Below are 57,671 nucleotides of genomic sequence, written 5' to 3'. Positions count from 1 at the left end.
TTCCAACTCAGCTTTTTTCTCTTCAGCTTTCTTATTTTGTTGAGCTTTTTGACGGGCAGCTAATTGCGAAGATTCGTACCAAAACGTATAATTTCCAGAATAATGTGTAATTTTTCCGAAATCAATATCAGAAACGTGTGTACAAACCGCATCTAAAAAGTGACGGTCATGCGAAACCACTAAAACCGTATTTTCATAATTTGCTAAGAAATTCTCTAACCAACCAATCGTTTCAAAATCCAAGTCGTTCGTAGGCTCATCCATAATCAACACATCTGGATTTCCGAATAAAGCTTGTGCTAATAACACACGAACTTTAAGCTTCCCATCCAAATCCCCCATTAAAGTATAATGATGTTCCGCACCAATTTCTAAGTTAGATAACATAGTAGCAGCATCACTTTCTGCATTCCAACCGTTCATTTCGTCAAACTGCAATTGCAATTCTCCAATTCTGTTGGCATTTTCATCGGTATAATCGGCGTATAAAGCATCCATTTCTGTTTTGATTGCATGCAATACTTTATTTCCCATTAAAACTGTTTCTAAAACAGTATGTTCGTCAAATAAGTTGTGATTTTGGTTTAAAACCGACATACGTTTTCCTGGTTCAAGAATAACTCTACCAGACGTTGGTTCCATTTCACCTGCAATAATTTTCATGAAGGTAGATTTCCCAGCACCATTGGCTCCAATGATTCCGTAGCAGTTACCTTGTGTGAACGTTGTATTTACTTCATCGAATAAAATTCGTTTCCCAAATTGAACCGATAAATTTGAAACTGTTAACATTTTTGTATTTTTTTATAAAACTGTTGCAAAAGTACTAAAAATAGTAGATTTTTGAACACAATAATTTAGAATTAATATAGGTTTATTTTAACTGTACATTAACAACAAGATTTGAATATAACTGATACATTTGTTCAGAAATCAATAATCAATTGAATGATTAAGAATTACATAAAATATTTTTTGCCTCTGTCTATCGTCCTTTTCTCTACTTTAACTTCTTGTAAAAGAGTATTTAAGGAAGATAATTATGTGGCTTATTTTGGAGGAGAAGTCTTAAATCCTCAAGAGAAATATGTTTTGTTTTTAAAAGATGATGAAGTGATTGACACTATTTATCTGGACAAAAATAATCGCTTTATGCATAAATTTGATTCGTTAGCTCCTGGTTTATACACTTTTAAACACAATCCTGAATATCAATATGTTTATTTTGACAAAAACGATAGTTTAATGGTTCGTGTAAATACCTTTGATTTTGATAATTCTGTTGTTTTTTGTGGACGTGGCGATGAAAAAAACAATTTCCTAATGGAATTATTTTTGAAAAACGAAGCCGATCGTTCTATTATGTATGACAATTTTGATAAAGATGTAAAAAGTTTTATTAAGAACATCGATTCGAGTTTTGCTATACGTAAGTCATTTTACTTAAAACGTAAAGCTGAAATTGGTTGGGACGAAAGTTTCGACATAGTAGCCAAAGCAAGTTTGAATTTTCATCACATTACAAAAAAAGAAATTTATCCGTACGCACACCAATTTAGAACTGGTGAAAATATTAGAACTAGTTTACCTAAAGACTATTACAATCACCGAAAAGAAGTTGATTTCAACAATGCCGTTTTAACAAATTATTCTCCTTACATTAAATATGTGAGTGTTATGTTGAACAACGTTGCTTTACAAAGTAACGAGGCAGATTTGAATGAAAATTCGTTGGAAAATAACATTACAAAATTAAATATTACGGATACTTTAATCAAAAATCAAAAAGTAAAAAATGTAGTATTGAATAATGTAGCGATGATGTACTTGTTAGAAGATCAAAACATGTACAACAACCAAAAATTCATTGAACGTTACTTACAATTAACTACCGATACTAAAAATAAAGAAGAAATTTCCGAAATTTATAATTCGGTTCAGAATTTAAAAGTGGGTAATCGTTTACCTAAAATTGAATTAGTTGATACTGTATATAAACCTTTAGACATTAATACTGTCATCAACAAGCCAACTGTTTTATTCTTTTGGACGAGTCACGCCGAATCACATTTTTCAGCTTCTCACAGAAAAGTAATGGAATTACAAGCAAAATATCCAGATTATGAATTTATAGCCATTAATGTTAACGATAACCTTGCCAACTGGAAAAACGCTTTAAAAAAATACAATTTTGAAGGCGTAAAAGAGTTACATGCTGTTGACTTTGAAACGATAAGAAAACAATGGGTAATTACTAAAATCCATAGAATTATCATCTTAAACGCAGACGGTACCATTAAAAATGGTTTTGCCAATTTGTTTGATGTTAATTTTGAACAGAATTTGAAATAGTTAATTCTTTTCTGATGAAATATTCTTTAACGACAATCTTACTATTGTTTTTTTTCTTTAGTTCTTCTCAAGATTTGAATTTTGATGATATTGTGAAACTCAAAACAAAAAATCCAAAAGAAGTTAAAGAATTATTAATTGAAAACGACTTTAAAATCACTCAAGAACATTATTCAAAAGAAATGAAGTTTGGAGATATTTTATTTTTATCTAAGAATAAAATAGATGATGAGATTCCAACTTCAATTTCATTTTATTATGAAGGTGATGATTTGGCAAAAAACAGAATTAGTTTTGATATTTTCAACCAACAAATTTTTGGAAAATATTTAAGCCAATTAAAAAAATCAGATTTTAAAATTGTAAGTTCAAAAACAGAAAAAAATATTACTTTAGAACATTATAAAAACGAAACTACTACTATTAAAGTAAAAATTAGATTTGATGAAAACCATTTTGGCAAACAAAGAACATTTTATAGTTTTTATATAACTGATAATAATTACACTCAAACAAAATATTATTGATAGCCATAAAAAAAGCGTTCTAATCAGAACGCTTTTTTGTTTTATATACTAGAGAAATTATTTATTCCCCTTTTCGTAATCTGCAATAAACTGAGCAATTCCAATATCAGTTAAAGGATGTTTTAATAATCCTGTAATTGATGACAATGGTCCAGTCATAACATCAGCACCAATTTTAGCACAGTTAATCACATGCATTGTGTGACGCACAGAAGCAGCTAAAATTTGAGTTTCGAATCCGTAGTTATCATAAATTTGACGAATTTCATCAATTAAATTTAAACCATCTGTAGAAACATCATCTAATCTTCCTAAGAAAGGCGAACAATAAGTTGCTCCCGCTTTTGCAGCTAATAAAGCTTGTCCAGCAGAGAAAATTAAAGTTACATTGGTTTTGATTCCTTTATCAGAGAAATATTTACATGCTTTTACACCTTCTTTAGTCATAGGTAATTTCACTACGATTTGTTCGTGTAAGTCAGCTAACTCCTCACCTTCTCTAATCATACCTTCTAAATCCATTGCATTAACTTCTGCACTTACATCACCGTCAACAATGTTACAAATGTCTACGTAGTGTTTTAGGATATTGTTTTTTCCTGTAATGCCTTCTTTAGCCATTAACGATGGGTTTGTAGTAACGCCATCTAAAATTCCTAATTCTTGTGCTTCCTTAATTTGCTCTAAATTAGCTGTGTCAATAAAAAATTTCATCTTTTTTAAATTTTAAAGTATTGTGTGTTGTTTTGAAATGCAAAAGTAAGAATTCAAAATGCAATGACAATGACAATTTCAAAAATCAATTTAAAAAATAAAATACTTTTGTTAAATAATTGATAATGAACTTGATATTGAATTTTGATGTTGTTAAAGTTTATAATGATTCATCAACATTTTTTCATAGACCTTATCAGGCAAAATGCGTTTTAAAACAATAGAGAATTTCTGCATGAAAGCCCCAACTTTATAATGTACTTTTGGTTTTTTAGTTTGGATGATAGCAAAAATAGCTTCTGCCATTTCATTTGGATTGCTACCACTATCCACGTGTGAATCCATTTCTTTTAAAGTGTTTCCGTAAGGAACTTCGTAAGCAGAACCTTTCACCACTGGCGCATGATAACGTCCTGCAGCAATATTAGTGGCAAAATCGCCTGGAGCTACATTAGTAATTTTGATTTCGAACGATTTTACTTCCATTCGTAACGCTTCGGTAATTAATTCCAAAGCGCCTTTTGAAGCGGAATAAATGCCACGATAAGGCAATCCCATATAACCTGCAATTGAGGTAATATTAATAATCAAACCCGATTTTTGTTCACGCATTTGGGGTAAAACCGCTTTCATTACTTCGATTGGTCCAAATAAATTCGTCTCAAAATTATTTCGGATTTCTTCGGTTGGGATTTCTTCAATTGGACCCGTAATTCCTACTCCAGCATTATTAATTACAATATCCAATCGTCCAGATTTCTGGATAACTTCAGCTACACAATTCACAATACTTTGTTTATCGCGAACATCTAAAGCTACTAATGGAAATATCGAATTGGTAATCTTTTCAGGATTTCGGCTTGTGCCATATACTACAAAACCTTTTTGATGCAAATACTCGCCAATTGATTTTCCAATTCCTGATGAACCACCTGTAATTAATACTACTTTACTCATTTTAGTGTGAATTATAGTGCGAAAATACGGCTTTATATTATTTCAAGGAAATTCCTAACCCAACTTTCTGCGAAAGCAACACTTTTCCTTTTTCGATGGCACTTCCAAAAGCAATGTCGTTAGCGATTAAGTTTGCGCCATCTAAATCTACATAATCCACTAAAGGAACCAAAACGGCTCCAGCTGAAATTCCTACAGTAGATTCGGTCATGCAACCTATCATGATTTTGAAATCGTTTGCTCGTGCATCTTTGATTAGTTCTAAAGCGGGAGTTAATCCGCCAGTTTTGACTAATTTGATGTTGATGGTTTTATAATGCGATTTTAAGTCGGAAAGTTTTGTTTGTTCTTGGCAATCTTCATCAGCCATCCAATTCGCAAATTTAGAAGCATTCAAATGACTATAATTTGAAATTCCAATTTTCATCGGTTGTTCAATGTAAGTAAATTGAACTGATGACGGATTTTCTTCCAATTGCTGACATTCGGAAATAGAGAAACTTCCGTTAGCATCTAAAGCGATTTCTTTTTCGCAATTCAGTAATAAATTCAATGCTTTTTCATCGTAATGATTCCATTTTACTTTGAATTTATTCCAATCGGATTTTGTTATTTTTTGTAGTTGTTCTTCAATTGGCGCCACACTTATTGTGATGGAAGATTCTGATAATTGATTTATTTCTACCGAATTTAATTCCAAGAAACTCTTATTTTCTAACTTGCCGAATAAATCCCAATACGCGCAATCTAAAGCCGAACGCAAAAAAGAATGCAATTGTAAACTTTCTAAAAACACATAAAATTCGGTAGGATGATTAATAGATTGTTTTTCTATTTGAGTTTGAATTTCGGCTAATTTCTTAGTGAAATCGGATAAGTTAATTCCGTAGTAATCAATGGCTGTGCATTCGCCATAACCTGTTTTTCCGTTCTTGGAAAGCGAAATAATTAAAGCTTCTCTAAACGTATAATTTCCATAACTAATTGAAAACGTTTCTTTTAGTTGTAAGCGAACTATTTGCCAAGTGATTTGCATAGAAATTAGAATTGATGTAAAAATAAAAAATCTCCGCAAAGGGAGATAACAATTCAAAAGAAATAAAAAATGGCAAGCGACCTACATCGCACCGCTACAACCACATACCTTTGCTGTGTTCCCACCCTGGAGGAGTCTGCAGGAGCTGGTCGTGTAGGACTTGCCGGTGCAAATATACAACCTTTTTATATTTTTGCAAGGCAATTGTGAGTATAAAAAATCATTGTATATTTACGGTATTAAATATTTCAACCATGTTAAAAGTTAAGCTATTCGCTTTCATTGTTTTAGGTGCAATTTCTACTTCGTGTAAAGATGATGAAAATGCATTAAAAAATTTATTTTCGATTGAAAATCCTACGATAAAACCTATTCTTAAGCTTGAAGAAAGCATCGATTTGGTACTTCAAAACAAAGAAAACAAAACGATTGATTCTGTTGTTTACTACATCAACGAAGTTAAAATTGGTTCAGTAAAAGGAAACGAAAAATTGCCTTTTGCATTGAACAATCAGAAATTGGGTAACCAAACGATTAAAGCCTTAGTTTATTTTGAAGGACAAAATATCGATATCACTTCTGGATTTTCAATTTACGCAAGTGCAGAACCAAAGATTTTGAACTATAAAATTATCAATACTTATCCGCATGATATTAATGCTTATACACAAGGTTTTGAATTCTACAATGGCGTTTTATTAGAAGGAACAGGACAATACAAAGAATCTACTTTAAGAAAAACCGATTATAAAACTGGAAAAGTAACCGAACAAATTAAGTTAGAAGATAAGTATTTTGGTGAAGGAATTACGGTTTTAAAAGATAAAATCTATCAATTGACTTGGCAAGAAAAAACAGGTTTTGTGTATGATGCAAAAACTTTTAAATTAGAAAAAACATTTCCTTACGAAATGGAGGGATGGGGAATTACTAATGATGGTGAAAAACTTTACATGAGTGATGGAACTGAAAAAATCTATATTTTAAATCCAGAAACTTTAAAAGTTGAAGATTATATTAACGTTTATACAAATGGTGCTAAGATTGAAGCAGTTAATGAATTGGAATGGGTTAATGGAAAAATTTGGGCAAATGTGTATCAAAAAGATGCTATTGCTATTATAAATCCTAAGAATGGTTCTATCGAAGCTATTATTAATCTAAGCGAATTAAAAACAAAAGTTACAAAACATGCAGAAATAGATGTTTTAAATGGAATCGCTTACAACACTGCAACAAAAACGTATTTTGTAACGGGTAAAAATTGGGATAAAGTTTTTGAATTGACAATTGAGTAAAAAAATTAACATATCAATTCCTAAACCTTGCCATGAAAATTGGGAAGCCATGACTCCTGAAGACAAAGGAAGGTTTTGCAGTGTTTGTACGAAAACTGTTTTTGATTTTACTAAAGCATCTGACAAGGAAATAATTGAGCAATTAAATAAAGATAAAAAAACTTGTGGTAGATTTTATAACAATCAATTAAACCGTGATTTAATAGTTCCTAAACAAAAATCTTCTTATTGGTTAGTTACTACAGTTTCTCTTTTAGGTTTTTTAGGAATTGGAAATCATACAGCTCATTCACAAGTTAAACAAGATACAATTCAAACTGAACCAAAAGAAGATTTAATTTTAGGAAAAGTTATTACTCCTCAAAAACGAATTATAACAGGTGTTGTTTCAGATGATTTAGGATCTGTTGAAGGTGCAAATGTTGTGGTAAAAAATTCTGGAAAAAGCACAACCACTGATTTTGATGGGAACTTTAGTATAGAAGCTGAAATTGGTGATGAAATAATAGTTTCTTATACAAGTTCAATTGAAAAAATAGTTATTTCAGAAAAAAAAATTAAATATAATATTGTTTTGAAACCTATTGAACTAGGAGAAATAGTAATTATTACAGGAGGTATCAAAAAACGAACCTTCTTCGGTAGACAAATCCAAAAAGTTAGAAATTGGTTTCGTTAAAAAATCATAAAAAAAACCTCAGAAATGAGGCTTTTTTACTTTTAGATTTTACTAGTAATAATATCTAACCATTTTTTAGCAATTCTAAATTCTTCTCCAATGATGAAATTTAGAGCGTCAGCATGAAAGAAAACTAAATTAATTTCTTTGTGATTGCTCAACGTTAAATGCAAAGCTAATTTATTGATTTCATGGTTGTTTTTTGGAACGTTTCCGTGTTTATCAAATTGAACCAAAGAACATTTTTTTACCTCTTTTAAATCAACAACTTCATTAACTTGAGCATCTTCTCCTTTTCTAAAGAAAGCTAACATATCGCCTTTTAATCCAATTCCCGAATTGTTTGACCAAAAATCGGTATCTGTAAACTTAGTGTTTTTGTCGGACGATAATTCGTTTAATGTATTTAATAATTGATTTTTTCTTTTTCTAACATTATTATTGATAATGAAAATTGGAATAATGATTAACGAAAAAAATACTATTCCTATAATAGTGTTGGTAATATCCATTTTGAATTTATTTTAAATTAAGTGTATAATAAAACTTCCCAAGTATACTATTTACAAGGGGTTAACGAAACTTAAAATAAATTTTACCAAAAATAATGAAACGGAAAAATAATCCTTGAAGTGTTTAAAAACAGATTTAAAAGGTTCTTTTTAACAAAGAAAACTTCGAAACTATTTTTATTAAATAATTCCAATTGAAAAAAAGAAGTTGGTAATAAAAACGAAGGAATTTGTTTTCTAACTATTTCAGTTGAACCCGAATAATTTTGATTCGTTTTTAATGAAATTGATTCTTTTTGTATTCCTTCTTGATTAAAATCGCTTTTTCCTTGATTAAAATGTGAAGGAAGTTCTTTAGCTCTTTCTGTTTTTATAGATTGAGAAACAGCAAAAGTATCATTACTATGCAACAACAAATAACCGAATACAAAAACGGTAAAAATGATAGCTAAATAATGAATGCCTTTTTTCAATTGAATTATTTTTTTGCAAATGTAATTATAAATGAACTACTTAACTAATTTAGATACAATTTCGGAAACAGGTAAAATAGCCTTTGTATTTTCAATACTCGGTCCAGCTACCCAAACGGTTTTATAAGTTACTTGCGTTGCTGCTTTTTCGGTAGCTTTCATTCCTATGTAAAAACGAATCATTTTTACCCATTTCTTCAAGCTCTTGCTTTTATTTAGTAGCGTTTCAAGCCAAGTTTGTTTAGTTCCTACTTTTTGAACATAAGGTGTATTGATTACGGTACAAGGTGTTCCAGAAATGCGTTCTGTCATTACAATATCTTTCGCACCATAATCGACACACGCTTGCTTGTATTCTTGAGAAACTCCGGATTCAACTGAAGCTATAAACGGACTTCCAACAGAAACACCAACAGCTCCATAACTTAACATTTTATCTAAATCGGCCTTACTTCCTACTCCACCAGCAGAAATTACAGGTAGAGAAGTATTTTCATTTAATGATTTTATAAGTTCTTCGGGACTAATATCCCCTCTATGACCACCAGCTTGGTTGTTTACTGCTACAAGTGCATCAGCTCCTAAACTTTCTACTTTTTTGGCGAAAGCTAAATCTGTCACATCACAAAAAACCTTAATTCCAACTTTATGTGCTTCATTGATGGTTTCTTCTGGCGAACCTAACGAAGTTAGAATAAAATCAACTTTTTCCTCACATAAAATACGTAATTGTTCTTTGTATTTTACATTAGATTTATTGACAATCAAATTAAATCCAAAACTTCCTCCAGGAACTTTCGCAGCTTTTAATTCATGAATTGCAGCTTTTAATTCTTCTAAAGTTCTATAATTCAATGCTGGAATACAACCTGCAACGCCACTTTTCATTCCTTCAATAACCATTTTAGTATTCGATACCAAAAACATAGGAGCCATAATTACAGGATGCGTAATTTTTAAAAGCGAAGTCAACGATTGTTTTTCCATAATCTTAAAATTAAATTCAAATATAAGAAAAATAAAATATTATGCATGCATATAAAAATTATTATTTTATTGTTTTGAACTAAAAATGTGATAACAAATGTTAAAATTCTTAATAAAAACTTAATACGAAAAGAGAAATGATAAGATTCAGATAAATTTGGGAAATTATTAATCAAAATAAAGATGATCAAAAAACTAACCCTTCTTAGTTGTCTTATTACATTTTCTTTTTCAACAGAACTAATGGCTCAGAAAAAGAAAAAAGACAAAAAAAAACCAACAACAGAAGCCGTTGCATCGGATGCTAAAAAGCCAGATGCAAAAAAAGAGCCAAAACCTTATAAAAAAGTAATAGATTCAACCGCAGTAACGCAAGATGGACTTATAGATGTACATAAGGTAGGTGAAAAATATCTTTTTGAAATTTCAGATTCATTAATCGGAAAAGAAATTATGACTATTACGAGATATTCTAAAACTCCAGCTGGAGGTGGAATATTTGGTGGTGAAGAAATCAATCGTCAAGTAGTTCGTTTTGAAAAAGGTCAAAACAATACCATTCTTCTTCGTTCTATTACGTATGTAATTATGACTCCAGATGAAGATAAACCTATCACAAAATCGGTTAAAAATTCAAGCGCAGACCCAATTATTGGAATTTATGACATTTTAGCTTACAAAAAAGATAAATCAGGAAAAGAAAATATTGCAAGTGTTATTGATATGGCACCTGCTTTTGATTCTGATTTACAAACATTTTCGTTAAACTCAATTAACAAACAAATGTTAAGCATTCAAGCTTTTCAGAAAGACAAATCTTTCATTCAATTTATAAAGAGTTTTCCAATTAATACCGAAATTAGAACAACTAAAACGTTTACTACTGTTGCTCCTCAAATATCAAGAACTCCAACACCAAAAATTGGAGTAGATTTACCTGCAGGATTAGATGCAGGTGTAGTTACAATGGAATTAAATACCTCATTTATTTTACTTCCTGATAATCCAATGCGTAAGCGTTCTTTTGACAAAAGAGTTGGTTATTTTGCGAACGGATACGATGTGTTTGAAGAAGATTCTCAAAAAGCAGATACCGATATTTTTGCAGTTAGATGGCGTTTAGAACCAAAAAATGCTGAAGATGCTGAAAAACAAAAACGTGGTGAACTTATTGAACCAAAAAAACCAATTATTTATTACTTAGACCCAGCAACTCCTGACAAATGGAAACCTTTCATTAAACAAGGAATTGATGATTGGCAAGAAGCTTTTGAATTTGCTGGATGGAAAAATGCAATTCGTGGCGAATATTGGCCAGAAAATGACCCAACAATGAGTTTAGAAGATGCTCGTTTTTCAGTATTACGCTATTTTGCTGCTGAAATTCAAAATGCTTACGGACCAAACGTTCATGATCCAAGAACTGGTGAAATCATGGAAAGTCATATTGGATGGTATCACAACATCATGAGTTTATTACGTGATTGGTATTTAATTCAAACCGCAGCTGTTGACCCGCAAGCTAGAAACAAAAAGTTTGATGATAAGTTAATGGGCGAATTGATTCGTTTTGTGGCTGCTCATGAAGTGGGACATACACTTGGTCTTCGTCACAATATGGGAGCAAGTTTTGCTACTCCAGTTGAAATGTTGAGAAATCCAGAGTTTCAAAAGAAAAACGGACATACGTCATCAATTATGGATTATGCTCGTTTTAATTATGTGGCTCAACCAGAAGACGGTGTTACTGACCTATTCCCAAGAATTGGTGATTATGATAAATGGGCCATCAAATGGGGTTATTCGTATTTCAAAGATGCTAAAGACGAAGATGCTGAAAAAGCATTATTGAACGAAATGACTAAAGAAGCCTACAAAAATCGTCGTTTGTGGTTTGGTACCGAGACGAATCCTTATGATCCAAGATACCAAACAGAAGATTTAGGTGATAATGCTATGAAAGCTTCAGATTATGGAATTAAAAACTTAAAAAGAATTTTACCTAATTTAATCGAATGGAGTAAAGAAAACGGTGAAGATTATGATGAATTAAACGGTTTATATAATTCTTTAACAGGACAATATAGACGTTATATGGGACATGTTACGAAAAATGTTGGTGGTATTTATGAAACGCCAAAAACATATGACATGGAAGGAAATAAATACGAAGTGGTTCCTTCAGCTATTCAAAATGAAGCAGTTGCTTTCTTGAACAACCAATTGTTTAAAACTCCAATGTGGTTATTAGATCAAAATGTTTTATCTAAAATTAGACCTGAAAATGGAGTTGAAGCCATCAAATCAATCCAAGACGGAACTTTGTCAAGTTTATTAGCTGGAGATAGATTAGTTCGTTTATTAGAAACTTCATCTCAAAATAAAGCAAATTATTCAGTAGACGAATTAATGAGCGATTTAAGAAGAGGCATTTTCTCAGAAATAAGAACTAACGCACCTATTGATATTTACAGAAGAAACTTGCAAAAGCTGTTTGTTTCTAAATTGATAGAAACAATGTCAAGCGAAAAAACTAATGTGGCTACTTTCGGTGGACGCAGAATAGTTTTAGCCGACACTGATATTCCTTCTATTGCTCGTGGTCAATTAAATGAATTGAAAAATCAGTTAAGAGCTGCAGCTGCGGTTTCTTCTGATCGTTTAACGAAATTTCACCTAAACGATTTAGTTGCAAGAATTGAAAACGCAATGAAACCTAAATAATCAATTGTTTTGAAACAAAAAGGGATGACTTAATTGTCATCCCTTTTTTTATATCCTAAATTAATTACTTTTTCTTTTTCCCTCCAGAAGATTTTGGAGCTCCTTTAATTTCATATTTACTAGATGCCGTATTGTAAACATAAGTACTGTTTTGAGTTTTTGTTTTCAAAACAAAACTACCATCAGCGTTTAAAGTAAATTCAAAACCTTCACTTCTATTCTTTTCAACATCGTGTGAAGCGGTTTTGTTAGCATCTAAAAAAATAGTCTCTTTTATATGAGAAGATTTATGAGTGTTCCCTAGTAAAAGTGTCTTGGTTTCAGTATCCCAAAGTTGGTCTTCTGTAACTACTCCATTTTCCTTTTTTAATTTAGTATCAATTTTAATTTCTTCTTTCCAGTTTACATGATAAAACTTTTTCCCTTGAGTTGAAAAACTTTTTACAACAAAACCTGTTGGTTTAAAATCAGTTTTTTCAAGTTTTTTTACTTCTAATGTATCAACTTTGTCTTCATTCTTTACAAAAAGAACAACTCTCTTTCCAGATTTTTCAGAAACAACTTCGGCAGAAATGTTATCTACTTTTGTTAAAACAACATTTTTTGCGGCTGCTGGTTTTGCTTTTGTTTTTCCTTTTTGAGCGAATCCAATTGTTGATATTAGTAAAATAAGAAGTAAAAATAGTTTTTTCATAATAGTAGGTTGTTAATTAGGTTGCCAATATACAAAAAAATTAAAACGAACCACTGTTAAATAAAAAAACCGAATCATCTCTGATTCGGTTTTAAAATTATTTTCGATTTGAAAATTATTTCACTTCTTCGAAATCTACATCTTGCGTTTGGTCTCCTGAAGCAGCCGCTTGTGGCTCAGCTTGAGAAGCTCCTTGCTCTTGTGATTTGTACATTTCTTCTGTAGCTGTTTTCCAAGCTGCATTTACGTTGTCTAAACCTTTTTGAATAGCTTCTAAATCTTGATTTTCATGAGCCATTTTTAACTCAGTTAAAGCATATTCAATAGCAGTTTTGTGTTCAGCAGTTAATTTATCACCAATTTCTTTTAATTGACTTTCTGTTTGGAAAATCATCGAATCAGCTTCATTAATTTTTTCTACTCTTTCTTTAGCTAATTTGTCTGCTTCTGCATTCATTTCAGCATCTTTTTTCATTCTTTCGATTTCTTCTGGAGTTAATCCTGAAGAAGCTTCAATACGAATATCATGTGATTTTCCTGTTCCTTTATCAGTAGCAGAAACTTTAATGATACCATTCGCATCAATATCGAAAGTTACTTCAATTTGAGGAACTCCTCTTGGTGCTGGTGGAATACCATCTAAATGGAAACGACCAATTGTTTTGTTATCATTTGCCATTGGTCTTTCTCCTTGTAAAACGTGGATTTCTACCGATGGTTGGTTATCTGCTGCTGTTGAGAAAACTTGAGATTTTCTTGTTGGAATAGTTGTGTTAGACTCAATTAATTTTGTCATAACACTTCCCATAGTTTCAATACCTAATGAAAGTGGTGTAACGTCTAATAATAATACGTCTTTTACTTCACCAGTTAAAACTCCACCTTGAATTGCAGCTCCAATTGCTACAACTTCATCAGGATTTACTCCTTTTGATGGTTTTTTATTGAAGAATTTCTCTACTTGTTCTTGGATAACTGGGATACGAGTTGAACCTCCTACTAAGATAACTTCATCAATATCAGAAACTGATAAACCAGCATCTTTTAACGCTTTAGCAACTGGTTCCATAGAACGTTTTACTAAAGTTTCAGCTAATTGTTCGAATTTAGCTCTTGTTAATGTTTGAACTAAGTGTTTTGGTCCAGAAGCCGTAGCTGTTACGTATGGCAAGTTGATTTCTGTTTGAGCAGAAGCTGATAATTCAATTTTAGCTTTTTCAGCTGCTTCTTTTAAACGTTGTAATGCCATTGGGTCTTTACGTAAATCAACACCTTCAGCAGCATTGAAATCGTTAGCTAACCAATCGATAATTACTTGGTCAAAATCATCTCCACCTAAGTGAGTATCTCCATTTGTAGATAATACTTCGAAAACTCCGTCTCCTAATTCTAAGATAGAAATATCAAAAGTACCTCCACCTAAATCGTAAACTGCGATTTTTTGGTCTTTTCCTTGTTTGTCTAATCCATAAGCTAAAGCTGCTGCTGTAGGCTCATTGATGATACGCATTACTTTTAAACCAGCAATTTCACCTGCTTCTTTTGTAGCCTGACGTTGTGCATCGTTAAAGTAAGCTGGAACAGTAATAACTGCTTCAGAAACGGAATGACCTAAATAATCTTCAGCTGTTTTTTTCATTTTTTGAAGTGTCATTGCAGACAATTCTTGTGGTGTGTATAAACGACCATCGATATCAACACGTGGTGTATCATTGTCTCCTTTAACCACTTTGTAAGCTACTGTTGAAGCTTCTTTTGCACTTTCAGTATACTTGTTACCCATAAAACGTTTTACAGAAGCAATCGTTTTTGTTGGGTTAGTTACTGCTTGTCTTTTTGCCGGATCTCCAACTTTAATTTCTCCACCTTCTACAAATGCAATAACAGATGGTGTTGTTCTTTTTCCTTCTGCGTTTGCAATTACAACAGGCTCTCCACCTTCCATTACAGCCACACATGAGTTGGTTGTTCCTAAGTCGATTCCAATAATTTTGCTCATTTTTATACTTGTTAGATTTTAAATTTCAATTTTAAACTCGATGACTCTAATTCAATGATTGTGCCATAACGAAAAATACAGAAATTTGACAGAAAACAGCTTTTGTCAGGTTTTTTAAACTGACAAAATGTCGTTTTATGCTGTTTTTTTTATTCTATTCTGACTTAAATTTCTAAAATTAGCCATGTTGAAAACCAAGATAGAAATCAAAATCAAAGAATAGGAAACGATTTGGGCTACAGAAACCGATTCTTTAAAATAGAAAATAGCTAAAAAGAAATGAATCAAGGGATTGGTATACATCAAAATCCCAACAGTTGAGGAATTTAATCCTTTTAAAGCATATAAATTCAGGAACAATGGAATAATGGTAAAGACAACCACAATAATTAAAAGTAGTAAATAAAACAGAAACTCAGTTGGAACAGCACCTCCAAAACTTGGATAAAACGGCAACAACATAACAGAAGCTATCACCATTTGAATGGTTAATATCAAAAATTTGTCAAAATCACTATTCTTTCTTTGGGAAACCAAATACAATCCAAAACTTAATGCGATTATCACACTATAAATCAAATCTTTAAAATTCCCATAAGATAATATCACACAACTAATTACACATAACCCAACGGCAATCCATTGCCATAAATCGATTCTTTCTTTCAATAATATAAAAGCTAAAACAGTGGTTAATATTGGACAAATAATATAAGCAAATGAAGCCGATTGCAAGCTAACGTGATTTACCGCATAGATAAACAAAAACCAATTTAATACTAATAGAAGTCCGCCAACAATCGTCATGATTACTGCTGATTTTTGTTTTTTATTGGAAAGTTCTTTGAACGTTTTCTTTGCTTCAACAACAACTGATTTTCTAAACATTAAATTAATTCCCAATAAGAAAGCCGTAGCAATAAAAACTCGGAAGAATAAAATATCTAGTGAAGCATAATTTGTTAAAGGTTTTAAAGCCAAACTAAAAAATCCCCAAATGATAAAGGCAGATAAAGCAGATAAAAAATATTTATTTACAGGCATTCTTTTTTTTTGCAAAAGAACTAAAAAAGAAGGAAATAAAATCCCAATTTTATGTTATTAATTCGTTTAATTTATAACAATCGAACATTTTTACGTGTTGTATAATTTCAATTTTAAAGACTATCTTTGCTATACTAAAGAAATGTTTATGGAATGTATATCCGTTTTTGATATGTTAAAGATTGGTGTTGGACCTTCGAGTTCTCACACCCTTGGACCATGGCGTGCTGCCGAACAATTTTTAAAAGAATTGCGCGAACGCAACCTAATTGATACCGTAATTGGTGTCAAAGTAGATTTGTATGGTTCTTTATCATTAACTGGAAAAGGTCATGCAACAGATTTAGCGGTAATGCTTGGTTTAAGTGGTGCTGATCCTGAATATATTCCTGTGGAAAGTATTGATGTAATTATTTCGGCTATCAAAAACAAGAAAGAAATTTTCTTAGGGAATGAAATTATCATTCCGTTTTGTTTTGAAACCGATATTGTTTTCAACAGAAACTTTTTACCTTTTCATGCCAACGGATTAACTTTTACTGCCAAAACTGATACTGAAACTTATTCCGAAACCTATTATTCTATAGGTGGTGGATTTGTTGTAAAAGAAAAAGAAGACCATCATAAGGAAGAAATTTTACATACTTTCCCATTTCCAGTTGAAAAAGCAGATGAATTATTAGCTTTTTGTGCTGCCGAAAATAAAAAAATATCGGAAATCGTATACGAAAACGAGAAAACCATGCGAAGCGAAGAAGAAATTCACAACGAATTACTTCGTATTTGGGATACGATGCTAGAATGTATGTACATTGGTTGTCACTCAGAAGGAATTCTTCCAGGTGGCTTAAATGTGCGACGAAGAGCTTATGACATGCACAAAAACTTGATTGGGGTTTTACCTTATGAAGACCCATATTCGTGGTTGCAAATCATCAGACAAACCGAAGTTAAATTCCGTCAGATTTTAAAATGGGTAAGTTGTTTTGCATTGGCAGTAAATGAAGTAAACGCTTCGTTAGGTCGTGTAGTTACCGCTCCAACTAATGGAAGTGCGGGAGTTATTCCTGCAGTTTTGATGTATTATTTGGTAATCGAAAATCATGAAGCGGGCGAAAAAGAAATCAAACAATTTTTAATGGTAGCGGGCGAAATTGGTTCTATCTTCAAAAAAGGGGCTACTATTTCAGCAGCTATGGGCGGTTGTCAGGCTGAAATTGGTGTTTCGAGCGCTATGGCAGCAGCTGCATTATGTGAATTAATGGGCGGAACTCCAGCTCAGGTTGCTATGGCAGCTGAAATTGCAATGGAACATCACTTAGGATTAACTTGTGATCCGATTGGTGGTTTGGTACAAATTCCGTGTATTGAAAGAAATACGATGGGTGCGATAAAAGCCATCAATGCAGCCGAATTAGCCTTAGAAACCGATGCTTTAAATGCAAAAGTGCCATTAGACAAAGTAATACATACGATGTGGCAAACCGCAAAAGATATGAATTCCAAATATAAAGAAACTTCTGAAGGTGGTTTGGCTGTAGCCGTAAATATGTCGGATTGTTAATTTATGAGAAAATTAATTTTTATCTATTTATTTCTATTTACGAATGTCTTTTCAATTGCTCAAGACAGATATTGGATTATTAATGATACCAAATTATTTGAAAAACCTTCTACAGAAAGTAAATTTTATGGCCATTTTAGATATGGCGCTGAAGTAAAAATTATTGAAGATTTGAAAAATGGTTGGCTCAAAGTGCAATCCGATAATTTTACCATTGGTTTTGTAAAAAAAGAGTTGGTTCGAACTACAATGAATGGAAACGATAAAATTATTGAAGATCCTTCTAACCCAATAATTAAAGGTGGTGATGCTTATTATGGTGGCAATCACTTATTTGTTACCGTAGCTGGTTTAAAAGCTAGAAGTAAACCTGATAAAATGTCTTCTGTTAAAGAAATTCTTACTAATGGTGATGCGGTTTCGGTTAGTTATTTTCCTGTAAATAAAGAAGAATGGGTTAATATTGGATATGGATTTGAATCAAATGCGGCAAAATTTGTATTAGCAAAATTTTTGGGAAAAAGACCAGTTTATGAAGATTTATTAACTCAGTTTGATCAATTACCTAAATCAAATATTGCAGAACGAAAAACCATTGGAGAACGTTTAGTAGAATTAACATGGAACAGTGGTGATATCAATGAATTACCAGCTTTAGAACGATACTTAGAGGTTGCTAAACAATTAAATGATGAAAAATTAATTAAGGATACAGAGTTTAATATCTTAATTGCTAAAAATATAGGATTGCATATAGATTTAAACTTTAAACTACTCCAAGAAAAAATACAATCATCCTATTTTGAAATCAATGGTTTTAAATTTGACAATACCGAGATTTCATTTACAGATTTGCTTAAAAAATTTGGCAAACCATCAAAAATTGAGAATGTTGAAGATGAGTGTGGTGTATATTTATCTAATGTTTTATATCATTATTCAGATTTTATTATTAGTATAGATCAAGAAAATAACAAAGCTGAATTGGTAGAAATCTTTTTTAAACCTAATACTAAATTTTATTTTGATGCCCGCTCAATATTTAGCCAACAAATTTCTGAAAAAGATTTTATTTTGAAGTATGGTCAATATTTAGAATATAGCTTTAAAAATCCTCATTTTTATAATATCCCTTTTGATTCAGGTTTTTATTCTATTTATTTTAAAGATGGTGTTTTGTATTCAATCGAAATAAATTATTATTGTTAAATATATTGAAAAACAATAGATTACATTATTTTTCAGCGCTTTTTATAACATTAATTTTAGGGATATTATCTCGAAAAATCACTGACATTCCTTTATTTATAGGAGATGTTTTGTATGCAGTCTTGATTTATTTTGGAATGCGATTCCTTTTTATTCATTTAAAAACACACAAAACATTCTTACTAAGCTTGCTTTTTTGTTTTAGTATCGAAATTTTACAATTGGTTCAAATTGATTGGTTAATTGCCATTCGAAAAACTACTTTAGGTCATTATATATTGGGTCAAGGTTTTATTTGGTTGGATTTACTTTGCTATGTAATTGGAACTTTGGTGGCTTTCTTGATCGATTGGAAATGCATTAAAACTCAAAACTTAAACTCGTTGTAACAAAAAAATTATTTGATTTATTATCAAAGAAAATTGTTTCTTTTGAATCGAAATAACGGGCTTCGGTTCTTAATTTTACTTTTGAATTGGGTAAATAATCAAAATTTATGGAAGCTCCTGAGGTTTTAAACGCATCTGAAGTAGCAACAATTACATTATCTTCATCTTGATAATATTCTACTCTAACCGCAGTTTGCCATTTGGAATTAATCGAATATTGTGTAATCAAAACGGGACTCATCCAATATAAATGTTTATCATTTAAAGAAGAACTATCTTGAATGCCAAAATCAAATCCTAAAATGGTACGCCATTTTGAATTCCAAGTGTTATCCCAATACAAATTACTAAAATAACGCATTCCTAATTCGGTACCATAAAATTCTTTTCCAATAAAAGTACTCCAATTTAATGTAGTTTTTTCTGAAGGTTTATACACAATTTGAGTTCCAAAAGCTGGTGCAACGGTTTTGTCAGGTTTGTTGATGCGTTGCCAACCATTAGTTACCAATCCCGAAAAACTCCATTTTTCATTTGGTTTATAATTGTATTTGATTCCTGTCATGAAGTAAGGCGAATTTTCAGCTAAAATAGAACGCGTTAATGTCAAATTAGTAGCCGTTGTTGCCGATTCAAATCCGATGTAACTTGGCATGATTCCAACTTCTATGGATGATTTTTTATTGTCATTCAAGTACATTCCTACATAAGCTTCGCTCACTAATTTTATATCTTCCGAAGCGTAATTATCATCTACATACGTTCCTGCATGAACCGCAATTGATACATAAGCATTTCCGTATTGTAATTGCGCACGAATCAAACCATTGTTCACATTAAACTCATTATGTCTATTGTAATTATACATAAATGGCAGTTTAGCATCTGTAGTTGGATTACTAAAATCGTATGCATAATACGTTTCTAAAAAACCAGAAACTTTTATTTTTAAAGAATCTTTTTCTTGAGCGTTTCCTAAAAAGGATAAAAGCACTATACTATACAGCCAAATCTGTTTCATTGTCAATTTTTTTATGTTGTTTTTTAGCTAAAATGGCTAATCCAAAAGTAATAACGCCTACCCTTCCAATAAACATGATGCTAATTAAAATTATTTTTCCCCAAACCGATAAACTTCCGGTAATTCCCATACTCAAACCAACTGTTCCAATAGCTGAAGTAGCTTCAAATAGTAACTTTTCTAACGATTGATTTTCAGTAAAACTTAACAAAAATACACTAAAAAATAAAATTGCTGTATAAAAAATAAAGGTCGAAACTGCCATTTCTAGTCGGTCAGCTGGAATTTTTTTACCTAAATAAGTCACTTTTGCTTGATTTCTTACTTTGCTCTTTACAATAGCAATTACAGCTGTTAAAGTTGTAATTTTCATACCACCACCGGTACTTGAAGGCGCTGCTCCAACATACATTAAGAAAATAATGGTTAATAAAACTCCTAAATTCAAATTACTTAGTGGAATAGAATTGTAACCCGCTGTTGATATTGCGTTAACTGTTTGAAAAGCGGCAATTTCTAATCGTTCAAAAACGGGATAATGTTGTATGGTACTCTCTCCAAAAAAAGTAATTGCAGTTGCAATAAACAAAACGCCAAAGAACGATAAAGTAATCATTTTTGTAGTAAACGAAATGGAATTCGATTTTTTTGAAAAATAATACCAAATATCAGTTACCACAATAAACCCTAATCCTCCAGAAATTGTTAAAAAGAGTACAATTCCATTTAAAAAAGTATTGGTTGCATAAGCTTCAAAACTAGTATTGTATAAACTAAATCCAGCGGTACAAAAAGAAGAAACACTATGGAAAACACTAGTCCAAATTGTAAAAAAAGTATCTGAATGAATAGGTCTAAAAGCAAAATAAAACAAAATAGCTCCAATAATTTCGATGGTAAACGTGAATACAATAACTGATTTTAAGAAATCCTGAATTTTGAATTCTTTTGGCATAGTAAATTCGTTATGCAAGATTTTTTTATGCCAATGGGTAATCTGTTTTGTGGTAGAAAGTAAAATATAAGTCGTTAAGGTCATGTAGCCAATTCCACCAATTTGAATCAATGTTAGAATTATGAATTGTCCAAAAAAGGTATAATTATCAAACGTACTCACCGTTGCTAATCCTGTAGTAGAAAGTGCTGATGTGGATGTAAAAAGTGTATCAATGAAATCTGTTGGAATTTTCTGAGAAAATGGTACGGATAGAAAAATCCACCCCAAGACCATGTACATGAAAAATCCAAAAAATAAACTTTGTTGGGGATTTAATCGCAAATGAAATTTTAAGTATTCGCGTCTTACGGTTTGAAATAAAGTTTTAGGCATTATTATTTTTCAATTTTAAATTTATAATAGTTTTTAATAAAGTGCGAAGCATGAACTAATCCAAGCTTTTCGGCTACTAAACTCAAATCGTTGAGCTGATTTTCTAAGGCGTCTTCTCGTTGTGGGCATTGATTAATTTTGATAAATTCTCGAAGCCAATAATCAGAATTTGAGTTAGATTGTGGAGGTCGAATTGCGTTATTTAAAGACAAACTATCGCTGTTGCTTGGCACATTAGCTGTGTTGCTGTCTGAATTTTCCATATGTAATGATTTTTATGTCAGAATAAATCGATAACCAATTCCGCTTTCGGTGAGAATCATTTCCGGATGATTGGCATCTTTCTCAATTTTTTTTCTTAATTGTGCTACAAACACTCGTAGATATTGGGTTTGATCGCTATAGCTTTTTCCCCAAATTTCCTTTAATAAGTATTGATGTGTTAATACTTTTCCTTCGTTTTTTGCCAAAATGGCTAACAAATTAAACTCTGTTTGAGTTAATTTGACTTCTTCTTTATTCACTTTTACGATTCGGGTTATCAAATCAATCGAAAAATTAGATGAACTAATAACTGGTTCCGAAGCTTCTTTGATGTGATTTCTCATGTGAGAACGAACTCTTGCTAATAATTCTTGTGTTCTAAATGGTTTAATTAAATAATCATTAGCTCCATTATCTAACGCTTTTACAATTTCCGATTCTTCACTTTTTACCGATAAAATCATGATGGGATTCAAATACCATTCGCGCAATTGTTGCAATACTTTTTGTCCGTCAACATCGGGTAAACCCAAGTCAAGCATAATCAAATCGGGTTGAAAAGTGGCTGCAAAACGAATCCCTTCTAATCCATTTTCGGCCAATTTTACATCAAAATCATTTGTACTTAAAGTAATTTCTAAAAGTTTTCTGATTTGCGATTCGTCATCAATGACTAAAATTTGGCGCTTATTCATTTTCTATCGGATTAAATTTTGAAACTTCGGTTTTAATTTTGATTACAAATTTTGCTCCACCTTCTACTCTATTTTCTAAAGTTACAGTTCCGTTTTGCGCTTCAACGAAACCTTTTACAATAGATAATCCCAAACCTGAACCACCTGGTCTCGAATTTTTAAGTCGGTAAAATTTATCAAAAACAAAGGCAATTTCATCTTCTGGAAAACCTTTTCCTTCATCTAAAATTATAATTTGCAATGTGTTTTCTGAATATGATAAATTGATTGCTATAGTGCTTTTTTCAGGCGTATAAATTATGGCATTGTTCAATAAATTGTAAATAACATGCTCTGTTAAGCCGTAATCCAATTTAAAAAGCGGTAGATTTTCAGGAACATTGACAACTATTTTTTGTGTGTACGATTTAATTTTCAGAGCTCTAATTACTTCATAAACAATTTCATTCACATCAACCCAATCCATTTTTGCCACAATAACACCCGATTCTAATCGCGACATATTCAATAAATTTTCAACTTGATTATTTAGTCGTAGCGAAGCAATTGAAATTTCTTCTAGTAGTTTTTCTTTCTGATTTTCGGTCATAATTGCATTGCTTTGAAGCGCATCGGTTGAACCAATAATGGCAGAAATAGGCGTTTTTAATTCGTGAGATAAACTATCTAAAAGGGTGTTGTAGAGTTTTATTGATTTTAATTTTGACTCTTTTTCATTCGCAATTCGTTCAATTTGTCTGATTTTAAAGGTTAAAACAGCATTAATTAAAGCAATTACAAAATACATAAAGAACATAAATTTATCTTCTGTATTTCCGATATGAAACGTAAAATACGGTTTGATAAAAAAGAAATTCCAAATTAAAGCACTCAAAACTGCCGCTATTAATGTAGGAACAATTCTGTAAAACATAGCTACGAAAGAAACAGTAACCAAAAGAATAAAGGCAATAACTTTGTAGCCAATAATATCTTTAAAAGCAAAGCAAACAAGGGAAATCAGCACTACTAATATTATGCTGAAAATATATTGATTGTTAGGATTTGATGTTCTACTAAACACGCTTTAAAACTTTACCATTGAATTACTTGGCAAAGATAAGTTGGGTTTTATAAATAGCGTATAAAAGAAATGCTAATAAGTATAAAGATTTTATAAAGATTTTTTTCTTCTGGTATCAATTAGATGGATAATTTGCCATTTTCCGTTGTCGTTATACAAGGTAAATGCGTTTGCGCCAATGTGACTTAGTTTATCATTTACATAAAACTCATATGGTGTCCAAACATGGGCTAAATTACCATCAATTTCTACTTTATAATCGATAAGTTTTTCAAATATTTTTAGATTGGCTGGAATAGTTGCAATAGAATTTAAAAAATCATCAAAATTTTCATCTTTTAGTTTATTACCTTCTTTAGTATTAGCAACAGTTCGCAATACAATTTCTGGATGACATAATTCCCTTAATGCAACAGTATCTTTTGCATGAAATGCAATAAAAAAATCTTCTACAATTGCCTTTGGCGACTTTTCTTGCGCAAAAATTAAATTTGATGCTAAAACAGTTGCTATAATAAGTAGTTTTTTCATTGCAAAATTATTTGGTTAATGCATTAGTAGCACCTGAACTAAATAAGTTACAATTCCGGCAATGTAACCTGCTACAGCTAGTGGAGTAATTTTTTTCAAATACCACATAAAAGTAATTTTTTCCTTTTCCATAACAGCAATACCTGCCGCCGAACCAATAACTAACATACTTCCTCCCGTTCCAGCGCATAAAGCTATAAATTCCCATAAAGAATGATCCATTGGATAATCCGCTAATGAGAACATTCCTTGTGTAGCAGCTACTAAACTTCCGTTATCTACAATTGATGATAAAACACCTATGGTAATAATCATGGAATCTGTATTTGGCAAGTTTGTGATTAAAATGTTAGCCATTTCTTTCAAAACTCCCACTTCTTGCAAGGCAAAAACCATTAACAAAATTCCCATGAAATAAAGTATTGAACTAATGTCTACTTTGGTTAACGCATATGCCACTGAGAATTTATCTTTTTCCTCTTGTGTCTTTTTCCTATGGTACATGATAGAGACTAATGAAACCATAGATAATGAGATTAGAACACCTATAAAAGGTGGTAATCCCGTTAAGGTCTTAATAACAGGAACCATTACTAAACCTATTACACCTGCAATAAAAACACTCATACTTCCTCTCATTTTTTCTTCCTGACGCACTTGGGCCATTGAAACTTGAGCACGCAAAACCGCAAAACCTTTCATTCTAAAACTAGCGATAATTACAGGAACTAATAAAACCATAATAGAAGGTAAAATCAAGGCTTTTACAATTCCAAAAGAACTTACTTGACCACCTATCCATAATAAAGTTGTGGTAACGTCCCCAATCGGACTAAAAGCACCTCCCGCATTAGCTGCAATAACTACAATTCCAGTTAATATCATTCTAATTTCACCTTTTGGCATTAACTTTCTTAAAAGCGTCACCATAATAATGGCTGTAGCTAAATTGTCTAATAAAGCAGAAAGAATAAAAGTTATAAAAGCAACTATCCAAAGTAGTTTTAAGACAGAAGTAGTTCTAATTCTACTTGTAATTACGGTAAATCCTTTGTGAATATCAATCAATTCAACAATGGTCATAGCACCCATTAAAAAAATAAGTAAGCCAGAAATTTCACCAAAATATTCCATTAACTTTTCAGTTACCAAATGTTGATCATCGTGACTATATAAAGCAATAACCACCCAACAAATAGTTCCAGTAAGTAAAGCAGTAATTGTCTTATTTATTCGGATAGGAGACTCTAAAATAACTGATAAATAACCGAGAATAGCAACAAAAAGTAATATTGGTATCATTTTTCTATTTTTTAAAACGGCACTAAATTACTGCAATAATTTAACATAAATTTAATATTTGATAAATATTTTTCAAGTGCCGTAAAAAGAATATAACATTTATTACCTTTGTGTTTCAAATACTATAAAAACATGTCAGTAGCGAAGAAAGATTACAAAAGAATCACAACAAAAACACTAATTGAAATGAAAGAAAATGGAGAAAAAATCTCTATGTTAACTTCTTATGATTTTACAATGGCAAAAATTGTAGATTCTGCTGGTGTTGATGTCATTTTAGTTGGTGATTCAGCAAGTAATGTTATGGCGGGACATGAGACTACACTTCCTATTACACTTGACCAAATGATATATCACGCATCAAGTGTTGTACGCGCATGCGAAAGAGCTTTGGTTGTAGTTGATTTACCTTTCGGGAGCTATCAATCCGACTCTAAAGAAGCTTTGCGTTCATCTATCAGAATTATGAAAGAAAGTGGCGGACATGCAGTAAAATTAGAAGGTGGAAGCGAAATTAAAGATTCTATAAAAAAAATATTAAACGCTGGAATTCCTGTTATGGGGCATTTGGGTTTAACACCACAATCTATTTATAAATTTGGAACATATACGGTTAGAGCAAAAGAAGATGCTGAAGCCGAAAAGTTGTTGGAAGATGCAAAAATGCTTGAGAAATTAGGTTGTTTTGCCTTAGTTTTAGAAAAAATTCCTGCTGCGTTGGCAGAAAAAGTGGCAAAAAGTATCTCAATTCCTGTAATTGGAATTGGTGCTGGTGGTGGCGTTGACGGACAAGTTTTGGTAATTCACGACATGTTAGGAATGAATAACGAGTTTAGCCCTAGATTCTTACGTCGTTATTTAGATTTATACGATCAAATGACAAAAGCAATCGGACAATATGTTACCGATGTAAAATCGAAAGATTTCCCAAATGCAAACGAACAATATTAATTGTGTCTACTAAAGAAATTTCTACAAAAAATAATCTTCAAATCCTCCACGAAGACAATCACATAATTGTCATTAATAAACGTGTTGGCGATATTGTTCAAGGTGATAAAACCGGAGATAAACCACTTTCGGATGTGGTTAAAGAATACATCAAAGAAAAATACAACAAACCTGGAGATGTTTTTTTAGGAGTTGTTCATCGTTTAGACAGGCCTACCACTGGAATTGTTGTTTTTGCAAAAACTTCAAAAGCACTTACTCGTTTAAATGAAACTTTTAAAAATAGAGAAACACAAAAAACGTACTGGGCAGTAGTGAAAAATTGTCCTCCCAAAGAAAAAGATACTTTAGTTCATTTTTTAAAAAGAAATACGAAAAACAATACATCAAAAGCACATTTAAAAGAAGTTCCCGAAAGCAAAAAAGCAAGTTTAAGTTATCAAATCATCAAGAAATTAGATAATTATTTTGTATTGAAAATTGATTTACACACGGGAAGACATCATCAAATTAGAGCACAATTACAAGCCATCGGTTGTCCAATAAAAGGCGATTTAAAATATGGTTTTGATAGAAGCAATACAGATGGTGGTATTCATTTACATGCTAGAAAATTAACACTAACGCACCCTGTTTCAAAAGAAATTATTACTTTTAATGCAACAACACCAAAAGATAGTATTTGGAATTCACTCTAATTATTTAAAATCTATGAAAAATTTAATTCTTTCTCTTGCTTTAATTACGGCTTTTTCCTCCTATTCCCAAGAACATTTTAGTGGAATTTCTACCTCTAAAAGAGGTGGTTTGTTGAATGCTAATAACAATCCCGCTGAATTAGTTAATATGAATACTAAATTTGAAGCGAATATTTTCAATTTTTCTTTGGGAATGGCAAATAACAAACTAACCTTTAGCGATTTAGTTAGCGGAGATAACTTAGAAGATAAAATTTTTGAAGGCGATGAAGCAGTTAATTTAAGGCTAGATGCACAAATTCTTGGTCCTTCTTTTGCCTTTAAATATCAAAAATGGGGTTTCGGAATTACTTCAATAGCTAACATAAAAGCTAATGCGATCAATGTAGATTCAAAATTAGGAGATGCTATTCAGAATGGCGAATTAAGTAATATTTTTTCTCAAACAATGATTTCTTCAAACGATAATCAAAGATTAAATGCAACTACTTGGGGAGAACTTGGATTTACAATTGCAAGAAACTTAATCGATTTACCTAAACATAAATTGAATGTTGGTGCTAATTTACGTTTACTATTTCCAGGTGCTTATGCTAACTTTTCAGCAGACAATCTAAATGGTACTATCGTAAATAATTTTGGAGATATTTCTTTAGTTGATGCTTCTGCTAACATAAACATTGCTTATGCTGGTGTTTTAGCGGATGATTATAACGACCAAGGCAACTATAACGAATTTTTCTCTCAAGGAATTAACGGATTTGCAACAGATATTGCAGTTAATTATCGTTGGAAAGATGAAAATGATACAAATAGTTACCGATTAAATGCAGGTCTTTCAATTAAAAATATGGGTTCAATGACTTTCAAATCGGATAATAACTTAAGCAAAAACTACATTTTAAATGTGGATAATTTTGAAAGTTTAGATTTAAATCAATTTGAAAATGCCGAAAGTTTATCTGAAATTGAAGCAATCTTAAATGACCCAGCAAACGCGGCTTATTTTCAATCAACATCAAGCACAGCAGATTACACAGTAAAATTACCAACAGTAATTAACGCTTATGCCGATGTTCGATTAACCAAAAAATGGTTTGTAACAGGAAGCATCAATCAAAAAGTAAGTGACGACAGTGAAAGCGACGTTATCACTACTCAAAATTCCTATACTTTAATTCCAAGATTTACCACAAAATGGTTTGAAGCTTATGCCCCTCTTGCAGCAAATGAAATTTCAGGATTTACTAGCGGTATTGGATTTAGATTATCTGGATTTTTTATAGGATCAAACAGTGTATTTACAGCTTTAGCCGATAGCGGAAAACAAGCCGATTTATATTTAGGAGTTCGTTTCGGATTTTAATAATTTTAAAAAATATTTCATATGAAATGGAGAGGTAGACGTCAAAGTGACAACGTAGAAGACAGAAGAGGAATGTCGGGCGGTGGAAAAGTAATTGCTGGTGGTGGAGCTATCGCAATTGTTTTTTTTCTTGTAAAAATGTTTTTCCCTGAAGCAGCACCATTTGTTGATACCATTCAACAAAGTCAAGGCGCTCAACAAACAGAACAAGTTGAACAAAGAGAACTTACTCCTGAAGAAAAGGAAATGGGAGAATTCGTTTCAACCGTTTTTGCCGATACAGAAGATATTTGGACCAAAATATTCGAAGAAAATAACCTTGGAACTTACGAACAACCTAAAATGGTATTGTTTACTGGTTCAGTAGAAACAGCTTGTGGTGGAGCAAGTTCAGCTTCAGGTCCGTTTTATTGCCCTGGTGATAAAAAAGTATACATGGATTTAGCCTTTTTTGAAGAACTTCGTACCCGTTTTGGTGCAAAAGGTGGCGATTTTGCTATAGCTTATGTAATTGCTCACGAAGTGGGTCACCACGTACAAACTATTTTAGGAACATCGGGAAAAGTTAGAAAATTACAACAAACTAAAAGCGAAGCCGAAGCTAATAAACTTTCAGTATGCTTAGAACTTCAAGCCGATTTTTATGGTGGATTATGGGCACATTACAACCAAAAATATTTAGAAGAAGGTGACATTGAAGAAGCGCTAAGTGCCGCACATGCTGTAGGCGATGATGCCATTCAAAGTAAAATGCAAGGGCATGTTGTTCCTGATTCATTTACTCACGGTTCATCTGAACAACGTATGAAATGGTTTATGAAAGGCTTTAAATCGGGCGATATTCGATTAGGCGATACTTTTGCAGAAGAACTATAACTATTTTGAAAATTGAAGCCCCAGAATCTGATTATTTGTACATTCAAGATTCACAAATAACAAATGCTGGAAAAGGTTTATATACAGCAATTGACATTTATCCTAATGAAATTATTTCCATTTTTAAAGGAGAAATTTTAACCGATAATGAGGCTCAAAAAAGAGTTTCAGAAGGTAATGACCGCTATTTTATTAACATGTTAGACGGTTCCATATTGGATTCTATGAATGTAGATTGTTTTGCTAAATATGCTAATGATGCCGAAGCTTTCTCCAAATTAGAATTTAAAAATAATTCCAAAATTACATTAGACGATGATGATAAAGTTTGCATCGTAGCTACAAAGAAAATCAAATCCCAACAAGAGATTTTTTGTAGCTATGGTGTAAAATATTGGAAAAAACATAAATAATCTAAATCTATTCCCTTTTAAACTATTTTTTTTGTAATTTTGTTTAACTTTTTTAATTAAATTTTAAACAAAATGAATGTTTCGTGCAAAAAAGACTTCACTGATATTGAAATTGATAGAATTATTGAAATGGCTTGGGAAGACAGAACACCATTTGATGCAATAAAATTTCAGTTTTCTTTAAATGAGGCTGATGTAAAAGCGTTAATGAAAAAAGAACTCAAATTCAGTAGCTATAAACTATGGAGAAAAAGAGTTGAAAATTGCAAAACGAAACATTTAGCCAAACGAGTTGAAGGCATTGATAGATTCAAGTGCAAACTTCAAAGAGCCATAACTAACAATAAAATTTCTAAAAGATAAAAATGAAAAGCAAAATTCCTGATAATGTAGTTTTTTCTGAAGAAAATGGATACAATGCAAATGTACTCGCTTATCCTACAAGTGTAGGTGCGCCAGCAATAAAAATGGATAACGTTGTTGATTGGAAAAATATTGGTATTCGAAATGTTAATAGAGAATTCGAAAGCAAGTTTAATGAACTTAAAACCGAATATGAAAAATTAATGCAAGAATATGAATGGAATGAAATTTTATACAATGCTAAATATTCATTTGAACCTATAATAGGCGAAACATATCATTTGTACTTAGCAAAAGACGGTTCAAATTTTCTTTCTTTAATTCACCCAGATTTCTGGAATAAAGAACACATTGGTTCCTTTAAACTGAATAGCAACAAAAAATGGATTCATATCGATTCCAAACAAGATATCTTTTAAATTATTGAATTCTTCTAATTACTTCTAGAAGAATTCAATAATTACTTTTTTAACTAGCCTAACCACCCTTCCCTATCCAAACTGCGATACTGAATTGCTTCTGCAATATGATGCGATTGAATAGACTCCGAATTCTCTAAATCAGCAATAGTTCTTGAAACTTTTAAAATTCTATCATACGCTCTTGCAGACAAATTCAATCGTTCCATAGCTGTTTTTAGCAATTGTAAGGAAACTTCATCCAAAACACAAAATTCGCGTATTAGTTTACTACTCATTTGCGCATTGTAATGAATGTATTCATAGTTTTCAAATCGCTGTGATTGAATTTCTCTTGCTTTGGTCACTCTTTCTCTAATTGCAACACTGCTTTCTGCTTTTCGGGTTTCAGTTAGTTTTTCAAACGGAACCGGTGTGACTTCAATATGAATATCAATTCTATCCAATAAAGGTCCCGAAATCTTACTTAAATACCGTTGCATTTCCATTGGAGATGAACTTACAGGCGCATTCGGATCATTAAAATAACCTCCTGGACTTGGATTCATGCTTGCCACCAACATAAACGAAGATGGATATGTTATTGTAAATTTCGCTCTTGAAATAGTCACTTCCCTATCTTCTAATGGCTGACGCATGACTTCTAAAACTTCTCGCTTAAATTCAGGCAATTCGTCTAAAAACAAAACACCGTTGTGTGCCAATGAAATCTCGCCCGGTTGTGGATAACTTCCACCTCCAACTAAAGAAACCGAACTCGCAGTATGATGCGGACTTCTAAAAGGACGTTGTGCCATCAAACCTACATCTTTGGTCTTTCCAGCTACTGAATGAATTTTGGTGGTTTCTAAAGCTTCACGCATCGTCATTGGAGGTAAAATACTAGGCAAACGTTTGGCTAACATTGTTTTTCCTGAACCTGGAGGACCAATTAAAATGATATTATGTCCGCCAGCTGCAGCAATTTCCATACAACGTTTAATTCCTTCTTGACCTTTGACATCGGAAAAATCATGTTCTGGAAAATCTAACGTTTTATTGAATTCTTCTTTGGTATCTATTGTAGTGGGAATCAAATCTGATTTTCCTTCAAAGAAATTAATGACTTGTAATACATTTTCAACACCGTAAACATCAAGTCCGTCAACAATTGCAGCTTCTTTTACATTTTGAAAGGGTAAAATCAATCCTTTAAAACCTTCTTCTTTGGCTTTAATCGCAATTGATAAAGCTCCTTTTATGGGTTGTAATCCACCATCGAGCGATAATTCACCCATAATGACATAATTGTGGATATCTTCTGATTTAATTTGGGAAGAAGCGGCTAAAATACCAACAGCCAAAGTAAGGTCATAGGCAGAACCTTCTTTACGTAAATCGGCCGGAGCCATGTTGATGGTGATTTTTTTTCCGGGAAGTTGGTACCCGTTGTTTTTTAGTGCAGCAGCTATACGATAACTGCTCTCTTTTATAGCGGAATCAGGCAAACCAACTAAGTGATATCCTATTCCTTTATCGATGTTTACTTCTACCGTAATGGTAGTCGCTTCAACGCCAAAAACGGCGCTTCCGAATACTTTTACTAACATGGCTTATACTATTTAAATGGCTTATATAGTTGCAAATATAAAAAAGTTTTTGAAATAAAAAATCCCGATTGCTCGGGATTTGATTTATTTTTTGAATTTTGAAATACCTTCTTTTAACCAAGTTTTATATTCTTCAACATCTGGCGTATAACCAACTGGCTTCGAAATATCCTTACCTTCAGCATCTAAAACTACGTAATAAGGTTGGGCATTAATGTTGTATCTTTCTATTTGATACTCTCTCCATTTTTTTCCAATGGTAGTAACTTCACTTCTTGATTTAGAAACATATTGCTCTTCTTTTGGTAATTCGCGTTGATCATCACCGTATAACGAAATCAGTACAATCTCATTTTTTAAGATTTTTAAAATTTCAGCATCAGACCACACATTTTCTTCCATTTTTCTACAATTGGCACATGCATGTCCTGTGAAATCTAATAAAACAGGTTTATTTACTTTTTTCGCATAAGCTAAACCTTCTTCATAATCATGAAATGCCGTTATTCCTAATGGACCAATATGAGCGTTTTCTGGTAAAGCAGATTCAGAAGAAACTCCAGAACTAACTGTATTTTGATAACCAACTCCATATGGACTTTCGCTATAAGTCATTGGTGGTGTAAATCCGCTCAATATTTTTAGTGGTGCTCCCCATAATCCAGGAATTAAATAAATGGTAAATGTTGTAACAAATAAAGCAACAAATAATCTTCCCACTGAAATATGTGTCATTGGACTATCGTGAGGCAAGATTAATTTCCCGAAAAGATATAATGCCCAAGCTCCAAAAACAGCAATCCAAATTGCTAAAAACACTTCTCTTTCTAATAAATGTGTTTGTAAAACTAAATCGGCATTAGATAAAAATTTGAAAGCAAAAGCTAATTCTAAAAATCCTAATGACACTTTAACCGTATTTAACCATCCACCTGATTTAGGCAATGAATTCATCCAACCTGGAAACATAGCAAACAACATAAAAGGCAACGCAATGGCAGATGAAAAACCTAACATTCCAACTATTGGCCCTATTCCACCTTGTCTTGCTGATTCACCTAATAAGGAACCTACAATTGGTCCAGTACATGAAAACGAAACAACCGCTAAGGCTAATGCCATAAAGAAGATTCCGATGATTCCACCTCTATCAGCTTGTCTGTCGATTTTATTTAAAAATGAATTAGGTAAAACAATTTCAAATGCTCCTAAAAATGAAGCCGCAAAAACGATTAGAATTACAAAAAATATCAAGTTAAACCATACATTAGTCGATAACGCATTTAAAGAATCTATTCCAAAAAGTGCCGTAATTAGCATACCTAAACCAACGTAAATAATGATGATAGAAATTCCATAAATAAAAGCATTACGAATTCCAGCTGCTTTGGTTTTACTTTGTTTTGTAAAGAAACTTACTGTCATTGGTATCATTGGGAATACACAAGGCGTAAGTAAAGCTGCAAATCCACCTAAAAAGGCTAAAATGAAAATTCCCCATAAGCTTTTCTTTTCCTCTTCTTGAGTGGCATTTTCTGATTGATCAGCTACAGGTTCTTTCTTTACTTCTGTTGTTGCTTCTTTATCAATGTTTTCATTCTGAGAAGTCGAATCAATTGCATTTACATCTGAAACAGGTAAAACTTCTACATCAGTTGTTTTTATTTCAGGCAATTTAAAAGTAAATGTAGCATCTTGCTGAATACATTGTTCTTTACAAACTTGGTATTCCACATATACTTTAACTTCTTTAAGTTTTGTATTTGTAACTTTGATTACTTGCTTAAACTGAGCCGTTTTAGCAAAATAATATTCGTCAACTTCAAAAATATCATTGTATACTTTTTTATATGGACTCTCTTTGGTTTTTCCAACTAAATCGAAGTTTCCTTTTGCATTTTTATAATCAAAAACAGTTGGAAGTGGTCCGTTTTCTGGTGTAAATTGCGAATACATGTGCCATTCATTTTCAATAGTAGCATCCATAACCAATTCAAATTCTGTTTCTGATTTTTGAACTACTTTGGTTTTCCATTTTACTGGATTTATAACTTGACCTTGTGCAAAAAAGGTAAATAATAATAAAATGTAGGTAAGTTTTTTCATTATATAACTTCTATTTTTATAATTTGTTGAGTTGTTTCTGTTGCTCTAAACCGATTATCTGCTCTTTTTCCAATTACCCAAATAATTTGGTCTTCCGAACATAATAACCATTGGTTTTCTTTATCAAAAAGTGAATATTTTTCGTCTTTGAAATACTTACTCAATTTCTTTTTTCCGTTCATTCCTGATGGATAAAAATAATCACCTTCTTGCCATTTTCGAATCGTTAATGGAAATTTGATCTTATTTTCATCTACAAATATACAATTGGAAACTGTTTCAAAAATGTTAACTACTTTGTTAAACGTAAGTTTTAAGGGAATATTAACTTTACTTTCTATTGATTCGATGATAAAAACTGCCGAATTATTTGATGATTTTCTCTCGGAAAGGATTAATTTTTCTCGGTCTTTCAACAAAACATGAGTTTCAGAAAATACTTGCTTTCCTGATTGTGCTTCGACCAAATCATAAATATCATTCCAAGCTGAAAATCCATACTCTTTCAACCATTGGTACAAATACGCTTTGTAATTTTTGAATTGAAGCAATGAATTCAAATGAATTTCTACTTGATTTTCATTTACTTCAACAACTTTCTCATAAACTAATTTAGAAGCGTCATCTACCAAAGATTCCGCTTGTTGTAAATGGTTTATTGTATTTTGATACGAATCTAAAAATCCTGTATTCAATTCTTTTAAAGTGGGTACAATATTGTGACGTAATTTATTTCTAAAATATTTATCGGAAGCATTACTCGAATCTTCTCGCCATCGAATTTTATTTTGTTGTGCATAGTTTTCAATTTCTTCTCTTGAAAACGGTAATAATGGTCTAACAATTTTCTTATTTTGAGCTGGAATTCCCGTTAAACCTTCTAAACCAGTTCCTCTGATAAAATTGATTAAAAACGTTTCTACATTGTCATCTAAATGATGCGCAGTTAACACATAATCAAATCCAAGTGAAATAATTTCTTGAAACCAATCATAACGCAACTTTCGAGCGGCTAATTGAATGGAAAGTTTGTTTTCTTTAGAAAATTTGAGTGTATCAAACGATTCAATAAAATAAGGAATAAATCTGTCTTGACAAGTTTCCCTAACCAACATTTCATCTGCATCGCTCTCTTTTCCACGAAGTTGAAAATTACAATGTACTACGCAAATATCAAACCTCAACTTATAAAACAAATCCAACAAAACCATACTATCAACGCCTCCACTAACTGCTAAGAGCAATTTCTTGTCTTTCAGTTGGAAGAAATTTTGTTCGATATGATGTTGGAATTTTGCGAGCATTCTCAAAAGTAATTAGTAAAAAGGGAAAAGGGATTAGTTTTGTGATAATTTATTTATTAGTGAATTTAGCATTTTTTCGATTTCAATAGACAAATCATTAATTTCTTTACAATCTTCTCTTGAAATAAAACCTAAATTTATTGCAATTTCAATTTGCGTTTGACATTCAAACAAAGAACCTCTTGAAATCTGCAAAAATCTTGAATAATCTTTTTTGTAATTTCTACCATAACCTTCTGCTATATTAGAAGGAATAGAAACTGAACTTCTTTTAATTTGTGAAATCAATCCAAACTTTTCACTTTCAGGAATTTTTGATGTTAGAGAATAAACTAATGTAACCAAACTCATCGATTTTTGCCAAACTATTAAATCTCTATAACTTTTCATATTTATTGTTTTTTACTTTTGCCTAATCCCTTATTGCTTTTGCCTAGCTTAAAACCTCAAACATCGCTTTTGCCTTTAGCAAACATTCTTCATACTCATTTTCAGGAATTGCTTGAGAAGTTACAGCGCTTCCAACAGAAAAAGATAAATATTGATTTTTCGAATTATACAAAATACTTCGAATAACCACATTAAAATCGAAATCTCCATTTGGAGTAAAATAACCCACTGCTCCACTGTATAATCCGCGCTTTGTTTCTTCCAATTCTTCAATGATTTGCATAGCTGAAATCTTTGGTGCGCCAGTCATGCTTCCCATAGGAAAAGTGGTTCTCAGAATTTCAATTGGTGAAGTTGTATTTTCTACTTCTGAAACAATTGTTGAAATCATCTGGTGGACTTGCTTAAACGTATAAATCTGACACAATTTTTCTACTTGAACACTTCCTTTTGTAGCAGTGTGCGATAAATCGTTTCGAACTAAATCGACAATCATGATGTTTTCAGAACGTTCTTTTTCGTTTTGAGCTAAATCAGATTTTAATTGTTCGTCTTGTTCTAAATCGAAACTTCTTCTGGCTGTTCCTTTTATAGGTTGGGAAATGACTTTTAAACCTTCTTTTCGTAAATAACGTTCAGGTGAAGCTGAAAGCAAGTATTGAAAATTATTCTTAAAGTACACCGCAAATGGTGGTTCAGAAATCACATTCAGTTTTTGATAGATTTCCAGAGGTTCGATTTGAGCATTTTCGGCATAGAATTCCATGCAAAAATTCGCTTCGTAAATGTCGCCACGATGAATGTGTTCGAGCATTTTTGAAACTTTAGAAAGGTAATTTTCTTTTGTGATACGCTGTTGAATTTCAACATCAGAGGACTGAATACTGAACACTGAACACTGTGTTATTTCTTCGAAATCAGTTTCTATTTCGTCATCGCACATTCGTAAATATTGAATTTCAACTTGATTTTCCTTTATTAAAAACAACTTTTTAGGTTGGAAGAAAAACAAATCGGGAAATTCTAATCCGTCAAAGTTATTGGAATGTAAAGCTTCGGTATCATTTTTTAAATCGTAAGACAAATAACCAAACAACCAATCTTTCGTTTGACTTTGGTACTGATACAAATCTTGAAACGCATTTTCGTAATCGGTTTTAATCGAAGTAAAAGCATCAATCGCCAAAACCGAATCGTAACTCGAATACTTTTGATGATAGGAATTCGAATCTAAAAAAACAACTTCTCTGTGTTGGTTGGCCCAATGCAAAAGTTGGTTTTTAAAGTTGGAAAAGGACGAAATATCTTTTGTAATTACTGTTCTCAAATTGTAAAATTTACTTCGTAAAAGTACAACAAAAAAATAGTTGTTGGAAAATGGTTCAAATGTTAAAATTTGGCACGATTTTTATTCTTGCCTCTACAACTAACCAATTAAAAATTCATTTGTATTGATTCTAAAACTACACGTATTAAAAACAATTAATCAATAACTTTAAAAATGAATTTTTATGAACAAAAACACCAAAATCGTATTGACTTTGCTAGCGCTTGGTTTAGTAGTAGCTTGTAAAGAAAGTGTAGCTGAAGAATCAGCAGATTATTCAGAAAATGTAGCAACCGATAGCACAAGTATTGTTTCCTCTTCGGCAGCTGTTGTTGACAAAAACAGCAATCGAAAATTTGTCCGAACGGCGGATGTGAAATTTAAAGTCAAGAATGTCGCCAAATCGACTTATGCCATTGAAGATGCAACAACGAAATTTGGTGGATTTGTAACGTACACAAACCTACAAAGTAATATTCATAACGAAGACCGAACCAAAGTGAGTCAGGATAGCACTTTAGTGACTACAAAATATAAAGTAGATAATAACATCACGATTCGTGTTCCGAATACCAAAATGGATACCGTGATTAAAACCATAGCGAAACAAATTCATTTTTTAGATTATCGAATTATTAAAACAGATGATGTTTCGTTACAAATGTTATCTAATGAATTGGCACAAAAACGAAGTAATTCATCTGAAAAGCGTTTGGAAAATGCAATTGATTCTAAAGGAAAGAAACTGAATCAAATTGTAAAAGCTGAGGAAACCTTAGATGCAAAAAAAGAACAAAATGATGCTTCAAAATTGCAGAATTTATCATTACAAGACCAAGTGAACTTTAGTACTTTAACGCTAAACATTTACCAAGACGAAAGCATCAAACAAGAAATGGTGGCTAATGAAAAAAGTATCAACGCTTACCGACCAAATATTGGGTTACAAATTTGGGATAGTATAAAAACGGGTTGGTTTATTTTGGAACATATTATTTCGTTTGTTGTTGTGCTTTGGCCGTTTATGTTAATTGGATTTTTAGGATTCTTAGGCTATAAGAAGTTTTTGAAAAAATAAGAAATAAGCCATCGGGAAACCGGTGGTTTTTTATTTAATTAATTTACTATATTTGAAATAACTAACCAAAAAACTATTTAAATTATGAAAATTGCAACTATTATTGTTCGAGTACTTTTAGGAGCTATGATGCTTTTTGCTTCTATTTCTTATTTTTTTAAACTTGGTCCAGAACAACCAGAACCAACAGGTGATTTAGCTACGCTAATGACAGGTTTCATGGCTTCAAAATACATTTTCCCGGTAGCGAAAGCTATTGAGTTATTAGCTGGATTAATGTTAGTAAGCGGTAAGTTTGTTCGCCTTGGAACCATCGTTTTATTACCAATAAGCATCAATATTTTTCTAATTCACGTGGTTGTTACAGGTACAGATATTCCAATGGCAGCAGGAATCTTATTTGCCAATGTGTTTTTAATTTATGCTAATTGGGATGGTTTTAAAGAAATTGTAAAACCATAATATTAAATAAAACTAAAATAAAAAATCCCAAATTTCAAATGAAATTTGGGATTTTTAGTATGATAACATGATAACTTATCTTAATTACACGTGTAATGCTCTATTATCTGTAGCTGCTAATGCTGCTTCTTTGATTGCTTCTGCAAATGTTGGGTGTGCGTGAGACATTCTTGAAATATCTTCTGCGCTTGCTCTAAATTCCATAGCTGTAACTGCTTCTGCGATTAAATCAGCACATCTTGCTCCAATCATGTGAACACCTAAAACTTCATCTGTTTTGGCATCAGCTAAGATTTTTACAAAACCGTCAGTATCTCCTCCTGCTCTAGCTCTTCCTAAGGCTTTAAATGGGAAACTTCCTGCTTTGTAAGCTACACCTTCTGCTTTTAATTGCTCTTCTGTTTTTCCAACAGCTGCAACTTCTGGCCAAGTGTACACTACGCCTGGAATTAAATTATAATCGATATGTGGTTTTTGTCCAGCTAAAATTTCAGCAACCATTACTCCTTCTTCTTCTGCTTTGTGCGCTAACATCGCTCCACGAACTACGTCACCAATTGCATAAACATTTGAAGCCGATGTTTGTAAATGATCGTTTACTTCAATTTGACCTCTATCCGTAACTTTTACACCTGCTTTTTCAGCGTTTAAACCATCTGTATAAGGACGACGACCCACAGAAACTAATGAATAATCACCTTCTAACGTGATGATTTCTCCTTTAGCATTTTCTGCTTTAACCGTTACAACATCTCCAGCTCTTTCTACAGATTGTACTTTGTGAGACGTGTAGAATTTCATTCCTTGTTTTTTCATCACTTTAGTCAGTTCTTTTGATAAAGCTGCGTCCATTCCTGGTATGATTCTGTCCATGAATTCTACTACAGAAACTTGCGCTCCTAAACGTAAATATACTTGACCTAATTCGATTCCGATAACACCACCACCAATAATTACTAAGTGTTTTGGAACTTCTTTCAGTTTCAAAGCTTCAGTAGAAGTGATGATTCTTTCTTTATCTAATTTGATAAAAGGTAAGCTTGAAGGTTTAGAACCTGTAGCAATGATAATATTTTTTGATTCGATGATTTCCGAAGAACCATCTTCTTTAGTTACTTTTACAGAAGTAGCGCTTTCAAACGACCCCACTCCATTGAAAACTGTGATGTTATTTTTATCCATTAAGAATTTTACACCACCCGAAGTTTGATCAACAACCGCTTGTTTACGAGCAATCATTTTTTCAAGATTTACTTTTACATCACCCGAAACTTCAATTCCATGGTCAGCAAAGTGTTGTAACTCTTCGTAATGATGAGAAGATGCTAATAACGCTTTCGATGGAATACATCCCACGTTTAAACAAGTTCCTCCAAGAGTTGAATATTTTTCAATAATAGCAGTTTTAAAACCTAATTGGGCACAACGGATAGCTGAAACATATCCTCCAGGTCCAGAACCTATAATGGTTACATCAAATTGACTCATGATTTTATATAAAGTTTGTTGTTTGACTTAAATTCGGATACAAAAGTAACGCTTTTTGAATTAATTATTTGTTACTTTTTTGGTAAATTATTATAGGTGTTTCTTACAAAGTAAAAGCAGTCGTATTTTTAACTTCTCCAATCATGAATGAACTATGAGTACTTCCAATATGTTTTAATCCAGTAAGTTTAGTAACCATAAATTCACGAAACTCATCCATATCTTTAACATGTACTTTTAAAATGTAATCATAATCGCCACTTACGTGAAAACATTCTAAAACTTCATCTAATTTAATTACTTCACTTTCGAAAGTGTGAATTAAATCTTTAGTGTGCTGAATTAACTTAATATGACAAAAGACAACAAAGGCTTTTTCAACCTTATTTCTGTCTAAAATTGCAACATATTTGCTAATAACTCCTTCTCTTTCCAATTTCTTGATTCGCTCATAAACCGCGGTTACTGAAAGATTCAGAACCATTGAAAGTTCTTTTGTAGTTTTTTTTGTGTCTTCTTGAAGTAATCCAAGAAGTTTTTTGTCGATTGCGTCCATTGATTAGTTGTGTTGTTGTTTATTGTTATCGGCAAATGTAATGAAATCGAATAAAAAATAGAATTAAAAACTATAAATTAAAACAAAAATAGAATAAAAAACCAATTTAATCAATTACTATTGAATAATAATTTACATAATTCTATTTTTGATTTAAAATAAACAACTAAACATTAAAAATATGGAAAATTTCAATCCAGCAGATCGTATTCAAGATTTACAATATTTCGGAGAATTCGGTGGTGTAAATCCATCGATTTCAGATAGTTCAACTTACACTTTTCTTTCAGCAAAAACCATGTTCGATACTTTCGAAGGTAATGCAGAGGGTTGTTATTTATATTCACGCCATTCTTCGCCAAGTAATTTATACTTAGATAAAGCTTTGGCCGCTATGGAAGGAACAGAATCAGCAAATGTATCTGCTTCTGGAATGGGTGCTATTACTCCTACTCTTTTACAATTATGTGGAAATGGAGATCATATCGTTTCAAGTAGAACAATTTATGGTGGTACTTATGCCTTTTTAAAGAATTTTGTTCCAAGAATGGGCATCAAAACTACATTTGTTGACATTACAAAATTAGATGTAGTTGAAGCTGCTATTACACCAAACACAAAAGTTTTATACTGCGAAACCGTAAGTAATCCTTTATTAGAAGTTGCCGATATTGCTTCATTGGCAAAAATTGCTAAAAAACATAATATCAAATTAGTAGTTGACAATACATTTTCACCTTTATCAGTCGCTCCAGCAAAATTGGGTGCAGATATCGTGATTCATTCATTAACGAAATACATCAACGGAAGTAGTGATACGGTTGGTGGTGTAACATGTGCTTCTCAAGAATTCATCAACAGTTTAAAAAATGTAAACGACGGAGCAAGCATGCTTTTAGGTCCAACAATGGATAGTTTGCGTTCGGCTTCTGTGATGAAAAACTTAAGAACCTTACACATCAGAATGAAACAACACAGCCACAACGCAATGTATTTGGCTAACAAATTTGAAGCAGACGGAATTAAAACAGTTTATCCAGGTTTAGCAAGTCACCCAAGTCATGAAATTTACAAAAGCATGATTAATCCAGAATATGGTTTTGGAGGAATGATGACAATTGACGTAGGAAGTTTAGACAAAGCGAATGCGCTAATGGAATTAATGCAAGAAAGAAACTTAGGATACTTAGCAGTAAGTTTAGGGTTTTACAAAACGTTATTTAGTGCTCCTGGAACTTCAACTTCATCAGAAATTCCATTAGAAGAACAAGCAGAAATGGGTTTAACTGATGGTTTAATTCGTTTTTCAATTGGTTTAGACAATGACATCGAAAGAACTTACCAAATGATGAGACAATGTATGGTTGAATTAGGTGTTTTATAATTCCATCAAAATAATTTTTCAAAAATCCGATTTAGCAATGAATCGGATTTTTTATTTTAACGATACTTTGTTGTAAAATATGATTTTTCTATATTGCAAGCTCAAACAAAACTAAATGGATACAAAAATCAATAATAATAAAGAATTAAAACTTTGGGAAGCATTAATTCCAGTAGTCGCATTAATTGGAATGTTAGCATTTAACGTATTTATATATGGAGATGCTTCTTTAGGCGGAAGTAATCAATTTGTTTTACTTTTAGGTGGTGCAGTAGCAGCAATTATGGGGTATTTTAATAAAGTTTCCTTTCATAAAATGTTAGATGAAGTAGCAAACAATATTAAATCTACCGCTGGCGCTATTTTAATTCTACTAATGGTTGGTGCTCTTGCTGGAACTTGGATGGTAAGTGGTATTATTCCTTCAATGATTTATTACGGATTACAAATATTAAGTCCAGCAATTTTTTTACCAGCAACATTAATTATTTGTTCGGTAATTTCAATTGCAACAGGGAGTTCTTGGACCACATCGGCAACTGTTGGTATTGCTTTAATTGGAATTGGAGGCGCTTTAGGCTTTGATTTAGGAATGGTGGCCGGAGCTGTAATTTCGGGAGCTTATTTTGGAGATAAATTATCACCAATGTCAGACACAACCAACCTTGCTCCTGCTATGGCTGGAACTGATTTGTTTACGCACATCAAATACATGACATTAACAACTATTCCAACATACATTATAACACTAATTTTATTTATTATTTTAGGCCTTTCTATTGAAGTAAAAGGTGATGTAAATACGAATGAACTATTAACAGCAATTACCACTTCATTTAATGTTTCGGGTTGGTTATTTTTAGTTCCAATAATTGTAATTGGATTAATTGTAAAAAAGACAGAGCCGTTAGTGGCTTTATTAGTAGGAACATTATTAGCAGGAATTTTTGCTGTAATTTTTCAACCTCAAATTATCAATCAAATTGCTGGTGTTGAAACAATGGATTTTAAGTCAGCTTATAAAGGTGTAATGGATGCAATTACATCAAAAGTGGTTGTTCCTACAGAAAACAAAACACTTGCTGATTTATTCACTTCAGGTGGTATGGCAAAAATGCTACCTACAATTTGGTTAATTCTTTGTGCTATGGTTTTTGGTGGAATCATGGACGCTATTGGTGCTTTAGCAAGAATTAGTGAATCATTATTAAAATTAGCGCATACAACTTTTGGTTTATTCGCTTCAACTGTTGGAAGTTGTTTAGCATTAAACATTACAGCTTCTGATCAATATTTAGCGATTGTAGTTCCTGGGAAAATGTTTGCAAAAGCTTATAGAGATAAAGGATTAGCCCCTGAAAACTTAAGTAGAACGTTAGAAGACACTGGAACCGTAACTTCAGTTTTAGTACCTTGGAATACTTGTGGAGCTTATCAAGCAGGAACTTTAGGTGTTTCAACTCTTGATTATCTACCATATGCATTCTTTAATATCATCAGTCCATTTATGACCTTAATTTTTGCAGCATTCAATATCAAAATCAAACAATTAGTTTCAAGTATCAAAGAATAGATAAACTATCAATAAAATCTATTTTTAAATAAAATTTAACCATTACTTAAATCAAGTAGTGGTTTTTTTATTTGTAAATTAGCAAGTGTAGAAAATTAGAAAACAAACACTTACAATTATAAATTAAAATTATTGAATATGGAAAACTCAAACGACATTAGCAAATGCCCTTTTCATCAAAACCAAAAAGGATTAAGTGATGGTGTAAAGAATCAAGATTGGTGGCCAAAATCGCTCAACTTAGATATTCTTCACCAACACGATACCAAAACAAATCCGTTAGGTGAAAATTTTAATTATGCCGAAGAATTTAAAAAATTAGATTTAGAAGCACTAAAGAATGATTTAAAAACCTTTATGACCAATAGCCAAGATTGGTGGCCAGCTGATTGGGGACACTATGGTGGATTAATGATTCGTATGGCTTGGCATTCTGCAGGAACTTACAGAATTTCAGATGGTCGAGGAGGCGCAGGAACTGGAAACATTCGTTTTGCACCTTTAAACAGTTGGCCAGATAATGGAAACTTAGATAAAGCAAGAAGATTATTATGGCCTATCAAAAAGAAATATGGAAATAAAATTTCTTGGGCTGATTTAATGATTTTAGCCGGAAATATGGCATACGAATCAATGGGATTAAAAACTTTCGGATTCGCTGGTGGTCGTGAAGATATTTGGCATCCCGAAAAAGATGTGTATTGGGGTGCAGAAAAAGAATGGTTGCAAAAATCTGGTGGTAAAGGAAGTCGTTACTCAGGAGAAAGAGATTTAGAAAATCCATTGGCAGCCGTAATGATGGGATTAATTTATGTAAACCCTGAAGGAGTTGACGGGCAACCCGACCCATTAAAAACAGCACATGATGTTCGTATCACATTCAAACGAATGGCAATGAACGATGAAGAAACCGTAGCCTTAACCGCTGGAGGTCACACCGTAGGAAAAGCTCACGGAAATGGTGATGCTTCTACATTAGGTCCAGAACCAGAAGCAGGTGCTATTGAAAATCAAGGTTTTGGTTGGTTAAATCCAAACGGCGGCGGTGCAAATACTGTAACAAGTGGATTAGAAGGTTCTTGGACAACCCACCCTACTCGTTGGGATAATGAATATTTCCATTTATTATTAAATTATGATTGGGAATTAAAGAAAAGTCCAGCTGGTGCTTGGCAATGGGAACCAATCAACATCAAGGAAGAAGACATGCCAATTGATGCTCATAATCCATCTGTAAGAAGAAACCCTATTATGACCGATGCTGATATGGCTATGAAAATGGATCCAGCTTACAGAGAAATTTCGGAACGTTTTTATAAAGATCCTGCTTATTTTTCAGATGTATTTGCAAGAGCTTGGTTCAAATTAACACACAGAGATTTAGGTCCAAAAGAACGTTATTTAGGAGCGGATGTTCCTGCTGAAGATTTAATTTGGCAAGATCCAGTTCCAACTGTAGATTACACTTTGTCAGATTCAGAAATCGAAGATTTAAAAGTAAAATTATTAAACAGTGGATTAACAAGAGCTGAATTAATCAACACCGCTTGGGATAGCGCAAGAACATTTAGAGGTTCAGATTTTAGAGGTGGTGCAAATGGAGCAAGAATCCGCCTACAACCTCAAAGAAGTTGGGTAGCCAACGAACCTGAAAGATTACAAAAAGTTTTAAATAAATTAGTCGAAATTCAGGCTGGTTTATCGAAAAAAGTAAGTATTGCGGATTTAATTGTTTTAGGAGGAAGCGCTGCGATTGAAAAAGCGGCTCAAGAAGGTGGATTCAATGTAAAAGTTCCGTTCCACGCAGGACGTGGCGATGCTACGCAAGAAATGACGGATGCAGAATCTTTCGAAGTTTTAGAACCTACAAATGATGCGTTTAGAAACTTTATGAAATCAAACTATGTAGTACAACCTGAAGAATTAATGTTAGACAAAGCGCAACTTCTTGGATTAACCGCAGCAGAAATGACTGTTTTAATTGGTGGAATGCGTGTTCTTGGCACTAACTTCGGCGGAACAAAACATGGTGTTTTCACACATAACGAAGGTGTTCTTACCAATGACTTCTTTGTAAATCTAACCGATATGAGTTATAGTTGGAAACCAGTTGGCGAAAACCTGTACAATATTATAGATAAAAAATCAGGTGCAACAAAATGGACAGCTACAAGAGTTGATTTAATTTTTGGTTCCAATTCTGTTTTAAGGGCTTATGCAGAAGTGTATGCTCAAGATGATAACAAAGAAAAATTTGCAAAAGATTTTATCAATGTTTGGACAAAAGTAATGCACTTAGACCGATTTGATTTAAAATAAAATTTCCATATTTATTATTGTTTTTCTAATAATACCATCATTTTTTTGATGGTATTATTTTTTTATATCACTAAATTTTTAATTTACTTAATTTTAAAGTCATTTTTAAAAAGCAGGAAATTTTATAAGATTTTTTCTCATAAATTTTATCTATTCAAATATTTAAAAATATAATAAATATCATGATTTATTAGCTATTGTATTTGTAATTTCGCACTCAGAAAAACAATAATAATTTTTAAATAAAAAACCATGGCATTAGTAGGAAAAAAATTCCCAAACATTACAGTTGACGCAATCTCTTTTATGGGAGATAACTTAAGAATCAATATTTTAGAAGAAGCGGTTAACAACAAGAAAAAAGTAATTTTATTTTGGTATCCAAAAGATTTTACTTTCGTATGCCCAACAGAATTACACGCTTTTCAAGCAGCATTACAAGAATTTGAAAAAAGAAACACTACAGTTATTGGTGCTTCATGTGATACTAATGAAGTACACTTTGCGTGGTTAAACACAGCAAAAGATAACGGTGGAATCGAAGGTGTAACGTACCCGCTTTTAGCTGATACAACAAGAAACTTGGCTGCTGCTTTAGATATTTTAGATGCAGAATGGGTTTACAATGAAGACTTAAATGATGAAATCTTAGAAGGTTCAAATGTTACTTTCAGAGCGACATATTTAATTGACGAAGAAGGAAAAGTATTCCACGAAAGCGTTAACGATATGCCATTAGGAAGAAACGTAAACGAGTATTTAAGATTAATTGATGCTTACACTCACGTTCAAACTAAAGGTGAAGTTTGTCCAGCTAACTGGGAAGAAGGAAAAGAAGCAATGAGTGCTGATAGAAACAGTACTGCTGCTTATTTAGCTTCTCACTAATCAATAACAAAAATCAATAGCAATATCAAAAATCATTTTATTGAGATTTGATATTGCTATTGAAATTGAAATTTTAAAACTATGTTTACAGAAATAGAACAAGATAATTTAGCGGAAGTAATTGCAAACAACGAAACAGTTGTGGTTCAATACTCAGCTTCATGGTGTGGAAATTGCCGTATTATGAAACCAAAATTCAAAATGATGGCTTCACAAAACGAATCAATTCCTTTCTTAGTGGTTGATGCAGAAAAATTTCCAGAATCAAGAAAATTAGCAAAAGTGGATAATTTACCAACGTTTGCTACTTTCAAAAATGGTATATTAGTTAATCAAACGCAAACTAATAAAGCTGAAGTTCTAGCGGAATTAGTAGCAGAAGTAATTTAGTTATGAAATTACCCGTTATAAAACAGTTAACTCAATTTATTGAAGATAACGATCAGGATTATTTAGTGGAAACTATCGAAGTTCTAGAAAACCTTTGTGAAGTTTCTTCTTTAAAAGATGAAGAATTAGATGTAATTGCTGAGTTAATTTCGAATATGTATGGAGCACTTGAAGTACATCAAGCCATCAAAAACGGAACTGATAAAAAAACCGCTTTAAACGATTTTATGAAGCGTGTTTTAGGTTCGATAGACAAATAATACCCTTTCAAAAGAATGAATATATTAAGCTTTATGTGATAAACATAGAGCTTTTTTCATTTTAATATTCAAATCACACAAAAATTGTATGCATTCATAGTAATTTAACAATTTATTTATATATTGCACATTATTAAATTAAAAATAGTGTGTATGAATAAAATTACTCTTGTCGCATCATTTGCCTTTTTATTTATTTCATCAATAAGCTTTTCACAAGCTCAAAGAATCGAATTCAAACCAAGACCAGCTGAATTTGAATATTTTGAATATCGAAACGATAGTATATTTCCACTAAAAACTCCAATTCAAAACACTACAAATCGAGTTTTTGAAAGCAAATTACCTTATCCTATTATTTTTATCCATGGATTAAATTCAAGTTCGGAAACTTGGAACGATGCTACAGATTATTATGATACACAATATTCTTTTACATACGGTGGTCGTTTTGACTTTTGCTTGAATGCAGACAACAACAATGCCACCACAAACAAAAACTTTTTTCCTACCGCTGGAGCTGATATAGCAGCATTTGAATCATTCGTTCAAAATGGTGATTATTATTATGTAAATTTTAATGTAGATCCAAATGGAGCTGTTGGCACTACCGTTTTGAGTAATCAATCTGCTGTAGCAAAACAAGGAGCTGCAGTAAAAGTTGCAGTTAAAAGAGTAATGGAAGTTACTGGAAAAGATAAAGTGATTTTAGTTGGTCATAGTATGGGTGGTCTGGCTTCAAGAGAATACATTCAAAACTCTTACAATTGGCAAGCAGACAACCAACATCACGTAGCAAAATTATTAACTTTAGGTACACCGCATGGAGGAAGTAATGCAAGTGATAGCGGACTAGGTTGGTTTGGCGGAATTCAAACACGTTCTGAAGCTATTCGTGATTTAAAAACAACTTATTATTACAGTGGTGATCAAGGTAGATTTTTATTTGGAGGTATGGAAGTAAATAATTCATCCAACATGAACGAACATTTAACAGGTGCTGATTTTTACAATTATGATGTAAACTGTAATGGAATTATTGGGGAAAACGTTCAAGGATTAAACCAAAAGTCAATTGACAATTTAATTGACTTTTCGTGTGTTATTGGAAGAATTACAGGTGGCACAACAGATGGTGTTGTTTCTGAACCATCTTCAAATTTTAACCATTATTATCCAAGCTTAACTTATCCAGCTAAATTGTTTTATTATGTTTCGGGATTTGATTTTATTGAAAATCACACCGAATTACCTGGATACTACTACCAACAAATGCAAGGTTTGGACGAGCCAAATGTAAAAGAGTTAGCATATGGAATAAGTACAAATAAAGACTATATTGGTTATACAACAGTTCAAAACCCTACAAATGCTGACAATGATTTCTTTAAATTTACAGTAACAGATAATGTTAACGCTGTGGTTTCTGTAAGTAGCATTGTTACATCTTCAATGAATGGGACTATTTTAGACTCAACTGGTTCAGCAGTTGGCACACCTCAAAATAATAGTGGAAATACTTTAAGTTTTACAAGAACTCTTACTCCTGGTGATTATTTTTTGAGATTAACGAGTACAAGTCCAACAAATACCAACTACCAAACACCATATCAATTTAATATTACGACTACTTTAAGTGCTGATGATAACAGTTTTGCTTCATTTAACTATCATCCAAATCCAGTTAAAGATGTTTTACATTTAGATAACATCAGTTTAACCAAAGCAAGTATTTATAGTATATTAGGTCAATTAATTGATTCTAAATCTTTTGAAAACGCGACTTCAAATACGTTAGATTTAACTGGTTTAGAAAGCGGAATTTACTTAATTGTATTAGAAAACGATTTGGAACAGAAAACGATAAAAGTGATTAAAGAATAAAAAAAAACGCTCTATTTAAGAGCGTTTTTTTTATTTGTAATATTTCTTCTTCAACCAAAACGCCACATTTACCAAAATTATCAAAGCAGGCACTTCCACTAAAGGCCCAATAACTCCTGCAAACGCTTGTCCGCTATTAATTCCGAAAACACCTATTGAAACTGCGATGGCTAATTCAAAATTATTTCCAGAAGCAGTAAACGATAATGCTACAGCATCGCGATAATTAGCACCGATTTTCTTAGCAACAAAAAACATCAAGAAAAACATAATTGTAAAGAAAATCACTAATGGAATAGCAATACGAACCACATCCATTGGTAAATCAACAATCATTTCTCCTTTCAAACTGAACATGACTACAATAGTAAAAAGTAATGCAATCAACGTTATTGGTGAAACAAAAGGAATGAACTTTTGATTAAAAAATTTATCACCCAAATATTTTTTAATTACATAACGACTAATCACAGCCAAAGCAAACGGAATGCCTAAATAAATTCCAACCGTTTGAGCAATCTCTAAAATAGTGATATTTAATTCTAAACCTTTAATTCCGAATAAAGGCAACATGATTTCCAAATAGAAATAAGCATACAAACTAAAGAAAAACACTTGTAACAAACTATTGATTCCGATTAAACCTGCTGTTAATTCACGGTTTCCTTCGGCAAGTTCATTCCAAACAATAACCATCGCAATACAAGGTGCAATTCCTATTATAATTAATCCCATCATGTATTCTGGATAATCTTTTAAAAAGAATGTCGCTAATAAGAACATCAAAAATGGTCCGACAATCCAAGTGATGAAAAACGAAGCTGATAATAACTTTGGCTTTTCAAACATTTGAGGCACTTTAGAAAAATCAATTTTGGTTAAGGGCGGATACATCATTAAAATCAAACCAATTGCCAACGGAACATTGGTAGTTCCAGATGAAAATGAATTAATAAAATCAGCTGAATTGGGAATTAAATAACCTATTCCTACTCCAATTAACATCGCTAAGAAAATCCAAAGTGTTAGATAACGGTCTAAAAATCCTAATCGTTTTTTCATAGTATTATTTTATTTGAGAAAACACAAAAAACATTTCGCTTGCAATTTGCAAACTACGTTCAGCATATTTTTCGTTCATTAAATCAGTTCCATCAAATGCTTTTGGATCGTCGTATTTGATTGGAAATCTGGCTTCTGCACCAAAAACCATTGGACAACCTTCGTCGGCATTATTACACGTCATGATGGCTCCAAAGTTAGTTTTCGGGTTAAAATCATCGAAATACGCTTTTGAAAAACAGATGATTGGGTGTTGATTGTCATCAAATTTCACAGCGTAAACTGGATTTTGTTCTTGACTTAACTTTTGAATTTGAAAACCTTGATTGACTAAGGTTTCACCCACTTTTGAAAACATAGACGTAGCTTCCGTTCCACCAGAATAGCAAAAAACATTCTTGATCCCGAATTGAAATGCCATCGTTTGTGCCCAAATTTGCGACAAATGACTTCTTCTGGAATTGTGCGTACAAATGAAATTTAGTCGAATTTCTTCGTTAGCATTGATCTTATTTTGAATGTAATCTGCTAAGGGTTGCAAAACCTCTTTTCGTTCATTTGAAACTGCAATTTTAGCAATAGATTCTATGGTTTTTGATAAATTTTCTAACATAATTATTTGAGTGAATGATGAAAAGTAATTAGTGATTAGCTCTTTTTAAATTAAAAAATTAACAACAACCTGAATCTGGTGTACAACAAGACGTTTCTTTTGGTTTCCACTCGCCTATTTTAACTTTTAGTTTTTCTGGTGGAATACCGCAATTGTCTTTTGCTAAACAATCGGTTAATTTTGACTTTAATTGGAAGTTAATTCCGTCGAAATCTAAACTGAATTTTCCGATAGTTTCCTTCATTTGATATTCGACTTCGATTTCTAAATCTGGGATTTGCAATTTAGCTTCCGACAATTCGATAATATGAACCAATTTTTCAGGATGTAATCTATGATCATAATCATTAGCTTCCCAAAGTTGGAAGTTTGCGACTTCTTCTGTGCGAACTGTTCCACCACAATCGATGAAATGTTTCGTGATTTTACCTACTTCCGTTACATGAAAATGATTTGGCACTAAATCACCATTAGGTAATTGAAAAGCTATTTGAGAAAGTTTTTTTAGTTCGGATTTGATTTCTGATAATTTCATTTTTTGAGTAATTAGTGATTAGTAAAAAGTGATTAGCTAACAACATTTATTTTTTAACTTATGACGAATCATGCCAAAATGATTTTCTATTTTATCAATTGTATCTGGATTAATACAGTAACAAATAGCGGTTCCTTCGATGGTTCCTTTAATGATATTAGCATTTTTTAATTCTTTTAGATGTTGCGAGATTGTTGGTTGCGCTAAAGGCAGTTCGTTTACAATATCACCACAAATACAAGTGTCAACGGTTAACAAATAGTCAACAATAGCAATACGAGCTGGATGTGATAAGGCTTTGAATAACGTTGCTATTTCATTTTGCTCTACTGAAAAGAATTCTGATTTTGATGCTCCCATAATTTTATAAATTATTATATTGCAATATTACGATAAACAAATATATTACACAATAAAAAATCCCGAAATTTCTTTCGGGATTTAAAATATTTAGAAAATCAGAGATTATTTACCTCCTTTTTCCATTTTAGCTTTTAATTCAGCAAGAATATCGTTGTTATCACCTAAAGTAGATGTTTGAGCTGAACTATTTGATGTAGTTTCAACTGCAGTTTTAACGTTTTTCTCTTCTTCTTCTCTGAAGATAGCTGTATGAGAAGCTACTACTCTTTTGAATTCTTTATTGAACTCGATAACTTTAAAGTCAGCAGTATCTCCTTTTTTCAATTTTTTACCGTCTTCTTTTTCTAAGTGACGTGTAGGAATGAAAGCAACGATATCGTCACCAAATTCCACAGTAGCTCCTTTGTCAACGATTTCAGCGATAGTTCCGTTGTGGATAGTTCCAACAGCGAATGCATCTTCGTATTTATCCCAAGGATTAGCAGTAGTTTGTTTGTGACCTAAAGATAATTTACGACCTTCAACGTCTAATTCTAAAACAACTACGTCTAATTTATCACCTACATTTACAAATTCAGATGGGTGTTTGATTTTCTTAGTCCAAGATAAATCAGAGATATATACTAAACCGTCGATACCTTCTTCTAACTCTACGAAAATTCCGAAGTTAGTGAAGTTTCTAACGATTCCAGTGTGTTTAGAACCTACTGGGTATTTAGCAGTGATATCAGTCCATGGATCTTGCGTCATTTGTTTGATACCTAAAGACATTTTTCTTTCGTCTCTATCAAGAGTTAAAACAACTGCCTCTACTTCGTCACCAATTTTCATGAAATCTTGAGCACTTCTTAAGTGAGTAGACCATGACATTTCAGAAACGTGGATTAAACCTTCTACACCTTCAGCAACTTCGATGAAAGCACCGTAATCAGCTAAAACAACAACTTTTCCTTTAACTTTATCACCAACTTTTAATTCAGCTCCTAAAGCATCCCAAGGATGAGCGTTTAATTGTTTTAAACCTAATTGGATTCTTGTTTTCTCATCATCGAAATCAAGGATTACAACGTTTAATTTTTGATCTAACTCAAGAACTTCGCTTGGGTGATTGATTCTTGACCAAGATAAGTCAGTAATATGGATTAATCCATCTACTCCACCTAAGTCGATAAACACACCGTAAGAAGTAATGTTTTTAACAACACCTTCTAATACTTGTCCTTTTTCTAATTGACCAATGATTTCTTTTTTCTGTACTTCAATATCAGCTTCGATAAGCGCTTTGTGAGATACTACTACGTTTTTGAATTCGTGGTTGATTTTTACAACTTTAAATTCCATAGTTTTGTTCACATATTGATCGTAATCACGGATAGGTTTCACATCAATTTGAGAACCTGGTAAGAATGCTTCAATTCCGAAAACATCTACAATCATACCACCTTTAGTTCTACATTTAACGAAACCGTTAACGATTTCTCCTGTTTCGTTAGCAGAAATAACTCTATCCCATGCTTTGATAGTTCTAGCTTTTCTGTGAGATAATACTAACTGACCTGTTTTGTCTTCACGAACGTCGATTAATACTTCTACTTTATCACCAACTTTTAAGTTAGGATTGTAACGGAATTCGTTTAAAGAAATAACACCTTCAGATTTAGCGTTGATATCAACGATTGCGTCTCTTTCAGTAATTCTAACTACAACTCCTTCTACAACTTCTTCTTGATCAGTAGCGATGAATGTTTTAGTTACTAATTCTTCGAATTCTTGTAAGTTTTTTTCATCTACTGGGTCAATTCCTTCTTGGAAGTTATGCCAGTTAAAATTCGCTAAAAACTCTTCTTGTGTTTTGTTAATTTCAGACATGCTGATTAAAAATTTGTATGCCATGTTTCTAGCGTTTCTTAATGCGAATAGAAAACAACAGCAGTGTTTTACATAAATGATTGATACCTAATGGAAACGCTATCCGCCAAAAGGTGCGCAAAATTACAATTATATTTTTGATTGACAAAACTTTAAAGCCAAGTTTTTATTGCAACTCTAACATTTATTTATGTTTTGTAACTGATTTATTTTAAATACATTTGCCAAAATTTAATCAATTAAAATGAAAAAAATAGTATTTATTATTACTTCTGCTCTTTTGTTTGTAGCATGTAACAATCTAAAAGATAATGAATTTCTTATTTCGGGAACTGCGAATGGAATTGAAAATGGTAAAAAAGTTTTTATAGAAGTACAAACCGAGACTGGAACGTTAGCCAAAGATACAGCAGTTGTTACAGATGGTAAATTTGAGCTTAAAGGAATAACTGAAGAAATTGATTTAGGATTTATCCGCATTGAAAACGAACAAATTAATTTGCCTTTAATATTAGAAGAAGGTAAAATTGAAATCAATATTGTTAAAGATTCTTTACATAAGTCAACTTTAGGAGGAACTCCAAACAATGATAAATTTCAGAAGTTCAATACCGAATCGAGAGCTATTTCTGAAAAGGTAGCAAAATTTGAAAAAGATAACGGACCTGAAATGCAAAAAGCTCAGATGAGTAATGACACAGTTACTATTAACAAGCTTTTGAAAGAATACAAAAAATTTCAAAACGAAATGAACGACTATTCTAAAAAATTCATAAAAGAAAATCCAGATGCTTATTTATCTGTTTTATTATTGGAGAACTTTTTAATGAGACAATATTTAACTCCTGAAGAGATAAAATCATATTTTGAAGGCTTAGATAAAGACGTAAAAGAAACTAAAAGTGGTAAAAAAATAAAAACGGCTTTAGATTCAATGTCAGCTATAGTAATTGGAAAACCAGCTCCTAACTTTTCTGCTCCATCTCCTAAAGGAAAAACCATTTCGTTAAAAGAGTCATTAGGAAAAGTAACGATCATTGATTTTTGGGCTTCTTGGTGTGGACCATGTAGAGCTGAAAACCCAAATGTTGTAGCTTTATACAATGAATTCCACCCACAAGGATTAAATATTATTGGAGTTTCTTTAGACAAAGATGCTACCAAATGGAAAGACGCAATTGCAAAAGATGGTTTAGTTTGGTCACATGTTTCTAATCTTAAATTTTGGGAAGATCCTATTGCTAAACAATACAATGTACAATCTATTCCTGCTACGTTTATCTTAGATGCAAAAGGAAATATTGTTGCAAAAGATCTTAGAGGTGATGCTTTAAAAGCAAAAGTAAAAGAACTTTTAGGAGTTAAATAATTTTAATACTAAATATATTTTAAAAAATCTCCTTAGGGAGATTTTTTTATGTTTTTCATTTACAGAACATTATAAAATAGTACACAAAATTGTAGAAAATATCTTTGCAGGAATAAAAAACAATTCTATATTTGCAACCGCTTAGACAAATAAGTAAGATGGCTTGGGGAGATACTCAAGCGGCCAACGAGGGCGGACTGTAAATCCGCTGATTACATCTTCGCAGGTTCGAATCCTGCTCTCCCCACAAAAGCACTTCTAACGAGGTGCTTTTTTTGTTTCTTTTAGTTTTATATGATTACATCCTACTTCTGGCATACTTCATCTATATAGTATCCATACTTGTGGCATACACTATGCATACTTAACGCATACACTCCTCATACACTAAGCATACACTATCTATACTTTATGTACGCTTTATGTACCTAGTATCTTCCTAGTATCTCGTTTTTTTTAACAATTGTTTTGAGAGAACTATTTCTATTTATTATATTTGTTTTTTATATAAGCCATTAATTATGAATTGGAAAGCCAAAACTTTACTTCACAAAGGAACACCTAGAATTGCTGTTTATTTTGAAAAAAACACGGAATACATTGCTCGCATTAAAACTTTTGAAGATGCAAGGTGGAGTCCAAATAACAAATACTGGCATTTACCCGATACTGAAGCTAATCGATTGCATTTTAAACTTCCATTAGCTCATACTTTAGTTCCTAATGTTGAAGGAATTGCAAGCATAGCGACCTTTAAACACTATCTTTTATCAAAACGTTATAGCGCAAACACTATTAACACGTATAGCGAAGCTTTAAAATCGTTTTTAACTTTTTGTAACACAAAAGCGGTAAAAGACATTACTAATGAAGATGTTATTTTATACAATAATGATTATATTTTAAAGCACAATTTATCTTCTTCGTATCAAAATCAGATTGTGAATGCTATTAAACTGTATTTTAAAATTGTGAAAGATACTGCAATTGAAATTGACAAAATACATCGACCAAAAAGAGAAAAAGTGTTGCCAAATGTTTTGAGTAAAGAAGAGGTGAAAGCAATTATTTCTGCTCCCACAAACCAAAAACACAAAACAATGTTAAGTTTAATTTATTCTTGTGGGCTAAGATGTGGGGAATTACTAGCATTGCAACCTCATCATATTGATTCTAAAAGAAATATAGTTTTACTAAAAAATTCTAAAGGAAAAAAGATAGAATTGTTCCGTTAAGTCCTAAAATATTAGAGCTATTAAGAGACTATTATAAAGTTTACAAACCAAAGACTTTTTTATTTGAAGGTCAAAAAGAAGGAACTCCTTATGATGCAAGAAGTTTACAGCTTATATTAAAACAAGCCTTAAAAAAAACCGGTATTACAAAACCTGCTACATTACATTGGTTGAGGCATAGCTATGCTACTCATTTACTTGAAAGCGGCACTGATTTACGTTATATTCAGGAACTTTTAGGCCACAACAGTAGCAAAACCACTGAAATTTACACCCATGTAAGTACAAAAAGTATACAACAAATTAAAAGTCCATTTGATGATTTGTAAGAAAAATTTAATATATTTGATTTAACTAAAAAAGCGAAACAAAACTTCGTTTATCTACCTAAAAATGGTTGTATATACGAAACTTTATATCGCATATATACAAGTTGTACACAATTATGAAAAAAAACTACGAAAACGAAAGACCGAGTATTTCTTCAGAGATAAGACGTAAAATCGAAACAGATGCGGGTCATAAATGTACAATTAAAGAATGCAATGAACATACTTACCTTGAAATTCATCACATAGATTTGAATCGTGAAAATAATTCCCTTGAAAATTTAATACTATTATGTGATAAACACCACAAAATGGCGCATAAAGAAGTTATTGATAGAAAATCTTTGAAAATATATAAAGACATTTTAAACCTTAATAATCTACTATCTCAAAAAGTTGAAGAACTAGAAAATAATTTAAAAGATATCAGATTTACTTTTGACAAAAAAACTAATTGGGAATATAGTTTAATGTTTGAAATAGCAACCTTAAAAGATGAATTTGAATATCAAGATTTACATATAAATGTTGTATATAATTCAAATCCAAGAATATCAATATATAATGTTTATATTGAGAAAATTGAAAATAATTTATTCAAAGTTTGTTTAGACACTGAAACTAGAAAAATGGGTTACGAAGTAATAAAAAAGTTACAACAAAAATTTGAAATATTTAATATTCGTTATAAAGAATAACTGTGTACAACAGCCGTTTGGCAAGATTGCGAATTTTGTAGTGAATTCACGTTTACATTTCGCAAGAAATTTTATCTTTAACAGAAAATAAATAGTTCCGAAGTTCGCAACCTCGCCAAGCGCCGGAACGTTATGTGTCATTTTACTTCA

Annotated in this window: 55 protein-coding genes, 1 tRNA gene, 1 other RNA gene and 1 pseudogene (1 of these 58 running past the window's edge); 28 read left to right on the top strand and 30 right to left on the bottom strand. The window is 32.0% G+C overall.

Translation table 11 applies throughout. The annotated features are described in order from the left end of the window. Positions 1 to 792: the beginning of an ABC-F family ATP-binding cassette domain-containing protein gene (locus B2741_RS09395; protein ID WP_291138059.1), read on the bottom strand. It extends 828 nt beyond the left edge of the window; only the first 792 of its 1,620 coding nucleotides appear in the window; it begins with the start codon at positions 790 to 792; its stop codon lies beyond the left edge, outside the window. A gap of 156 nt (positions 793 to 948) precedes the next feature. Between B2741_RS09395 and B2741_RS09390 the strand changes: the two genes are divergently transcribed. Together B2741_RS09390 and B2741_RS09385 are read left to right on the top strand one after the other, a co-directional pair. Next, positions 949 to 2,352, top strand: a complete 1,404-nt coding sequence (locus B2741_RS09390; protein WP_291138056.1) for a TlpA family protein disulfide reductase — start codon at positions 949 to 951, stop codon at positions 2,350 to 2,352. Positions 2,353 to 2,366: 14 nt separating this feature from the next. Beyond that, positions 2,367 to 2,879, top strand: coding sequence for a hypothetical protein (locus B2741_RS09385; RefSeq protein WP_291138053.1), 513 nt, complete (start codon positions 2,367 to 2,369; stop codon positions 2,877 to 2,879). Between the two features lie 57 nt (positions 2,880 to 2,936). Here B2741_RS09385 and fsa read toward each other — a convergent pair whose 3' ends face one another. From fsa to ffs, 4 genes are all read right to left on the bottom strand, one after another. Beyond that, positions 2,937 to 3,593 (bottom strand): fructose-6-phosphate aldolase, encoded by a 657-nt coding sequence (gene fsa, locus B2741_RS09380; protein WP_026726663.1) that lies wholly within the window; start codon positions 3,591 to 3,593, stop codon positions 2,937 to 2,939. Between the two features lie 153 nt (positions 3,594 to 3,746). Then, the gene (locus tag B2741_RS09375; protein WP_291138050.1) at positions 3,747 to 4,550 is read right to left on the bottom strand and encodes an SDR family oxidoreductase; all 804 of its coding nucleotides are present in this window, start codon (positions 4,548 to 4,550) and stop codon (positions 3,747 to 3,749) included. 37 nt (positions 4,551 to 4,587) lie between these two features. After that, positions 4,588 to 5,586 carry an enolase C-terminal domain-like protein gene (locus B2741_RS09370; protein WP_291138046.1) on the bottom strand — a complete coding sequence of 333 codons (999 nt, stop codon included), beginning with the start codon at positions 5,584 to 5,586 and terminating at the stop codon, positions 4,588 to 4,590. 68 nt (positions 5,587 to 5,654) lie between these two features. Further along, an RNA gene (ffs, locus tag B2741_RS09365) (signal recognition particle sRNA small type) lies at positions 5,655 to 5,752 on the bottom strand. A gap of 88 nt (positions 5,753 to 5,840) precedes the next feature. Between ffs and B2741_RS09360 the strand changes: the two genes are divergently transcribed. Continuing rightward, positions 5,841 to 6,884 carry a glutaminyl-peptide cyclotransferase gene (locus B2741_RS09360; protein ID WP_291138043.1) on the top strand — a complete coding sequence of 348 codons (1,044 nt, stop codon included), beginning with the start codon at positions 5,841 to 5,843 and terminating at the stop codon, positions 6,882 to 6,884. Beyond that, positions 6,877 to 7,563, top strand: coding sequence for a carboxypeptidase-like regulatory domain-containing protein (locus B2741_RS09355; RefSeq protein ID WP_291138040.1), 687 nt, complete (start codon positions 6,877 to 6,879; stop codon positions 7,561 to 7,563). Before B2741_RS09360 ends, B2741_RS09355 begins: the two co-directional genes overlap by 8 nt. Before the next feature lie 41 nt (positions 7,564 to 7,604). Here the strand turns inward: B2741_RS09355 and B2741_RS09350 are convergent, their stop codons facing one another. From B2741_RS09350 to B2741_RS09340, 3 genes are all read right to left on the bottom strand, one after another. Then, positions 7,605 to 8,075 (bottom strand): hypothetical protein, encoded by a 471-nt coding sequence (locus B2741_RS09350; RefSeq protein WP_291138038.1) that lies wholly within the window; start codon positions 8,073 to 8,075, stop codon positions 7,605 to 7,607. An 83-nt stretch (positions 8,076 to 8,158) separates the two neighbouring features. After that, positions 8,159 to 8,548 carry a hypothetical protein gene (locus tag B2741_RS09345; protein WP_291138036.1) on the bottom strand — a complete coding sequence of 130 codons (390 nt, stop codon included), beginning with the start codon at positions 8,546 to 8,548 and terminating at the stop codon, positions 8,159 to 8,161. A 36-nt stretch (positions 8,549 to 8,584) separates the two neighbouring features. Then, positions 8,585 to 9,535 (bottom strand): NAD(P)H-dependent flavin oxidoreductase, encoded by a 951-nt coding sequence (locus B2741_RS09340; protein ID WP_291138034.1) that lies wholly within the window; start codon positions 9,533 to 9,535, stop codon positions 8,585 to 8,587. A gap of 243 nt (positions 9,536 to 9,778) precedes the next feature. Here B2741_RS09340 and B2741_RS09335 point away from each other — a divergent pair, with 243 nt between their 5' ends. Then, a complete protein-coding gene (locus tag B2741_RS09335) occupies positions 9,779 to 12,259 on the top strand; it encodes a zinc-dependent metalloprotease (RefSeq protein ID WP_291138031.1) in 2,481 nt (826 codons plus the stop codon). A gap of 64 nt (positions 12,260 to 12,323) precedes the next feature. Here B2741_RS09335 and B2741_RS09330 read toward each other — a convergent pair whose 3' ends face one another. The 3 genes from B2741_RS09330 to B2741_RS09320 form a co-directional block, all read right to left on the bottom strand. Further along, positions 12,324 to 12,953, bottom strand: coding sequence for a hypothetical protein (locus B2741_RS09330; protein WP_291138028.1), 630 nt, complete (start codon positions 12,951 to 12,953; stop codon positions 12,324 to 12,326). 115 nt (positions 12,954 to 13,068) lie between these two features. Then, a complete protein-coding gene (gene dnaK, locus B2741_RS09325; protein WP_291138025.1) occupies positions 13,069 to 14,952 on the bottom strand; it encodes a molecular chaperone DnaK in 1,884 nt (627 codons plus the stop codon). Positions 14,953 to 15,087: 135 nt separating this feature from the next. Continuing rightward, positions 15,088 to 15,996 carry an EamA family transporter gene (locus B2741_RS09320; protein ID WP_291138022.1) on the bottom strand — a complete coding sequence of 303 codons (909 nt, stop codon included), beginning with the start codon at positions 15,994 to 15,996 and terminating at the stop codon, positions 15,088 to 15,090. Between the two features lie 148 nt (positions 15,997 to 16,144). Here B2741_RS09320 and B2741_RS09315 point away from each other — a divergent pair, with 148 nt between their 5' ends. Genes B2741_RS09315 through B2741_RS09305 form a run of 3 tightly spaced genes read left to right on the top strand, consistent with a single transcriptional unit; the run spans position 16,145 to position 19,158 of the window. After that, on the top strand, positions 16,145 to 17,560 hold the full coding sequence (locus B2741_RS09315) for an L-serine ammonia-lyase (RefSeq protein WP_291138019.1): 1,416 nt from the start codon (positions 16,145 to 16,147) through the stop codon (positions 17,558 to 17,560). A gap of 3 nt (positions 17,561 to 17,563) precedes the next feature. Then, positions 17,564 to 18,769, top strand: a complete 1,206-nt coding sequence (locus B2741_RS09310; RefSeq protein ID WP_291138016.1) for an SH3 domain-containing protein — start codon at positions 17,564 to 17,566, stop codon at positions 18,767 to 18,769. Positions 18,770 to 18,774: 5 nt separating this feature from the next. After that, positions 18,775 to 19,158 carry a DUF2809 domain-containing protein gene (locus tag B2741_RS09305; RefSeq protein ID WP_291138013.1) on the top strand — a complete coding sequence of 128 codons (384 nt, stop codon included), beginning with the start codon at positions 18,775 to 18,777 and terminating at the stop codon, positions 19,156 to 19,158. On the opposite strand, the gene B2741_RS09300 is transcribed toward B2741_RS09305, so the two are convergent. The 7 genes from B2741_RS09300 to nhaD all read right to left on the bottom strand — a co-directional run bounded on the left by B2741_RS09300 (position 19,130) and on the right by nhaD (position 25,364). Beyond that, complete coding sequence (locus tag B2741_RS09300) at positions 19,130 to 20,179, bottom strand: porin (RefSeq protein ID WP_291138010.1); 1,050 nt, start codon at positions 20,177 to 20,179, stop codon at positions 19,130 to 19,132. The genes B2741_RS09305 and B2741_RS09300 overlap by 29 nt on opposite strands. Beyond that, entirely contained in the window at positions 20,157 to 21,509 is a 1,353-nt protein-coding gene (locus B2741_RS09295; RefSeq protein ID WP_291138007.1) for a TrkH family potassium uptake protein, read from the bottom strand. The genes B2741_RS09300 and B2741_RS09295 overlap by 23 nt, the downstream gene beginning before the upstream one ends. A gap of 2 nt (positions 21,510 to 21,511) precedes the next feature. Continuing rightward, the gene (locus B2741_RS09290; RefSeq protein ID WP_291138004.1) at positions 21,512 to 21,772 is read right to left on the bottom strand and encodes a hypothetical protein; all 261 of its coding nucleotides are present in this window, start codon (positions 21,770 to 21,772) and stop codon (positions 21,512 to 21,514) included. 12 nt (positions 21,773 to 21,784) lie between these two features. Then, positions 21,785 to 22,468: a response regulator gene (locus tag B2741_RS09285; RefSeq protein WP_291138001.1), complete on the bottom strand. Its 684-nt coding sequence runs from the start codon at positions 22,466 to 22,468 to the stop codon at positions 21,785 to 21,787. After that, positions 22,461 to 23,531: a sensor histidine kinase gene (locus B2741_RS09280; protein WP_291137998.1), complete on the bottom strand. Its 1,071-nt coding sequence runs from the start codon at positions 23,529 to 23,531 to the stop codon at positions 22,461 to 22,463. The genes B2741_RS09285 and B2741_RS09280 overlap by 8 nt, the downstream gene beginning before the upstream one ends. 90 nt (positions 23,532 to 23,621) lie before the next feature. After that, positions 23,622 to 24,062, bottom strand: coding sequence for a nuclear transport factor 2 family protein (locus tag B2741_RS09275; RefSeq protein ID WP_291137995.1), 441 nt, complete (start codon positions 24,060 to 24,062; stop codon positions 23,622 to 23,624). A 15-nt stretch (positions 24,063 to 24,077) separates the two neighbouring features. Then, positions 24,078 to 25,364: a sodium:proton antiporter NhaD gene (gene nhaD, locus B2741_RS09270; RefSeq protein ID WP_291137992.1), complete on the bottom strand. Its 1,287-nt coding sequence runs from the start codon at positions 25,362 to 25,364 to the stop codon at positions 24,078 to 24,080. 132 nt (positions 25,365 to 25,496) lie between these two features. Here nhaD and panB point away from each other — a divergent pair, with 132 nt between their 5' ends. The 7 genes from panB to B2741_RS09235 all read left to right on the top strand — a co-directional run bounded on the left by panB (position 25,497) and on the right by B2741_RS09235 (position 30,450). Continuing rightward, entirely contained in the window at positions 25,497 to 26,315 is an 819-nt protein-coding gene (gene panB, locus B2741_RS09265) for a 3-methyl-2-oxobutanoate hydroxymethyltransferase (protein WP_290820179.1), read from the top strand. Between the two features lie 2 nt (positions 26,316 to 26,317). Continuing rightward, positions 26,318 to 27,013, top strand: coding sequence for an RluA family pseudouridine synthase (locus B2741_RS09260; protein ID WP_291137988.1), 696 nt, complete (start codon positions 26,318 to 26,320; stop codon positions 27,011 to 27,013). Positions 27,014 to 27,026: 13 nt separating this feature from the next. Further along, a complete protein-coding gene (locus tag B2741_RS09255; RefSeq protein WP_291137985.1) occupies positions 27,027 to 28,379 on the top strand; it encodes a hypothetical protein in 1,353 nt (450 codons plus the stop codon). A gap of 21 nt (positions 28,380 to 28,400) precedes the next feature. Beyond that, a complete protein-coding gene (gene ypfJ / locus B2741_RS09250; RefSeq protein WP_291137983.1) occupies positions 28,401 to 29,255 on the top strand; it encodes a KPN_02809 family neutral zinc metallopeptidase in 855 nt (284 codons plus the stop codon). A 5-nt stretch (positions 29,256 to 29,260) separates the two neighbouring features. After that, positions 29,261 to 29,668, top strand: a complete 408-nt coding sequence (locus tag B2741_RS09245; protein ID WP_291137981.1) for an SET domain-containing protein-lysine N-methyltransferase — start codon at positions 29,261 to 29,263, stop codon at positions 29,666 to 29,668. A gap of 72 nt (positions 29,669 to 29,740) precedes the next feature. Continuing rightward, positions 29,741 to 30,031, top strand: coding sequence for a TIGR03643 family protein (locus tag B2741_RS09240; RefSeq protein ID WP_133606464.1), 291 nt, complete (start codon positions 29,741 to 29,743; stop codon positions 30,029 to 30,031). A gap of 2 nt (positions 30,032 to 30,033) precedes the next feature. Then, positions 30,034 to 30,450 (top strand): DUF2452 domain-containing protein, encoded by a 417-nt coding sequence (locus B2741_RS09235; protein ID WP_291137978.1) that lies wholly within the window; start codon positions 30,034 to 30,036, stop codon positions 30,448 to 30,450. A 53-nt stretch (positions 30,451 to 30,503) separates the two neighbouring features. On the opposite strand, the gene B2741_RS09230 is transcribed toward B2741_RS09235, so the two are convergent. The 5 genes from B2741_RS09230 to B2741_RS09210 all read right to left on the bottom strand — a co-directional run bounded on the left by B2741_RS09230 (position 30,504) and on the right by B2741_RS09210 (position 37,166). Continuing rightward, positions 30,504 to 32,039 (bottom strand): YifB family Mg chelatase-like AAA ATPase, encoded by a 1,536-nt coding sequence (locus B2741_RS09230; RefSeq protein WP_291137976.1) that lies wholly within the window; start codon positions 32,037 to 32,039, stop codon positions 30,504 to 30,506. Between the two features lie 84 nt (positions 32,040 to 32,123). Continuing rightward, positions 32,124 to 34,145, bottom strand: a complete 2,022-nt coding sequence (locus B2741_RS09225) for a protein-disulfide reductase DsbD family protein (RefSeq protein ID WP_291137974.1) — start codon at positions 34,143 to 34,145, stop codon at positions 32,124 to 32,126. Continuing rightward, positions 34,145 to 35,449: a tRNA lysidine(34) synthetase TilS gene (gene tilS / locus B2741_RS09220; RefSeq protein WP_291137972.1), complete on the bottom strand. Its 1,305-nt coding sequence runs from the start codon at positions 35,447 to 35,449 to the stop codon at positions 34,145 to 34,147. The genes B2741_RS09225 and tilS overlap by 1 nt, the downstream gene beginning before the upstream one ends. A 33-nt stretch (positions 35,450 to 35,482) precedes the next feature. Then, complete coding sequence (locus B2741_RS09215; RefSeq protein WP_291137970.1) at positions 35,483 to 35,839, bottom strand: four helix bundle protein; 357 nt, start codon at positions 35,837 to 35,839, stop codon at positions 35,483 to 35,485. 43 nt (positions 35,840 to 35,882) lie between these two features. Beyond that, positions 35,883 to 37,166: an anthranilate synthase component I family protein gene (locus tag B2741_RS09210; RefSeq protein ID WP_291137968.1), complete on the bottom strand. Its 1,284-nt coding sequence runs from the start codon at positions 37,164 to 37,166 to the stop codon at positions 35,883 to 35,885. Positions 37,167 to 37,350: 184 nt separating this feature from the next. Between B2741_RS09210 and B2741_RS09205 the strand changes: the two genes are divergently transcribed. Both B2741_RS09205 and B2741_RS09200 read left to right on the top strand, forming a co-directional pair. Continuing rightward, on the top strand, positions 37,351 to 38,244 hold the full coding sequence (locus B2741_RS09205) for a DUF4349 domain-containing protein (RefSeq protein ID WP_291137965.1): 894 nt from the start codon (positions 37,351 to 37,353) through the stop codon (positions 38,242 to 38,244). An 84-nt stretch (positions 38,245 to 38,328) separates the two neighbouring features. Then, positions 38,329 to 38,706: a DoxX family membrane protein gene (locus tag B2741_RS09200; protein ID WP_291137961.1), complete on the top strand. Its 378-nt coding sequence runs from the start codon at positions 38,329 to 38,331 to the stop codon at positions 38,704 to 38,706. Between the two features lie 84 nt (positions 38,707 to 38,790). Here B2741_RS09200 and lpdA read toward each other — a convergent pair whose 3' ends face one another. Together lpdA and B2741_RS09190 are read right to left on the bottom strand one after the other, a co-directional pair. Continuing rightward, positions 38,791 to 40,194, bottom strand: a complete 1,404-nt coding sequence (gene lpdA / locus B2741_RS09195; RefSeq protein ID WP_291137958.1) for a dihydrolipoyl dehydrogenase — start codon at positions 40,192 to 40,194, stop codon at positions 38,791 to 38,793. A gap of 103 nt (positions 40,195 to 40,297) precedes the next feature. Beyond that, positions 40,298 to 40,750 (bottom strand): Lrp/AsnC family transcriptional regulator, encoded by a 453-nt coding sequence (locus B2741_RS09190; protein ID WP_291137955.1) that lies wholly within the window; start codon positions 40,748 to 40,750, stop codon positions 40,298 to 40,300. Between the two features lie 181 nt (positions 40,751 to 40,931). On the opposite strand from B2741_RS09190, the gene B2741_RS09185 reads away from it, so the two are divergent. The 7 genes from B2741_RS09185 to B2741_RS09155 all read left to right on the top strand — a co-directional run bounded on the left by B2741_RS09185 (position 40,932) and on the right by B2741_RS09155 (position 49,448). Beyond that, positions 40,932 to 42,134, top strand: coding sequence for an aminotransferase class I/II-fold pyridoxal phosphate-dependent enzyme (locus B2741_RS09185; RefSeq protein ID WP_291137952.1), 1,203 nt, complete (start codon positions 40,932 to 40,934; stop codon positions 42,132 to 42,134). Positions 42,135 to 42,249: 115 nt separating this feature from the next. Continuing rightward, entirely contained in the window at positions 42,250 to 43,707 is a 1,458-nt protein-coding gene (gene nhaC, locus B2741_RS09180; RefSeq protein WP_291137950.1) for a Na+/H+ antiporter NhaC, read from the top strand. A gap of 138 nt (positions 43,708 to 43,845) precedes the next feature. Beyond that, a complete protein-coding gene (katG, locus tag B2741_RS09175; RefSeq protein WP_291137947.1) occupies positions 43,846 to 46,026 on the top strand; it encodes a catalase/peroxidase HPI in 2,181 nt (726 codons plus the stop codon). Positions 46,027 to 46,278: 252 nt separating this feature from the next. Then, a complete protein-coding gene (locus B2741_RS09170; protein WP_291137945.1) occupies positions 46,279 to 46,914 on the top strand; it encodes a peroxiredoxin in 636 nt (211 codons plus the stop codon). Positions 46,915 to 46,995: 81 nt separating this feature from the next. After that, the gene (locus B2741_RS09165; protein ID WP_291137943.1) at positions 46,996 to 47,304 is read left to right on the top strand and encodes a thioredoxin family protein; all 309 of its coding nucleotides are present in this window, start codon (positions 46,996 to 46,998) and stop codon (positions 47,302 to 47,304) included. A gap of 2 nt (positions 47,305 to 47,306) precedes the next feature. Further along, positions 47,307 to 47,564 carry a DUF6952 family protein gene (locus B2741_RS09160; RefSeq protein ID WP_291137940.1) on the top strand — a complete coding sequence of 86 codons (258 nt, stop codon included), beginning with the start codon at positions 47,307 to 47,309 and terminating at the stop codon, positions 47,562 to 47,564. A gap of 153 nt (positions 47,565 to 47,717) precedes the next feature. Then, positions 47,718 to 49,448 carry a T9SS type A sorting domain-containing protein gene (locus B2741_RS09155; protein ID WP_291137938.1) on the top strand — a complete coding sequence of 577 codons (1,731 nt, stop codon included), beginning with the start codon at positions 47,718 to 47,720 and terminating at the stop codon, positions 49,446 to 49,448. 30 nt (positions 49,449 to 49,478) lie between these two features. Here B2741_RS09155 and arsB read toward each other — a convergent pair whose 3' ends face one another. The 5 genes from arsB to rpsA all read right to left on the bottom strand — a co-directional run bounded on the left by arsB (position 49,479) and on the right by rpsA (position 53,890). Further along, positions 49,479 to 50,510: an ACR3 family arsenite efflux transporter gene (gene arsB, locus B2741_RS09150; protein WP_291137935.1), complete on the bottom strand. Its 1,032-nt coding sequence runs from the start codon at positions 50,508 to 50,510 to the stop codon at positions 49,479 to 49,481. A 4-nt stretch (positions 50,511 to 50,514) separates the two neighbouring features. After that, complete coding sequence (locus B2741_RS09145; protein WP_291137932.1) at positions 50,515 to 51,123, bottom strand: protein-tyrosine-phosphatase; 609 nt, start codon at positions 51,121 to 51,123, stop codon at positions 50,515 to 50,517. 58 nt (positions 51,124 to 51,181) lie between these two features. Beyond that, on the bottom strand, positions 51,182 to 51,658 hold the full coding sequence (locus tag B2741_RS09140) for a DUF6428 family protein (RefSeq protein ID WP_291137929.1): 477 nt from the start codon (positions 51,656 to 51,658) through the stop codon (positions 51,182 to 51,184). A gap of 36 nt (positions 51,659 to 51,694) precedes the next feature. Next, on the bottom strand, positions 51,695 to 52,018 hold the full coding sequence (locus B2741_RS09135) for an ArsR/SmtB family transcription factor (protein WP_291137926.1): 324 nt from the start codon (positions 52,016 to 52,018) through the stop codon (positions 51,695 to 51,697). Between the two features lie 105 nt (positions 52,019 to 52,123). Continuing rightward, a complete protein-coding gene (rpsA, locus tag B2741_RS09130; RefSeq protein WP_291138569.1) occupies positions 52,124 to 53,890 on the bottom strand; it encodes a 30S ribosomal protein S1 in 1,767 nt (588 codons plus the stop codon). Positions 53,891 to 54,134: 244 nt separating this feature from the next. Here rpsA and B2741_RS09125 point away from each other — a divergent pair, with 244 nt between their 5' ends. The 4 genes and pseudogenes from B2741_RS09125 to B2741_RS09105 all read left to right on the top strand — a co-directional run bounded on the left by B2741_RS09125 (position 54,135) and on the right by B2741_RS09105 (position 57,521). Next, positions 54,135 to 55,259 carry a TlpA disulfide reductase family protein gene (locus B2741_RS09125; protein WP_291137923.1) on the top strand — a complete coding sequence of 375 codons (1,125 nt, stop codon included), beginning with the start codon at positions 54,135 to 54,137 and terminating at the stop codon, positions 55,257 to 55,259. Between the two features lie 165 nt (positions 55,260 to 55,424). Then, a tRNA-Tyr gene (locus B2741_RS09120) sits at positions 55,425 to 55,506 on the top strand. Positions 55,507 to 55,780: 274 nt separating this feature from the next. Further along, positions 55,781 to 56,823, top strand: a pseudogene (locus B2741_RS09115) (tyrosine-type recombinase/integrase). A 116-nt stretch (positions 56,824 to 56,939) separates the two neighbouring features. Continuing rightward, entirely contained in the window at positions 56,940 to 57,521 is a 582-nt protein-coding gene (locus B2741_RS09105; protein ID WP_291137917.1) for an HNH endonuclease signature motif containing protein, read from the top strand. The last annotated feature ends 150 nt before the right edge of the window (positions 57,522 to 57,671 follow it).

Origin of the sequence: Flavobacterium sp. UBA7663 (assembly GCF_002483315.1) — a bacterium.
GTDB lineage: Bacteria > Bacteroidota > Bacteroidia > Flavobacteriales > Flavobacteriaceae > Flavobacterium.
The sequence above is the reverse complement of the archived record's forward strand: the minus strand, read 5'-3'. Positions and strand labels throughout refer to the sequence as shown.

What these genes read in the sequence shown, in the direction of transcription:
- B2741_RS09285 (WP_291138001.1), bottom strand. Translation starts at nt 22,468, where the DNA reads ATGAATAAGCGCCAAATTTTAGTCATTGATGACGAATCGCAAATCAGA.
- B2741_RS09215 (WP_291137970.1), bottom strand. Translation starts at nt 35,839, where the DNA reads ATGAAAAGTTATAGAGATTTAATAGTTTGGCAAAAATCGATGAGTTTG.
- B2741_RS09290 (WP_291138004.1), bottom strand. Translation starts at nt 21,772, where the DNA reads ATGGAAAATTCAGACAGCAACACAGCTAATGTGCCAAGCAACAGCGAT.
- tilS (WP_291137972.1), bottom strand. Translation starts at nt 35,449, where the DNA reads ATGCTCGCAAAATTCCAACATCATATCGAACAAAATTTCTTCCAACTG.
- ypfJ (WP_291137983.1), top strand. Translation starts at nt 28,401, where the DNA reads ATGAAATGGAGAGGTAGACGTCAAAGTGACAACGTAGAAGACAGAAGA.
- nhaD (WP_291137992.1), bottom strand. Translation starts at nt 25,364, where the DNA reads ATGATACCAATATTACTTTTTGTTGCTATTCTCGGTTATTTATCAGTT.
- B2741_RS09350 (WP_291138038.1), bottom strand. Translation starts at nt 8,075, where the DNA reads ATGGATATTACCAACACTATTATAGGAATAGTATTTTTTTCGTTAATC.
- B2741_RS09170 (WP_291137945.1), top strand. Translation starts at nt 46,279, where the DNA reads ATGGCATTAGTAGGAAAAAAATTCCCAAACATTACAGTTGACGCAATC.
- B2741_RS09315 (WP_291138019.1), top strand. Translation starts at nt 16,145, where the DNA reads ATGGAATGTATATCCGTTTTTGATATGTTAAAGATTGGTGTTGGACCT.
- B2741_RS09255 (WP_291137985.1), top strand. Translation starts at nt 27,027, where the DNA reads ATGAAAAATTTAATTCTTTCTCTTGCTTTAATTACGGCTTTTTCCTCC.
- B2741_RS09135 (WP_291137926.1), bottom strand. Translation starts at nt 52,018, where the DNA reads ATGGGAGCATCAAAATCAGAATTCTTTTCAGTAGAGCAAAATGAAATA.
- B2741_RS09335 (WP_291138031.1), top strand. Translation starts at nt 9,779, where the DNA reads ATGGCTCAGAAAAAGAAAAAAGACAAAAAAAAACCAACAACAGAAGCC.
- B2741_RS09125 (WP_291137923.1), top strand. Translation starts at nt 54,135, where the DNA reads ATGAAAAAAATAGTATTTATTATTACTTCTGCTCTTTTGTTTGTAGCA.
- B2741_RS09310 (WP_291138016.1), top strand. Translation starts at nt 17,564, where the DNA reads ATGAGAAAATTAATTTTTATCTATTTATTTCTATTTACGAATGTCTTT.
- panB (WP_290820179.1), top strand. Translation starts at nt 25,497, where the DNA reads ATGTCAGTAGCGAAGAAAGATTACAAAAGAATCACAACAAAAACACTA.
- B2741_RS09370 (WP_291138046.1), bottom strand. Translation starts at nt 5,586, where the DNA reads ATGCAAATCACTTGGCAAATAGTTCGCTTACAACTAAAAGAAACGTTT.
- B2741_RS09390 (WP_291138056.1), top strand. Translation starts at nt 949, where the DNA reads ATGATTAAGAATTACATAAAATATTTTTTGCCTCTGTCTATCGTCCTT.
- B2741_RS09190 (WP_291137955.1), bottom strand. Translation starts at nt 40,750, where the DNA reads ATGGACGCAATCGACAAAAAACTTCTTGGATTACTTCAAGAAGACACA.
- B2741_RS09330 (WP_291138028.1), bottom strand. Translation starts at nt 12,953, where the DNA reads ATGAAAAAACTATTTTTACTTCTTATTTTACTAATATCAACAATTGGA.
- B2741_RS09145 (WP_291137932.1), bottom strand. Translation starts at nt 51,123, where the DNA reads ATGTTAGAAAATTTATCAAAAACCATAGAATCTATTGCTAAAATTGCA.
- B2741_RS09300 (WP_291138010.1), bottom strand. Translation starts at nt 20,179, where the DNA reads ATGAAACAGATTTGGCTGTATAGTATAGTGCTTTTATCCTTTTTAGGA.
- B2741_RS09140 (WP_291137929.1), bottom strand. Translation starts at nt 51,658, where the DNA reads ATGAAATTATCAGAAATCAAATCCGAACTAAAAAAACTTTCTCAAATA.
- arsB (WP_291137935.1), bottom strand. Translation starts at nt 50,510, where the DNA reads ATGAAAAAACGATTAGGATTTTTAGACCGTTATCTAACACTTTGGATT.
- dnaK (WP_291138025.1), bottom strand. Translation starts at nt 14,952, where the DNA reads ATGAGCAAAATTATTGGAATCGACTTAGGAACAACCAACTCATGTGTG.
- B2741_RS09375 (WP_291138050.1), bottom strand. Translation starts at nt 4,550, where the DNA reads ATGAGTAAAGTAGTATTAATTACAGGTGGTTCATCAGGAATTGGAAAA.
- fsa (WP_026726663.1), bottom strand. Translation starts at nt 3,593, where the DNA reads ATGAAATTTTTTATTGACACAGCTAATTTAGAGCAAATTAAGGAAGCA.
- B2741_RS09240 (WP_133606464.1), top strand. Translation starts at nt 29,741, where the DNA reads ATGAATGTTTCGTGCAAAAAAGACTTCACTGATATTGAAATTGATAGA.
- B2741_RS09385 (WP_291138053.1), top strand. Translation starts at nt 2,367, where the DNA reads ATGAAATATTCTTTAACGACAATCTTACTATTGTTTTTTTTCTTTAGT.
- B2741_RS09320 (WP_291138022.1), bottom strand. Translation starts at nt 15,996, where the DNA reads ATGCCTGTAAATAAATATTTTTTATCTGCTTTATCTGCCTTTATCATT.
- B2741_RS09160 (WP_291137940.1), top strand. Translation starts at nt 47,307, where the DNA reads ATGAAATTACCCGTTATAAAACAGTTAACTCAATTTATTGAAGATAAC.
- B2741_RS09275 (WP_291137995.1), bottom strand. Translation starts at nt 24,062, where the DNA reads ATGAAAAAACTACTTATTATAGCAACTGTTTTAGCATCAAATTTAATT.
- lpdA (WP_291137958.1), bottom strand. Translation starts at nt 40,194, where the DNA reads ATGAGTCAATTTGATGTAACCATTATAGGTTCTGGACCTGGAGGATAT.
- rpsA (WP_291138569.1), bottom strand. Translation starts at nt 53,890, where the DNA reads ATGTCTGAAATTAACAAAACACAAGAAGAGTTTTTAGCGAATTTTAAC.
- B2741_RS09295 (WP_291138007.1), bottom strand. Translation starts at nt 21,509, where the DNA reads ATGCCTAAAACTTTATTTCAAACCGTAAGACGCGAATACTTAAAATTT.
- B2741_RS09200 (WP_291137961.1), top strand. Translation starts at nt 38,329, where the DNA reads ATGAAAATTGCAACTATTATTGTTCGAGTACTTTTAGGAGCTATGATG.
- B2741_RS09230 (WP_291137976.1), bottom strand. Translation starts at nt 32,039, where the DNA reads ATGTTAGTAAAAGTATTCGGAAGCGCCGTTTTTGGCGTTGAAGCGACT.
- B2741_RS09360 (WP_291138043.1), top strand. Translation starts at nt 5,841, where the DNA reads ATGTTAAAAGTTAAGCTATTCGCTTTCATTGTTTTAGGTGCAATTTCT.
- B2741_RS09205 (WP_291137965.1), top strand. Translation starts at nt 37,351, where the DNA reads ATGAACAAAAACACCAAAATCGTATTGACTTTGCTAGCGCTTGGTTTA.
- B2741_RS09105 (WP_291137917.1), top strand. Translation starts at nt 56,940, where the DNA reads ATGAAAAAAAACTACGAAAACGAAAGACCGAGTATTTCTTCAGAGATA.
- B2741_RS09185 (WP_291137952.1), top strand. Translation starts at nt 40,932, where the DNA reads ATGGAAAATTTCAATCCAGCAGATCGTATTCAAGATTTACAATATTTC.
- nhaC (WP_291137950.1), top strand. Translation starts at nt 42,250, where the DNA reads ATGGATACAAAAATCAATAATAATAAAGAATTAAAACTTTGGGAAGCA.
- B2741_RS09235 (WP_291137978.1), top strand. Translation starts at nt 30,034, where the DNA reads ATGAAAAGCAAAATTCCTGATAATGTAGTTTTTTCTGAAGAAAATGGA.
- katG (WP_291137947.1), top strand. Translation starts at nt 43,846, where the DNA reads ATGGAAAACTCAAACGACATTAGCAAATGCCCTTTTCATCAAAACCAA.
- B2741_RS09225 (WP_291137974.1), bottom strand. Translation starts at nt 34,145, where the DNA reads ATGAAAAAACTTACCTACATTTTATTATTATTTACCTTTTTTGCACAA.
- B2741_RS09165 (WP_291137943.1), top strand. Translation starts at nt 46,996, where the DNA reads ATGTTTACAGAAATAGAACAAGATAATTTAGCGGAAGTAATTGCAAAC.
- B2741_RS09155 (WP_291137938.1), top strand. Translation starts at nt 47,718, where the DNA reads ATGAATAAAATTACTCTTGTCGCATCATTTGCCTTTTTATTTATTTCA.
- B2741_RS09340 (WP_291138034.1), bottom strand. Translation starts at nt 9,535, where the DNA reads ATGGAAAAACAATCGTTGACTTCGCTTTTAAAAATTACGCATCCTGTA.